At 68.8% G+C, this 55119-nt stretch carries 56 protein-coding genes and 10 pseudogenes (2 of these 66 cut by a window edge); 30 read left to right on the top strand and 36 right to left on the bottom strand.

What is annotated here, in order from left to right; translation table 11 throughout:
• From OHB00_RS01520 to OHB00_RS01510, 3 genes are all read right to left on the bottom strand, one after another.
• A protein-coding gene (locus OHB00_RS01520) for a trypsin-like peptidase domain-containing protein (protein ID WP_406430423.1) crosses the window boundary here: on the bottom strand, positions 1–1090 show its beginning. The gene continues 1694 nt to the left of window position 1, outside the view; the window shows 1090 of its 2784 coding nt (coding positions 1–1090); the start codon lies at positions 1088–1090; the stop codon falls past the left edge of the window.
• Positions 1091–1097: 7 nt separating this feature from the next.
• Positions 1098–1439: a CU044_2847 family protein gene (locus OHB00_RS01515; protein WP_406430421.1), complete on the bottom strand. Its 342-nt coding sequence runs from the start codon at positions 1437–1439 to the stop codon at positions 1098–1100.
• 125 nt (positions 1440–1564) lie between these two features.
• Complete coding sequence (locus OHB00_RS01510) at positions 1565–1750, bottom strand: hypothetical protein (RefSeq protein ID WP_406430419.1); 186 nt, start codon at positions 1748–1750, stop codon at positions 1565–1567.
• A 90-nt stretch (positions 1751–1840) separates the two neighbouring features.
• Here OHB00_RS01510 and OHB00_RS01505 point away from each other — a divergent pair.
• Positions 1841–2670, top strand: a pseudogene (locus OHB00_RS01505) (IS5 family transposase).
• Between the two features lie 36 nt (positions 2671–2706).
• Here OHB00_RS01505 and OHB00_RS01500 read toward each other — a convergent pair.
• Together OHB00_RS01500 and OHB00_RS01495 are read right to left on the bottom strand one after the other, a co-directional pair.
• Positions 2707–2946: a hypothetical protein gene (locus OHB00_RS01500; RefSeq protein WP_406430107.1), complete on the bottom strand. Its 240-nt coding sequence runs from the start codon at positions 2944–2946 to the stop codon at positions 2707–2709.
• Positions 2943–4085 (bottom strand): IS4 family transposase, encoded by a 1143-nt coding sequence (locus OHB00_RS01495; RefSeq protein ID WP_406430417.1) that lies wholly within the window; start codon positions 4083–4085, stop codon positions 2943–2945. The genes OHB00_RS01500 and OHB00_RS01495 overlap by 4 nt, the downstream gene beginning before the upstream one ends.
• 107 nt (positions 4086–4192) lie before the next feature.
• Here OHB00_RS01495 and OHB00_RS01490 point away from each other — a divergent pair.
• A protein-coding gene (locus tag OHB00_RS01490; protein WP_406430415.1) for an IS5 family transposase occupies positions 4193–5010 on the top strand; the annotation gives its coding sequence in 2 pieces (ribosomal slippage) (positions 4193–4541 and positions 4541–5010; 819 coding nt in all).
• Positions 5011–5088: 78 nt separating this feature from the next.
• Here the strand turns inward: OHB00_RS01490 and OHB00_RS01485 are convergent.
• Both OHB00_RS01485 and OHB00_RS01480 read right to left on the bottom strand, forming a co-directional pair.
• Positions 5089–5664, bottom strand: coding sequence for a nitroreductase family protein (locus OHB00_RS01485; protein WP_406430413.1), 576 nt, complete (start codon positions 5662–5664; stop codon positions 5089–5091).
• A gap of 140 nt (positions 5665–5804) precedes the next feature.
• Positions 5805–6455, bottom strand: a complete 651-nt coding sequence (locus OHB00_RS01480; protein ID WP_406430411.1) for a GNAT family N-acetyltransferase — start codon at positions 6453–6455, stop codon at positions 5805–5807.
• Positions 6456–6582: 127 nt separating this feature from the next.
• Between OHB00_RS01480 and OHB00_RS01475 the strand changes: the two genes are divergently transcribed.
• The 5 genes and pseudogenes from OHB00_RS01475 to OHB00_RS01455 all read left to right on the top strand — a co-directional run bounded on the left by OHB00_RS01475 (position 6583) and on the right by OHB00_RS01455 (position 10121).
• A complete protein-coding gene (locus OHB00_RS01475) occupies positions 6583–6846 on the top strand; it encodes a phosphopantetheine-binding protein (RefSeq protein ID WP_406430409.1) in 264 nt (87 codons plus the stop codon).
• A pseudogene (locus tag OHB00_RS01470) lies at positions 6843–7169 on the top strand (acyl-CoA dehydrogenase family protein); the annotation flags it as partial. The gene OHB00_RS01475 and the pseudogene OHB00_RS01470, both read left to right, overlap by 4 nt.
• A gap of 85 nt (positions 7170–7254) precedes the next feature.
• Positions 7255–7989: an acyl-CoA dehydrogenase family protein gene (locus OHB00_RS01465; protein WP_406430407.1), complete on the top strand. Its 735-nt coding sequence runs from the start codon at positions 7255–7257 to the stop codon at positions 7987–7989.
• 45 nt (positions 7990–8034) lie between these two features.
• On the top strand, positions 8035–9513 hold the full coding sequence (locus tag OHB00_RS01460) for an AMP-binding protein (RefSeq protein WP_406430405.1): 1479 nt from the start codon (positions 8035–8037) through the stop codon (positions 9511–9513).
• A gap of 410 nt (positions 9514–9923) precedes the next feature.
• A complete protein-coding gene (locus OHB00_RS01455; RefSeq protein WP_406446356.1) occupies positions 9924–10121 on the top strand; it encodes a hypothetical protein in 198 nt (65 codons plus the stop codon).
• Positions 10122–10468: 347 nt separating this feature from the next.
• On the opposite strand, the gene OHB00_RS01450 is transcribed toward OHB00_RS01455, so the two are convergent.
• On the bottom strand, positions 10469–11020 hold the full coding sequence (locus tag OHB00_RS01450; RefSeq protein WP_406430403.1) for a hypothetical protein: 552 nt from the start codon (positions 11018–11020) through the stop codon (positions 10469–10471).
• Between the two features lie 301 nt (positions 11021–11321).
• Entirely contained in the window at positions 11322–12038 is a 717-nt protein-coding gene (locus OHB00_RS01445) for a class I SAM-dependent methyltransferase (protein ID WP_406430401.1), read from the bottom strand.
• A gap of 180 nt (positions 12039–12218) precedes the next feature.
• On the opposite strand from OHB00_RS01445, the gene OHB00_RS01440 reads away from it, so the two are divergent.
• A complete protein-coding gene (locus OHB00_RS01440) occupies positions 12219–12416 on the top strand; it encodes a toxin-antitoxin system HicB family antitoxin (protein ID WP_406430399.1) in 198 nt (65 codons plus the stop codon).
• Positions 12413–12709, top strand: coding sequence for a hypothetical protein (locus OHB00_RS01435; protein WP_406430397.1), 297 nt, complete (start codon positions 12413–12415; stop codon positions 12707–12709). Before OHB00_RS01440 ends, OHB00_RS01435 begins: the two co-directional genes overlap by 4 nt.
• A gap of 139 nt (positions 12710–12848) precedes the next feature.
• Here the strand turns inward: OHB00_RS01435 and OHB00_RS01430 are convergent, their stop codons facing one another.
• The gene (locus OHB00_RS01430) at positions 12849–13931 is read right to left on the bottom strand and encodes a hypothetical protein (protein WP_406430395.1); all 1083 of its coding nucleotides are present in this window, start codon (positions 13929–13931) and stop codon (positions 12849–12851) included.
• 24 nt (positions 13932–13955) lie between these two features.
• Here OHB00_RS01430 and OHB00_RS01425 point away from each other — a divergent pair, with 24 nt between their 5' ends.
• Positions 13956–14525 carry a hypothetical protein gene (locus OHB00_RS01425; protein ID WP_406430393.1) on the top strand — a complete coding sequence of 190 codons (570 nt, stop codon included), beginning with the start codon at positions 13956–13958 and terminating at the stop codon, positions 14523–14525.
• 100 nt (positions 14526–14625) lie between these two features.
• Here OHB00_RS01425 and OHB00_RS01420 read toward each other — a convergent pair whose 3' ends face one another.
• A complete protein-coding gene (locus OHB00_RS01420; protein WP_406430391.1) occupies positions 14626–15318 on the bottom strand; it encodes a TetR/AcrR family transcriptional regulator in 693 nt (230 codons plus the stop codon).
• A gap of 53 nt (positions 15319–15371) precedes the next feature.
• Between OHB00_RS01420 and OHB00_RS01415 the strand changes: the two genes are divergently transcribed.
• On the top strand, positions 15372–16490 hold the full coding sequence (locus OHB00_RS01415) for an FAD-dependent oxidoreductase (RefSeq protein WP_406430389.1): 1119 nt from the start codon (positions 15372–15374) through the stop codon (positions 16488–16490).
• Positions 16491–16613: 123 nt separating this feature from the next.
• Here the strand turns inward: OHB00_RS01415 and OHB00_RS01410 are convergent, their stop codons facing one another.
• The 4 genes and pseudogenes from OHB00_RS01410 to OHB00_RS01395 all read right to left on the bottom strand — a co-directional run.
• The gene (locus tag OHB00_RS01410) at positions 16614–17213 is read right to left on the bottom strand and encodes a DUF6262 family protein (RefSeq protein ID WP_406430387.1); all 600 of its coding nucleotides are present in this window, start codon (positions 17211–17213) and stop codon (positions 16614–16616) included.
• On the bottom strand, positions 17210–17977 hold the full coding sequence (locus OHB00_RS01405) for a tyrosine-type recombinase/integrase (protein WP_406445564.1): 768 nt from the start codon (positions 17975–17977) through the stop codon (positions 17210–17212). The genes OHB00_RS01410 and OHB00_RS01405 overlap by 4 nt, the downstream gene beginning before the upstream one ends.
• 79 nt (positions 17978–18056) lie before the next feature.
• On the bottom strand, positions 18057–18638 hold the full coding sequence (locus OHB00_RS01400; protein WP_406430385.1) for a shikimate kinase: 582 nt from the start codon (positions 18636–18638) through the stop codon (positions 18057–18059).
• Positions 18635–19738 (bottom strand): annotated as a pseudogene (locus OHB00_RS01395) (IS256 family transposase); the annotation flags it as partial. The pseudogene OHB00_RS01395 and the gene OHB00_RS01400, both read right to left, overlap by 4 nt.
• Before the next feature lie 499 nt (positions 19739–20237).
• On the opposite strand from OHB00_RS01395, the gene OHB00_RS01390 reads away from it, so the two are divergent.
• Positions 20238–20816: a Ku protein gene (locus OHB00_RS01390; RefSeq protein ID WP_406445562.1), complete on the top strand. Its 579-nt coding sequence runs from the start codon at positions 20238–20240 to the stop codon at positions 20814–20816.
• Between the two features lie 627 nt (positions 20817–21443).
• On the opposite strand, the gene OHB00_RS01385 is transcribed toward OHB00_RS01390, so the two are convergent.
• The gene (locus tag OHB00_RS01385) at positions 21444–22400 is read right to left on the bottom strand and encodes an ankyrin repeat domain-containing protein (RefSeq protein ID WP_406430383.1); all 957 of its coding nucleotides are present in this window, start codon (positions 22398–22400) and stop codon (positions 21444–21446) included.
• Between the two features lie 426 nt (positions 22401–22826).
• Entirely contained in the window at positions 22827–24875 is a 2049-nt protein-coding gene (locus OHB00_RS01380) for a HelD family protein (protein WP_406445560.1), read from the bottom strand.
• 467 nt (positions 24876–25342) lie between these two features.
• Between OHB00_RS01380 and OHB00_RS01375 the strand changes: the two genes are divergently transcribed.
• Positions 25343–25552: a helix-turn-helix domain-containing protein gene (locus OHB00_RS01375; protein WP_406430381.1), complete on the top strand. Its 210-nt coding sequence runs from the start codon at positions 25343–25345 to the stop codon at positions 25550–25552.
• Between the two features lie 218 nt (positions 25553–25770).
• Here the strand turns inward: OHB00_RS01375 and OHB00_RS01370 are convergent.
• Positions 25771–26240, bottom strand: a pseudogene (locus tag OHB00_RS01370) (NAD-dependent DNA ligase LigA); the annotation flags it as partial.
• Between the two features lie 425 nt (positions 26241–26665).
• On the opposite strand from OHB00_RS01370, the gene OHB00_RS01365 reads away from it, so the two are divergent.
• From OHB00_RS01365 to OHB00_RS01350, 4 genes and pseudogenes are all read left to right on the top strand, one after another.
• Positions 26666–26992, top strand: coding sequence for a hypothetical protein (locus OHB00_RS01365; protein WP_406430379.1), 327 nt, complete (start codon positions 26666–26668; stop codon positions 26990–26992).
• An 883-nt stretch (positions 26993–27875) separates the two neighbouring features.
• Positions 27876–28778, top strand: a complete 903-nt coding sequence (locus OHB00_RS01360) for a helix-turn-helix transcriptional regulator (protein WP_406430377.1) — start codon at positions 27876–27878, stop codon at positions 28776–28778.
• Between the two features lie 262 nt (positions 28779–29040).
• Complete coding sequence (locus OHB00_RS01355; RefSeq protein WP_406430375.1) at positions 29041–29910, top strand: SDR family oxidoreductase; 870 nt, start codon at positions 29041–29043, stop codon at positions 29908–29910.
• A gap of 70 nt (positions 29911–29980) precedes the next feature.
• A pseudogene (locus OHB00_RS01350) lies at positions 29981–30410 on the top strand (transposase); the annotation flags it as partial.
• A 168-nt stretch (positions 30411–30578) separates the two neighbouring features.
• Here the strand turns inward: OHB00_RS01350 and OHB00_RS01345 are convergent.
• A complete protein-coding gene (locus OHB00_RS01345) occupies positions 30579–31262 on the bottom strand; it encodes a class I SAM-dependent methyltransferase (protein WP_406430373.1) in 684 nt (227 codons plus the stop codon).
• Here OHB00_RS01345 and OHB00_RS01340 point away from each other — a divergent pair.
• Positions 31223–31483: pseudogene (locus OHB00_RS01340) on the top strand (TetR/AcrR family transcriptional regulator); the annotation flags it as partial. The gene OHB00_RS01345 and the pseudogene OHB00_RS01340 overlap by 40 nt on opposite strands.
• 132 nt (positions 31484–31615) lie before the next feature.
• On the opposite strand, the pseudogene OHB00_RS01335 reads toward OHB00_RS01340, so the two are convergent.
• Positions 31616–31813, bottom strand: a pseudogene (locus tag OHB00_RS01335) (ATP-binding protein); the annotation flags it as partial.
• Complete coding sequence (locus OHB00_RS01330; RefSeq protein ID WP_406446354.1) at positions 31786–31995, bottom strand: hypothetical protein; 210 nt, start codon at positions 31993–31995, stop codon at positions 31786–31788. The gene OHB00_RS01330 and the pseudogene OHB00_RS01335, both read right to left, overlap by 28 nt.
• 339 nt (positions 31996–32334) lie before the next feature.
• Between OHB00_RS01330 and OHB00_RS01325 the strand changes: the two genes are divergently transcribed.
• The 4 genes from OHB00_RS01325 to OHB00_RS01310 all read left to right on the top strand — a co-directional run bounded on the left by OHB00_RS01325 (position 32335) and on the right by OHB00_RS01310 (position 35003).
• The gene (locus tag OHB00_RS01325) at positions 32335–32718 is read left to right on the top strand and encodes a YidB family protein (RefSeq protein ID WP_406430371.1); all 384 of its coding nucleotides are present in this window, start codon (positions 32335–32337) and stop codon (positions 32716–32718) included.
• A 591-nt stretch (positions 32719–33309) separates the two neighbouring features.
• The gene (locus OHB00_RS01320; protein WP_406430369.1) at positions 33310–33894 is read left to right on the top strand and encodes a hypothetical protein; all 585 of its coding nucleotides are present in this window, start codon (positions 33310–33312) and stop codon (positions 33892–33894) included.
• Between the two features lie 155 nt (positions 33895–34049).
• Positions 34050–34775 carry a dienelactone hydrolase family protein gene (locus OHB00_RS01315; protein ID WP_406430367.1) on the top strand — a complete coding sequence of 242 codons (726 nt, stop codon included), beginning with the start codon at positions 34050–34052 and terminating at the stop codon, positions 34773–34775.
• Between the two features lie 72 nt (positions 34776–34847).
• Positions 34848–35003 (top strand): hypothetical protein, encoded by a 156-nt coding sequence (locus OHB00_RS01310; RefSeq protein ID WP_406430365.1) that lies wholly within the window; start codon positions 34848–34850, stop codon positions 35001–35003.
• Positions 35004–35379: 376 nt separating this feature from the next.
• Here the strand turns inward: OHB00_RS01310 and OHB00_RS01305 are convergent, their stop codons facing one another.
• Positions 35380–35637: a hypothetical protein gene (locus OHB00_RS01305; protein WP_406430363.1), complete on the bottom strand. Its 258-nt coding sequence runs from the start codon at positions 35635–35637 to the stop codon at positions 35380–35382.
• 379 nt (positions 35638–36016) lie between these two features.
• Between OHB00_RS01305 and OHB00_RS01300 the strand changes: the two genes are divergently transcribed.
• A complete protein-coding gene (locus OHB00_RS01300) occupies positions 36017–36523 on the top strand; it encodes a hypothetical protein (RefSeq protein ID WP_406430361.1) in 507 nt (168 codons plus the stop codon).
• Between the two features lie 35 nt (positions 36524–36558).
• Here OHB00_RS01300 and OHB00_RS01295 read toward each other — a convergent pair whose 3' ends face one another.
• Positions 36559–36747 (bottom strand): hypothetical protein, encoded by a 189-nt coding sequence (locus OHB00_RS01295; RefSeq protein ID WP_406430359.1) that lies wholly within the window; start codon positions 36745–36747, stop codon positions 36559–36561.
• A gap of 138 nt (positions 36748–36885) precedes the next feature.
• Between OHB00_RS01295 and OHB00_RS01290 the strand changes: the two genes are divergently transcribed.
• Positions 36886–37008, top strand: coding sequence for a hypothetical protein (locus tag OHB00_RS01290; RefSeq protein WP_406430357.1), 123 nt, complete (start codon positions 36886–36888; stop codon positions 37006–37008).
• Between the two features lie 122 nt (positions 37009–37130).
• Here the strand turns inward: OHB00_RS01290 and OHB00_RS01285 are convergent, their stop codons facing one another.
• The 7 genes and pseudogenes from OHB00_RS01285 to OHB00_RS01255 form a co-directional block, all read right to left on the bottom strand.
• The gene (locus OHB00_RS01285) at positions 37131–37703 is read right to left on the bottom strand and encodes a YbhB/YbcL family Raf kinase inhibitor-like protein (protein WP_406430355.1); all 573 of its coding nucleotides are present in this window, start codon (positions 37701–37703) and stop codon (positions 37131–37133) included.
• Positions 37700–38266 carry a cysteine hydrolase family protein gene (locus OHB00_RS01280; protein WP_406430353.1) on the bottom strand — a complete coding sequence of 189 codons (567 nt, stop codon included), beginning with the start codon at positions 38264–38266 and terminating at the stop codon, positions 37700–37702. Before OHB00_RS01280 ends, OHB00_RS01285 begins: the two co-directional genes overlap by 4 nt.
• A 37-nt stretch (positions 38267–38303) precedes the next feature.
• Positions 38304–40097, bottom strand: a complete 1794-nt coding sequence (locus OHB00_RS01275) for an MFS transporter (RefSeq protein ID WP_406430351.1) — start codon at positions 40095–40097, stop codon at positions 38304–38306.
• A 27-nt stretch (positions 40098–40124) separates the two neighbouring features.
• A complete protein-coding gene (locus OHB00_RS01270) occupies positions 40125–40565 on the bottom strand; it encodes a MarR family winged helix-turn-helix transcriptional regulator (protein ID WP_406430349.1) in 441 nt (146 codons plus the stop codon).
• 225 nt (positions 40566–40790) lie between these two features.
• Positions 40791–41030, bottom strand: a pseudogene (locus OHB00_RS01265) (PrpF domain-containing protein); the annotation flags it as partial.
• Positions 41027–41731 carry a 4-carboxy-4-hydroxy-2-oxoadipate aldolase/oxaloacetate decarboxylase gene (locus OHB00_RS01260; protein ID WP_406430347.1) on the bottom strand — a complete coding sequence of 235 codons (705 nt, stop codon included), beginning with the start codon at positions 41729–41731 and terminating at the stop codon, positions 41027–41029. The pseudogene OHB00_RS01265 and the gene OHB00_RS01260, both read right to left, overlap by 4 nt.
• Positions 41728–42303, bottom strand: a pseudogene (locus tag OHB00_RS01255) (PIG-L deacetylase family protein); the annotation flags it as partial. The pseudogene OHB00_RS01255 and the gene OHB00_RS01260, both read right to left, overlap by 4 nt.
• A 14-nt stretch (positions 42304–42317) precedes the next feature.
• Here OHB00_RS01255 and OHB00_RS01250 point away from each other — a divergent pair.
• From OHB00_RS01250 to OHB00_RS01230, 5 genes and pseudogenes are all read left to right on the top strand, one after another.
• The gene (locus OHB00_RS01250) at positions 42318–43697 is read left to right on the top strand and encodes an ABC transporter substrate-binding protein (protein ID WP_406445558.1); all 1380 of its coding nucleotides are present in this window, start codon (positions 42318–42320) and stop codon (positions 43695–43697) included.
• Between the two features lie 122 nt (positions 43698–43819).
• Positions 43820–44400 (top strand): annotated as a pseudogene (locus OHB00_RS01245) (4-hydroxy-2-oxovalerate aldolase); the annotation flags it as partial.
• A gap of 455 nt (positions 44401–44855) precedes the next feature.
• Positions 44856–46220: a streptophobe family protein gene (locus OHB00_RS01240; protein ID WP_406430345.1), complete on the top strand. Its 1365-nt coding sequence runs from the start codon at positions 44856–44858 to the stop codon at positions 46218–46220.
• Between the two features lie 202 nt (positions 46221–46422).
• Positions 46423–47136, top strand: coding sequence for a response regulator transcription factor (locus OHB00_RS01235; protein ID WP_406445557.1), 714 nt, complete (start codon positions 46423–46425; stop codon positions 47134–47136).
• Positions 47133–48755 (top strand): sensor histidine kinase, encoded by a 1623-nt coding sequence (locus OHB00_RS01230; protein WP_406430343.1) that lies wholly within the window; start codon positions 47133–47135, stop codon positions 48753–48755. Before OHB00_RS01235 ends, OHB00_RS01230 begins: the two co-directional genes overlap by 4 nt.
• Before the next feature lie 226 nt (positions 48756–48981).
• Here the strand turns inward: OHB00_RS01230 and OHB00_RS01225 are convergent, their stop codons facing one another.
• From OHB00_RS01225 to OHB00_RS01210, 4 genes are read right to left on the bottom strand one after another with little or no spacing between them, the layout of a single operon-like run.
• The gene (locus tag OHB00_RS01225) at positions 48982–49650 is read right to left on the bottom strand and encodes a response regulator (protein ID WP_406430341.1); all 669 of its coding nucleotides are present in this window, start codon (positions 49648–49650) and stop codon (positions 48982–48984) included.
• Positions 49647–51023 carry a sensor histidine kinase gene (locus OHB00_RS01220; RefSeq protein ID WP_406430339.1) on the bottom strand — a complete coding sequence of 459 codons (1377 nt, stop codon included), beginning with the start codon at positions 51021–51023 and terminating at the stop codon, positions 49647–49649. Before OHB00_RS01220 ends, OHB00_RS01225 begins: the two co-directional genes overlap by 4 nt.
• Before the next feature lie 25 nt (positions 51024–51048).
• Complete coding sequence (locus tag OHB00_RS01215; RefSeq protein ID WP_406430337.1) at positions 51049–51930, bottom strand: ABC transporter permease; 882 nt, start codon at positions 51928–51930, stop codon at positions 51049–51051.
• Positions 51930–52859 carry an ABC transporter ATP-binding protein gene (locus OHB00_RS01210; protein ID WP_406430335.1) on the bottom strand — a complete coding sequence of 310 codons (930 nt, stop codon included), beginning with the start codon at positions 52857–52859 and terminating at the stop codon, positions 51930–51932. The genes OHB00_RS01215 and OHB00_RS01210 overlap by 1 nt, the downstream gene beginning before the upstream one ends.
• Before the next feature lie 704 nt (positions 52860–53563).
• Here OHB00_RS01210 and OHB00_RS01205 point away from each other — a divergent pair.
• Positions 53564–53827 (top strand): hypothetical protein, encoded by a 264-nt coding sequence (locus tag OHB00_RS01205; RefSeq protein ID WP_406430333.1) that lies wholly within the window; start codon positions 53564–53566, stop codon positions 53825–53827.
• Between the two features lie 211 nt (positions 53828–54038).
• On the opposite strand, the gene OHB00_RS01200 is transcribed toward OHB00_RS01205, so the two are convergent.
• Together OHB00_RS01200 and OHB00_RS01195 are read right to left on the bottom strand one after the other, a co-directional pair.
• Complete coding sequence (locus tag OHB00_RS01200) at positions 54039–55022, bottom strand: IS481 family transposase (RefSeq protein WP_406430331.1); 984 nt, start codon at positions 55020–55022, stop codon at positions 54039–54041.
• A 77-nt stretch (positions 55023–55099) separates the two neighbouring features.
• Positions 55100–55119, bottom strand: the end of a protein-coding gene (locus OHB00_RS01195; protein ID WP_406430329.1) for an NADP-dependent oxidoreductase. It continues 949 nt past the right edge of the window; only the last 20 of its 969 coding nucleotides appear in the window; its start codon lies off the right edge, out of view; it ends in the stop codon at positions 55100–55102.

Here is a 55119-nt window from a genome sequence, read left to right as displayed (position 1 = left end):
GGGCGAGCAGCACAACGCGCACCCTGCCGGGCTCTTCCTGCTCCAGGGCGGTCAGCAGCGACGTATTGAGGTCGTTGCGCGTTTCGGCGTAGTCGACCACCACCATCACCCGGTACCCGGCGTCCACCGCCTCCGCTATCCGTGGACCGGTCTCGTGCGAGTCGCCCGGCAGAAAACCAGCAATCCAGCCCTGCTCGCGGAGCACCTGGCACAGCCGCATCGCGAGGCGGGTCTTGCCCGAGCCGCCCGGCGCGGTGACCAGACGCATGCCCTTGCCGTCCGGCCGCAGGCACCAGTCGAGGAGGTGGTCCAGTTCGGTCCGGGCGATGAAGGGCACCACCTCGTTGCGGGTCTGCAGCCACCAGGACGGTGGCCGGTCCCGCCGGGAAGCCGCGACGCGCGCCGGGTGCCGGTCCGCGCCGAACAACCGGGCATGCAACTCGGCTCTGCGCGAGGCCAGATCGAACCAGGCGGTGCCCGGCCGGTGCCGGTCCCCTCCCGCAGCGGCTGCCGCATGCTCGGTGATGACGTGGGCCGGGACGATCCAGCCTCCTTGAACCTCCCGGCGTTCGCGCGACGCCTTGACCATGCCGCACACCCTGCCGGTCGTGGTGTCCAGCACCAGAGCGCCGCTGAGGCCCGCCTCGACCCGGTCGTCCTTGACCCGCAGCAGGGAGCCGGCCGGGCCAACGACGGTCATCGACAGCGAGTCCCGCTGGACGTCCGGGTCGGCGGTGAATCGGCTGAACCCGCGGGCCAGAACGACCGTGGCGGCCTGCGGCGGCTCCTCGGCGAGCCACACCCCTCGCCGGTTCAGTCGCTTGTGCAGACGTATCAGGGCGATGTCCGGGCTGTCGTAGTACCCGTCGCCGCCGCGCCGGGGCGGGTGGCGGGCGATCACGGTGCCGGTGCGGTCAGCGGAGCCGGGCGTCCGAACCAGCACCTCGTCCGCGGCATCCTCGACGACGTGGGCGCAGGTGACGACCCGTTTCGGGGAGAGGACGAATCCGCTGCCCTTGAACTCTCCGTTGACGTGTATCGCCACGGCGTGCCTGTCCGCGAGTTCGATCAGACGGCGGTCCAGCTCCATGGCGGGCTCAGTTTCCCGTCCGGGAGCCGCCCTCGGTGGCCCGGTCCCAGCCCATCCGGACAGTGACGCTGGCCTCGCCGCCGGTCTCAGCGATGACCGCGACCAGCTTTCCCGTCTTCACCGCCAACTTGACCCCGAATTCGACGTCGATCCGGTCGGGCGGTTCGGGCAGCGACTCGCGGACGCTCTCCAGTGCCCACCGGCCGACCTCGCTCAGCGCCTGGCGGGCCTGCGACAGCCGCAGGCGTCCGCTGTCGGCGACATCGGAACCCCCTGCCGACAAGACCTCGGCCAGCACGACCTCACCGCTGTCCAGCTCGACCTCGACCAGATGGCTCCGCCCGCTCACCGCAGCCCCCGCTCTTCCTCAGCCCATTGGAATGGCGGCATGAGTATATCCCTGCGGTCGCTACGGCATCCGAGGGCAACACACCTGCTGAAGGCGCGAGTTGGTGAGCACACCCCAAGTGCATCTCACAGCTCCGTCATCCCCTCGGGCACTGACGGCGGTTCGATCAGCGGCAGGCCGCGCTGCAGAAAGGCCAGCCAGAAACACAGGTAGGGGTCGGCGATGCGGTAGCGCTTCTTCTTGCGGTCGGATGTGGCCGACAGCGGGAGGTCGGCGGCCGGCAGCCGTTTGCCCAGCAGCGTGTTCCGCACCGGAGTCAGCACCCCGGAAGGCAGTGCGCCGGCGCCGTCGGCCTAGGCCGTGTCTTCAAAAGATCTTGAGTGGTGGATCATGGTCGGGTGATACGTCGCCATGAACTGTCCGATGCCGAGTGGGAGTTCGTCGGACCGCTGCTGCCGGTGTCACGGCATGGCCGGAAGCGGCTGGACGACCGCAAGGTGCTCAACGGGATCGTGTGGAAGTTTCGCACCGGGACTGCCTGGCGGGACGTACCGGAGCGGTACGGCCCGTGGGCCACGTTGCACACCCGCTTTCGGCGGTGGGCGCTGGACGGCACCTTCGAGCGCATGCTCCGGGCCGCCCAGGCGCACGCCGACGCGGCTGGGGACATCGACTGGCTGGTGTCGGTCGACTCCACCATCGTCCGCGCCCACCAGCACGCCGCCGGGGCCCGAAAAGGGGGGCCCGCAGCCCCGGCCTCGGACGCTCCCGAGGTGGCCTGACCAGCAAAATCCACCTGGCTTGCGACAGTGTCGGCCGCCCGCTCGCCTTCACCCTCACGGGCGGCAACACCAACGACTGCACCCAGTTCACCGCCGTGATGGAGGCGATACGAGTGCCCCGCATCGGCCCAGGACGGCCCCGCACACGGCCCGCCCACGTGCTGGGCGACAAGGGCTACAGCTCCCGGGCCATCCGCACCTGGCTGCGCCGGCACGGCATCGGCCACACCATCCCCGAGCGGGCCGACCAGGTCCGCAACCGGGGCCGCCGCGGCAGCCGAGGCGGGCGCCCACCGGCCTTCGACAAACAGCTCTACAAGCGTCGCAACGTGGTGGAACGCTGCTTCAATCGCCTGAAGCAGTGGCGCGGCATCGCGACCCGCTACGACAAGACCGCCGAGTCCTACCAGGCAGCCGTCACCCTCGCATCGCTCCTGATGTGGGCGTGACATTTGAAGACAACTCCTAGGCCCAATGCCGTTGCTTTACGGGTTGGTGGGTTGGGGTCGTTTGATGCTGTCTGCTCGGGTGCCGGTGCGGGTGGGCTGGGGCCAGGTGTGGTGTTGGGCCCGTTTGAGCCGGTAGTTGGACATCTTGCGTTTGACGACGCGGGGCTGGCTGCGCAGGCGTCTGTGCGGCAGGAGTCGTTCCAGCAGGTCGTGCTGGAGCAGGACGAGCGCTCGCACCAGCAGGTCAGGGGAAAAACTGCCCGGCGTGACGGTCACGCTGCGCCGGGCAGAGCGCAAGGTCTCGGTGAAGGAGACTGGTCGGGATCGAGCCCCCGGGTGGCGGCGGTTCTCACCATAAGCTCGCGCAGAGCGTGGTGGACCAGCAGGTGTGCCCAGATCTGCTGGAGGACACCGTCGGGTGTTTTGCTGCTGATCACCACGCGGGCTCCGCGTTGATGGGTCTTGAGCTCGGCGAAAACGGCTTCCGCCTCCCAGCGCTCCTGGTAGAGCGCGGCCAGCTGACGGGCGGGATGGCGGCGGGCATCGAGCAGGCTGGTCACCAGCCGGTAGTCCTCGCCTGCGCGGCCGGTGCCGTTCAGCCGGTAGGCCAGCACCCGCACCGTGACCGGGTCGCTGTGCGCTGGATCGGTGTGAGCGTGGATGCGGGAGAGCCAGGATCCGTCCCGCAGGATCCGGTCAACGGGCAGGACCCGGTTGACCGGCACCCTACCCAACAGGTCGGCGCCAGCAGCGGTGAAGGCCCGCCACAACGGCACGCCGAGGAACTCACGGTCGGCCAGGACGAGTTGTCCCGGCCCGCAGGAGCGGGGCAGGCGGCCCACCAGGGTGACTTCCCCGGTGCGGCAGCCGGCCAGCTCGGCGTCCAGCACCAGGTGCGTGCCCACTTCAGTCAAGCAGGCCATCCGCACCTGGGGAAAAGAGCTTTTGTCGTGGCCGCGGCTGTTTCCGGGGCGGCCGAAGGCAGCCTCGTTAGCCGGGCTGTCGGCAACGTCCCAGCAGGTCCCGTCCACTGCCAGCAGCCGCAGCCCCCGCCAGAACGCCCCCGGAGTACTCTCGGTGCCCATCGGTTTTGCGGTCGTGGTGAACAGGACCCGCAGCGGCTCCGGACCCAGCCGCTGACGGGCTCTAAACAGCGACGATTTCGCCGGAACGGGCCAGTCGCCCAGCAGGCCCTGGCCCCGCAGGCCCTCGACCAGATGCCGCATCACCTCCAGATACGGCGCCGGCGAGAACAGGGCCAGCCCGAGCACGAAGTACACCATCAGCCGGGCCGGCAGCAGGCGTCTGCGCTGCTCCGCACGACCGCACGCGGCAACTGCACGATCCACCAGACCGGACGGATACACCCAGGTCAGCAGCCCCAGACCTGATAACTCGCCGACATCCGCAGACACCCGAACCACCCCCGGGAACACTGCACAGCAGCGTACGCCCACGAGCTAACGCAACGGCATTGGTCTTAGACCGTGTCCTATGTGGTGAGGCGGTCGTTGGTCTGTTCATGGGGCGGGGTGCGTGGAGTTGGATTGTTCCGGACGGGCTGTGGGAGATCGCGGAGCCGCTGATCCCTCCGTCGAGGGTTCGGCCGCAGGGCGGTGGGACGCAGGACACGCCTGATGAGACGTTGTTCGCGGCGATCATCTACGTGCTGGTCAGTGGCTGCGCCTGGCGGGCTCTGCCGCCCTGCTTCGGTATTTCGAAGTCGACCGCCCACCGCCGTTTCCTGATCTGGTCCAGAGCAGGTGTCTGGGGCCGCCTGCACGAGGCCGTCCTGCACCGGTTGGACGACGCCGGTCTCATCGACGTCACCCGCGTCGTCCTCGACACCGCCCACATCAGGGCGAAAAAAGGGGCGAACACACAGGGCCAAGCCCCGTGGACCGGGGCAAGCCGGGTTCCAAGATGCACGTTCTGTCGGACGCGAACGGCCTGCCCCTCCTCGTCGGTGTCTCAGCCGGCAACACCCACGACAGCGAAGGGCTGAAGCCCAGGATCGAGGGTCACCAAACGAGACACGACCCTCACCGCGGCCGGTACTTCAAGCCCCAGCGCCTACATGCCGACAAAGCCTATGACCGCCCAGACCTGCGAAAATGGTTACGCGGCAAGCGCATTGGAGTCCGGATCGCACGCAAAGGCATCGAGTCCAGCGAACGATTGGGCCGTCGCAGATGGGTGATCGAGCGCACGATGTCGTGGCTGTCCGGCTACCGCCGACTCAGCCCCCGCTACGAGCGCAATCCCCGCAACTACCTGGCCTTCCTCGGCCTGGCCGCCGCCCTCTGCTGCTACAAACGACTCCTCCGCCTCACCACATAGGACACGGTCTTAGGGTCGCGTTTGCCTGTCCCGTGAAGGTACCCCCTTCCGCCCTATGACAGAACCACTGGCATCGCGTCATGAGCCCAAGGCGGCCGCCCCGGACACCGGTTTCCGGCAGGCCTCGAACCGGGCGACGCGGTCGGTTACGTCCTCAAGCGCCCGGCGGGCCGGCCGGGCGGAACCTAACGAGGTGCCGATGTCGAGTGAGCCAAGCAGCCGCTCGTGTGGTGCCAGACCCAGCAGTCGTGCCGCAGCCGTACTCTGCGCGAGCCTTCCGGTGCGCCAGATGCTGCCGTAACCGCGGCTGTGCAGCAGCAGCATCAGTGCGTGCGCCATGCAGCTGGCCGCGGCTAGCTGCTCCCATTCGGGGATCCGGTGGCCCTGCCGGGGGGAGAAGACGAGCGCTGCGACCAGGGGGGCACGCAACAGCTTGGCCTTGACCCGCTCTGCGGGCAGGTCGTCGGTCTCGGCGGCCAGGCAAGAACCGAGCACCTCACGGTCGCCGTCCCTCAGCAGTACCCATCGCCACGGCCGTAGCTTGCCGTGATCGGGGGAGGTGACCGCGCCTTGGAGCAGGTAGGTGAACTCCGCATCGCCCGGGGCGGGTTCCGCAAGGTGTTGCTCGCTGCGGCGTGTGAGCAGGGTCGTCATCACATCCATGTGTGCGTCTTCTCCAGCTTCTGCAGTCGCTTGACGTCTAGCTTCGAGCAGGCGGCACCGCGCGGGGTCCCGCCCTGCGGGGGTTAGGAGCCGCCGCGCCCTGGTGACAGCCCCGGTCACCCACTGCGGGTTCAGGAGGTTGCGGACCTCGACCCGCTCCGCTCTTTGATTTTTTCCAGCCGGGACTTGAGACGCGCCCGGCACTCAGGCCATTCCTGCGCCACGATGGAGAACATCGCCGAGTCGCGCAGCCGACCGTCCTCACCCGGTGCCCAGGAGCGCGACCAACTGCGCAGGACGCCCTCGAAGCGGGCCCCGACGGCCTCGATCGCGGCACGTGACCTGCTGTTGCGCGCGTCCGTCTTCAGATCGACGCGGGACACGTTCCAGTTCTCGAAGGCGTGCCGGAAAAGCAGCATTTTGGCCTCGGTGTTGATGCCCGTGCCCTGAGCTGAGCCCGCGAGCCAAGTGAAGCCGACCTCCACCGCGGACAGCTGGTCCTCTGCGAACCACATCCGCGGATCCCAGAAGGCGGTGGCTCCGACGACCTGCCCCGTCCGCACCGACACTTGCGCATAGGGAGCAAGGCGTCCCGCCGCCGCCCGCTCAAGTTGTGCGTCGATGTAGGGCTCGGCCTCCGAGGCGGTGGGCACCCACGTGAAGGTGTATGAGTCTCTGTTCTCCTCCGCAGCCGCGGCGAGGCCCGCCGTGTGATGCCGGCCGAGCGGCTCCAGTCGTACCACAGAGCCTTCCAGCAATGGCCCTTCGAGTCGAAATCCCATCAACTGCTCCTCAGAAACGCTGAGTTATTCGTGTGCTGGTCATGATTTGATCACAGAGAGGAGCTCGACCGGAGCTCCGCCCGGAGTTTCGATCAAGGCCATTCGCACCGACCGGCCTCCTACCGAGGTGGCGATCGGTTCCGCGCCGACGGAAATCCTGTTGAGAAAGCAGTTGCCCCATATCACGGAGAGCACGGCCATCGGGCCCGATGATCCGCTCGCGGGATTCGGCCTCGATTCGCTTGGCATGGTGCAACTGGTCGTACAACTGGAAGAGATCTGCTCCATCGAATTCTCCGACCACGTACTGGTCCCCGAGACGTTCGCCACCATCGGGTCGATTGTGGGGGTGCTCGACACCCTCCTAGCGACCACGGACGTAGCGTCATGAGCGCGCGGCACATCGATGTAACGGAAGCCGTGACCCGGACAGCGGACGAAGTAGCGGCAGCCCACGCCGACGCCGTCGACAGAGAGGCCCGGTTCCCCAGCGAGACCTTCGACGCGTTGCGGCGTGAACGACTACTGTCGGCGCTCGTTCCCACAGGCTTCGGCGGACTCGGTGTCGGTCTGGCGGAGATCGCCCGAGCGACGACGGCGCTGGGACGGCGATGCGGCTCCAGCGCGCTGATCTTCGCGATGCACCACAGCCAGGTCATGTCGCTGGTAGACGTGGCCGAGGACGAGTTCGTCGGGCGGACACTCGCCGACATAGCCGCCGGCGACTTACTGGTCGGCTCCGCCACCACCGAGGCCGCCGTCGGTGGCGACATCCGCAAGAGCTCCTGCCACGTGGAACGTGACGGCGCCCAAGGAAGCACCGGTCATCTCCTACGGCGAGCATGCCGACATCATCCTTGCCACCGCCCGTCGCGCGTCGGACAGCCCGCCGAGCGACCAGGTGGTCGTGACGTGTCATCGTGACGGCCTCAAGCTCGAACGGACCGGTCCCTGGGACACCCTGGGTTTCCGGGGGACATGCAGCAAGGGCTACCGTCTGCACGCGGAAGGCGACGGGGAGGCTGTCCTCAGCGCTCCGTACGCACAGATCAGTGGACAGACGATGCTGCCGGTCTCGCACATCCTGTGGGCGTCGGCCTGGCTCGGGCTGGCGGAGGCAGCGATGGATCGGTCACGGCGGTTCGTCCAGGCGGCCGCAAGGAGCAAGCCAGCCGGTGCCGTCCCCTCCAGCGCGACGCGGCTGGCTGCGGTGCTACCCCGGCTGCACCAGCTCAGGGCACTGGTCCAGGGGGCCCTGGTCCGCTGGGACGCTCTGCGGCAGCAAGGGAAATCCGTTCTGTTCCAGCCTGCCTCGGTGGTCGAGTTCAACAACCTCAAAGTTTCGGCCTCGACCCTGCTCGTCGAGATCGTCAGCGAGGCGATGACCATCTGCGGGATAGCTGGATACCGCTCGGAAGGCCCCTACAGCATCGCGCGCCTGCTCCGCGATGCCTACGGCGCCAGCCTCATGGTCAACAACGACCGAATCAGCCAGAACTCCGCCGGGCTCCTGCTCGTGGAGAAGTCGGTTTAGGTGGTCGCCCGAGCGAAGCCGAGCCCGTGGGAGGACTCGATACAGATGCGACTCGAAGACTGGTTCGACAGTGCGGCGCACACACACCGCAACGCGCCGGCCCTGATCGAGGGCGACCGGTCGTGGACCTTCGGAGAGGTCGACGCGCTCGCCACGAACTGGGCCGTCCGAGTGGACCGGGCGACGGACTCAGGCATGGGCCCGGTTGCGGTGCTGGCCGGGCGGAGCGCGGTCGGGTACATCGGCGCCTTGGCGGCACTGCGGACCGGGGCGGCCTTGGTCCCCCTCAATCCGTCTTTCCCCGCCATCCGCAACGCGGCCGTGCTGGCCGCCACCGGCACGGCGGCAGCCATCGTGGACGCCGAAACCGCACCGGACCTGGTCGAGGAGATACGGAGACTCCACGACGTGACAGTGGTCCGGGCCGACGCCGAAGAGCAGCGCTGCGCCCCTCCCGCTGGCCCGTCACGCGGCGGCGCTCGGCCGAGCGACACGGCGTACGTCCTTTTCACCTCCGGTTCGACCGGGAAGCCCAAGGGCGTCCCGGTCTCCCACGCCAACGTCTCAGCGTTCCTCTCGGCCGCAACCCGCCGCTACCCTCTTACCTCGCGCGACCGCCTGGTGCAGGCCTACGACATGACTTTCGACTTGGGTCTGGCGTCGCTCTTCCTGGCCTGGTCGCAGGGGTGCCCAATCGTCCCTGCGTCCCTGTTCGCGCTGGCCAACCCGGCAAAGTTTGTGACCAGGCACGACATCACGGTGTGGGCCTCGGTCCCGTCGGTGATCGAACTCGCTGGCGCGGCTGGCCATCTGACCCCTGGCTGTCTACCAACTCTGCGCCTGAGCATGTTCTGCGGCGAGGCGCTGACCACCGATGCGGCCTTGAAATGGGCCATGGCAGCGCCGTGTTCGAGGATCGAGAACACCTACGGCCCGACGGAACTCACGATGTTCTGCACGGCCCACACCTGGCGCCCCGAGGACGCTGACGCATACGGCCCGACTGTTCCGATAGGTGTGCCGTTCGACGGAATTGAGACCCGCGTCGTCGACACCACCGGCCACTCGACGGAGACCGGCGAACTGCTGCTGCGGGGTGCCCAGATGTTCGATGGCTATCTCGATTCGAGCAACGACGCACGAGTGTTCACATCGGACGAGGAGGCCGGGCGCTGGTACCGGACGGGAGACCTCGTCACGAACGGCCCCTTCGGCCTCACTCACCTCGGCCGAATCGACGACCAACTGCAGGTCGGCGGCTACCGCGTGGAGCCGGCTGAGGTCGAACGGATCATCCGCACGACGCTCGGAGTTGACCTAGCGGTGGTCGTGAAGCACGGCAAGGCTCTCGTGGCGTTCGTCACACCCAAGCCAGCCGACGAGCGGCCCTTGATCAGCCTGACTGCGGCACTGCCGCCGTACATGTGCCCCAAACGGATCGTTGTCGTCGATGACGTACGGCGCAACGGCAACGGCAAGATCGACCGCGGGCATTATCGGCTGCGGGCCGCGGCCCTGGCATGAGCAGAAGCGACGGAGTCTCCGCGGGCGCACGGAGCCACCCCTGCGCCGAGCTACGTCCGTGGCTCTGTCGGAGCTGGAGTCGGATCCGCCGCAGGCGACCAGGGCGAACGCCAGCACGGCGACGGGAGCGGTGAGCAAGGCACGAGGGGGCAGAGTACGCATCAGGGTGTCTCCAAACACTGTGAATCATGTGCGAGTTCGGAGAACTGTGGGACCGGATCTCCGGGGGACGACAACGACCCTAGAAGCCCGCTGTTGAGAGGCAGACCAGCAAACTGAGAAGGCAGACCAGCAGAACGCCAATCTTTGGCCACAGGGTGCTGTCTCACCGAGGCGGACAACCGCTCCACCGCCCACCGCGGCGGCAGTTCAGGGTTTCCGCTGGAATAGCGCAGGGTTGGAGCACCGACATGTCCCCAGTCGAGTTCCAGGCATACGAGGTCGCGGTCATCCGGGAGAAGCTGACCGAGATCCGCCGCTTCATCACCGGCGTCGTCGCCCCGCACGCGGTCCTGCAACCCGAGGGCCGCTGGATCAAGCACCTGAACACCCAGCTTGGCTCAGTGGAGTCCACGCTCGACGTGATCGCCGACTACATAGACGCCTGACCGGCGGGGTCGGCCGCTCGCGGCCGGCCCTGCCCCGTCTTGAGGGGAGGGAAACCCGTTGCCGCGGTGGCGTTGCTACCCCTGCGACACCTGGGAACGACGAATGGGCCCTAATCGAGCTTTTGTTGCCGACAGCGGTCTGCGAAACGAAGGCGGGCGGCCGTCCGGGGAAGCACCCTCGCCGGGAGGTCGTCTTTTCCGAAGGCGCGAGTGCCCGTATTGACGCTGACCACGAGAGATGCATCGCGTAGGCGTCCGCAACGGCTCCTGGGTCCCCAGGGGGAAAGGTAGCTCTGTCCGTGGCGGCGGGTACGCGTAGAGAGAGTGAGACGCTCTGGGGGGTGTGCTCAGGCCCATGGCCCGCGTCGCCGCAGCAAGAGTCTTCGCCATCCGCGGTGCCGCCTGCGTTCTTCCCTCCACAGGGTGAAGGCGATGGCTTCCCAGTCGGGCGGGAGGTTGGCCGGGCGGTGCGCGTCGTCTTGTCCGTCGGGGGCTTCCCTCTGGTACCAGTCCAGCCAGGCGATTCTTTCGGAGCGGGCGGGCAGCCGGTCGCCGCGGGCGGCGGCAGCCAGGCAGTCGGCCGCGTCGGCGAGGTAGGCGGACCATGCCGTTGCGCGGGGGACGGAGCGGGCGCGGGTGAGGTCGTGGCGAATGCGGGTGCGTAGTTTCCTGCGGTAGAGGAGCAGGGCTTCGTGTTCAAGAGGGACCAGGGCGCCGTTGCGGGAGTCGGCCGCCTGGCTGGCGCCGGTGTTGATAACGGCGTGCAACTGTTCACGCAGCGCGAGGATGCGGGTGTGGTCGTCGTCCTGACGCTGGTGGCGACGTATGAGGGCTTGCTGGGACCAGTGTCCGAGGTAGCCGAGGGCGGCGGTGAACAGGGGGAGCAGCCAGGTGGTCATGGCCGGTAATTGTGGCGGGTTGGGGCCGGGACCGGGTGTGGGGAGAAGTAGCCGTGGTGGTCCTGATTTCCAACCACCGAGCCGAGCGGATGGGCTCTGGCCTGGGACAATGCGTCACATAGATGTTCGCGAGGTGGTGGGATCCAGGCCCAGGGCGGTCTCGATCGTGTCCGGGTGGAAGCTCAGGGCCGCACTGAACGCCTAGCTGGCGGGGTTTAGGCCGAAGTGGGCGGCCAGGGCCTCTTCGACGTCCTCGTCGCACTCGTCGAGGAACTGCTCGATCTCGCGCGCCCCACCCGGATCAGCAGAACGGTCGGAACTCCTTGAAGTCCGGCACCGGGCGCGGATCGGGCAGCCGGTAGGCGCCGGTCCGCGGCCGACTGCTGGCCGGGTCGGCGGTTCCGTCGGCCAGAGCGCCCGGTATCGGTCGCCACCCCAGATTGGTCTCGAAGTACGTCACGGCAGCGCTGACCGATGGCCACCAGACATCGTCGAGCAGCACAACGCCGCCAGGTCGGACGATCTCGCCCAGGAAGTGGAGGTCGACGAAGACGTTGTGGAAGTGGTGGCTGCCGTCGACGAACGCCGCGTCCGCGGCGAAACCCACGTCGGCCAACCGGGCAAGGAACCGCTGCGATGGTTCGGTCACCAGCTCGGCGATGTCGTCCAGGCCGGCGCTGCACAACAGCTCCCACCCGACACCGTCGTACGCCGTGAACTGGAATGGGTCGATCACCACATGCCGCGGGTTCCGTGAACCGGTGCGCAGCAGCGCCTCGCAGATCGCCAGCGCCGAGCTGGCATAGGCGAGTCCGATCTCAACGACCGTGCCGACGCGCTCGTGCACCAGGAGGTCACGTACGTGATCACCGTCGCGCTCCGGCAGCGTGACGGTGGCGAAGTCTGGACCGTCCTCGGGACTCCGCGGCGGCCCGTGAACGGCGAGCGCTCGGCGTACGGCGGCCACTCGATCCGGCCACTCGTCTACGGCTCCGTCCACTTGCACGATCGAGTTCACCAGGACGCTCCTTCTGGCTGAGGACGGGATGTGGCCAACTGTGACACTCAGAGCGGTCAACCGAAGCGGGCGGTCACCCCCTTTCCCTCGCGATGCCACGCTGACGCAGTCCGCGCCCTCGTCTGCACCACAACACGCCACCGGCTATCGCCACCATAAATCGGTGGCTATTCTGCAACCATGTCTGTCACCACCATGACCCTGCGCATCCCCGAGGAACTTGCGCCCTCGATCAAGGCGGCTGCCTTGGAGGCCGGCATGAGCGTGAACGCGTACGTGGTGCGCGCCGCCCGCCGCGCAGCCACCCTCGATGCCGCGCGCCAGCTGACCGCGCTCGGTCTCGGCGACGACCTGGCGGGCGAGGGCGACACTCTGTGAACCGTGGTGAGATCTGGGCACTCCCCGACGGCCGCAACGTCCTGATCATCAGCCTGACCGGCCTGGAAGAGACGTACGGCGCCGTCCTCGTGATCGTGCTGCACGAAAGCGGGCGGTTCCCGGACACGGCCATGTCGGTGGTGATCAGGGATCCGCTCCCGTGCACAGCGGTCGCCGTGAACATCGTGCAGCTCAGGGTCAACCGATTCGAGGGCGCAAAACTCTTCGGGACCATCGACGCTGCGGCCATGGCCCGGGTGGACCAGGCCCTGCGAGCCGTCCAGGACCTCTAGCCCGGCCACGACCTACCGGGGGGACCAGGTGCAGCAGACCCGGGAAGGCGCGATCCGCAGTCGTTCGTCAAGGCCTAGTCGCCTCCGAGCCTCATCCCGCCGTCACCGGGATGAGGCTCGGGGCGTTTTCACAAGCCGGTTACTGGGAGATGCCGAGGCGGTGGCGCCGGGCGATGACCAGGGCACGCCATCGCTCACGGGTGACGGTTGCGCTGTCGAGCCAGTGTGGCGCGGTGTGGTCGGCAGGGAGCGGGAGGCCGGCCATGAAGTGGGCGATGTCGACGAAGTAGGCGTGATCTTCGGCGGACGTCTGTTCTCGTAGCCGGGTGAGGGTCGCGTTGAGTGCGATGCGGTCGTCGAGGACGGCCTGATGGAAGGCCCCGGCCAGCTCGATCGCAGGTGCCAGCGAGACGAGGCCCGCGATATCGAGTTCGGTGCGCAGCGTGGCGATCTGGTCGTCGACACTGTCGCTGCCGGCATCGCGGATGAGTTCGGCCCGGCGGACGTTGATGGTGGTGGCGCGCAGATTGAGGCCAACCAAGAGCTGGTGGGCGAGGTCGATTTCCGCAGTGGCCTGGTCGGGGGCGTAGAGCGCGATGGCGAATGCGCGCAGGGCCTGGCTGTGGGCGGCCTCGCCGGCCTTGCCATGCTGTTCGGCTTCGGTGCGTCCGGCGAGGTAGGCCGCGGCGGCCCGCTCGGGTTGGCCTTGGAGCCAGTACAGGTCGCCCATCACGCGTTGGTGGCGGCCTTCCCAGCCAAGGTTCTGGGCGGCTGCGAGGGCGGTGGGGAAGTCGCCGGCCAGGCGTGCGGCGTGGACCAGGCCGCGGCGGGCGGCCGGGACGAGGCGGCCGCCCTGGTCGGCGACCTGTTGGTCGTCGCGGCGGGATGGGGCGGCCTGGCCGGTGTCGCGCAGGGACTTGGCCCGGTAGTAGAGGGCCATCTCCTGTAGGTCGGCGGGCAGCAGTTCGGCGGCGAGGACTGCGGTGAGCCGGCTGACGGTGCGAGCCCGGTGTTCGTGCTGGCGGCGTGCGAGCGCGCTGAGGAGTTCGACCAGGGCGTCGGCAGCGGTGTCGAGGCCTACTGCGGTGTCGGTGTCGGGTGGGGCGAGGGGCTCCCACACGGAGTCGCTGACATAGGTCCAGGCGGCTTCGGTGAGCCAGTCGAGGTCCAGGCGGTGGTCGCGGGCCAGGCGCAGGCCCTGGCGCAGGCAGGCAATCAGCAACAGCCGGCCGGGGCCGGAGGGATTGTGGTGCTGTTCGCCCAGGGCGGTGAAGGCGCGCTGGGCGGCCTGCTGCCAATCTGTTTCGGTCCAGCGGTCGTCGGTGGTGTCGTCGGCGTTGCGTACGGCGGAGCGGATCAGGCCGTGCAGGTGGAAGGGCCACAGGCCGAAGGGGTCTTCGCGGATGAAGGGGCGCTCGGTCAGCCGCAGGGCGGATCCTTCGTGGGTGAGGTCGGCGGCGCGGGTGGCGAGGGGGACATCGAAGGCGTCCAGCAGGCTGATCGAGCGCAGGACGTGGCGTTCGTCGGGGGTGAGGTCGGTCAGGGTGCGGGCGACCAGGGCGGGGAAGTCGTGGTCGAAGTCGCTGGGCTGCGGGCTGCTGCCGGTGCGGCGCAGTTCCAGGAAGCGGGCGACGGACAGATCGAGATAGAGGGGCAGGCCGTGCGAGCGGGCGGTGATGACCTGCCGAATGGGCTCGCTGATCAGCGGTTGTCCGTTGCGGGTGAGGCGGCGGGCGAGGTAGCCGTCGCAGTCCTCGGGGGAGAAGTCCCCTTTACCGAGTCTCGATGTGTGCGGGCGGACTCTGAACTGAGGTGATGCGTCGCGTAGATGTCCGTGACGGTTTTGAGCCGCCCGTCAACTGAAAGCAGCGGCTTTGCGCGTTGCCGGGTCGCTCACCACCGGTCAGGGCTGAGCGTCACGCCGACGGCAGGGTGAGTTTGGCGGCCACGGCGTCGAGGACCCAGTCCAGGCCGGTTGTGAAGGATGTCTCGGCGTCCACGTCCGTGCCGTCGTGCACGGCCTTGGCCAGCGCCGGGAAGCGGCCCGTGGCCAACATGCTCGTCACACGCGGGCCGTGGGCGCGCTGCCAGTCGTGCTTGGACAGGCCCGTGGCGCGCTCGGCCCGCAGGTTCGCGATCTCGCGCCTGATCGCGCCAATGAAGTAGGCGCTGACAGTCTCCACGGCGCGCATCACGGTGTCGACATGGGCGAGGCCGTCGAGGGCGGCCAGCGTGGCCTCGGTCACGGCGAGGCCGTTCGGGCCCAGGGCCGGGCGGCCGCCGAGCAGGTCGGCCAGCCATTCGTGACGGAGAGCGGCCTGCCTGGTGCGGTGGGCGAGGGCGCGCAGCGCCTCCCGCCAGTCACCGGGCTGCGCCTCGGGGAGAATCTCGGCCTGGACCTTGTCCACCATGAGGTCGAACAGCTCCTCCTTGGTGGAGATGTATCCGTACAGCCGCATCGGCCCGGCGTTCAGCCGGGCGGCCACCTTGCGCACCGATACCGCCTCCAGCCCGCCCTCGTCGGCCAGCGCGATGGCGGCGGTGACGATCCGCTCCCGGTCGAGCGGCACGGGGCGAGGCGGCGGCTCCGGTCGGTCCCACACAGTCATGGTGACATCGTAGTGTTGCGATACATCGTCATGGAACAATACAGTGTATCGGTATGAGACATCGCATCGCAGTGGTCGGGGGCGGTCCCGGCGGCCTTACCTTCGCCCGTGTTCTGCACCGCCACGGCTACCCCGTCGCTGTCCTCGAACGCGATCCCACCCCTGACGCCCGCCCTCCGGGCGGCATGCTGGACCTGCACGAGGGGCTGGGCCAGCTAGCGCTGGACAAGGCGGGGCTGCTGGCGGAGTTCCAGGCGCTGTCCCGTCCCGAGGGACAGGCCATGCGCATCCTGGACACGGACGGGACCGTCCTGCGCGACTGGCAACCCCACCCGGATGACCGGGCCAATCCCGAGATCGACCGCGGGCAACTCCGGGACCTGCTGCTCGGCCCTCTCGACGTCCAGTGGGGGCGGAGCGTGACGCAGGTGGTGCCGGGGGCCCGGGATGGCGTACTGGTCCATTTCGCGGACGGGCGGCAGGAGACGTTCGACCTCGTGATCGGCGCGGACGGCGCCTGGTCCCGGATCCGCCCGGCAGTCTCGTCGGTGACGCCGCAGTACACCGGCGTCACCTATGTCGAGACCTCCCTCGACGATGTCGACACCCGCCACCTTGACCTCGCCCGGTTGATCGGCGACGGTTCCGTGGCTGTGTACGGCGTGAACCGCTCCCTCGTCGCCCAGCGCAACAGCGGCGGCCACGTCAAGGTGTACGCCAAGTTCCGCGCGCCGCTGGACTGGCACACGAACCTGGACCTGGCCGACGTCGAGGCCGTGCGATCGAGCCTGCTGGCTCTGTTCGACGGCTGGGCCGCTCCCGTCCTCGACCTCCTCGGCCACGGCACCGCCTTCGTCCATCGCCCCCTCTACGTCCTGCCCGTGTCCCACACCTGGACCCACGTCCCTGGGGTGACGCTACTGGGCGACGCCGCCCATCTGATGCCCCCGCTGGGGGCGGGCGCGAACCTCGCGATGCTGGAAGGCGCCGAACTCGCCGAGTCGCTCGCCACTGGCTCTGGAGACCTGGACGAGACCGTCCGCGCCTTCGAGGAACAGATGTGGGCACGGGCCGGCAAGTGGGCGAAGATCACGACGGCCGGTCTGGAACGCCTCGTGAGCCCGGACCCCGCCGAAGCCCTCGCCGTCTTCGACCAAGTCCAGCCATCCTGAGCACCAGCACTATCACCTCGCCACAGCTTCACGGGACAGTACGGCACCGCTGCGGTCCCTTCCGGCAAAACCACCGCCAGCCGAAGCCCACGGACGTCTGCACTGAACGCAGCCCTCAGCCCGCTACCGCGAAAATCCAGTCCGATCCTCCTCGCCGGCCTGTTCGAGAAGTTGGGCTTCGAGGTCGGCGATGCGCTTCTCGACGAAGCGCAGGTTGGAGCGGGCGCCTTCGAGTCGCTCCTGGAGTGAGCGGTGCTCTCGCGTCATCTGGTCCAGACGGCGCTTGAGGGAGGTGTTCTCGGTGCGGAGGGCCGGGGCGGAGTCCGCGGGGGCACTCTGTTCAACGTCTCGGAGCTGGCCCATCAGTTCGCCGATCCGCTTGCGCTGGGTGAAGACGGTCTCCTGGGTGCGGGTGAGTGCCTCCTCGGCGTTGAGTGCGCGCTCGCGCCAGGATGCTTCGATGCGCTCGTGTTCCTGCTGGGCTCCTTGATCACGCCGTTGCCGGGCGTCGGCGACGGCTGCTTGGACCAGGGCTCGTGCGTACGTGTTCTCGTAGCAGAAGGTGGCGGACACTCCCGCTCGCTCGGCGATGGCTCGGACGTTGAGCCGTCTGCGTTCGCGGCGAAGCTGAGTGATGGCCTTCTCGAGCTGGGTCAGTTTGTTGCGGGTCTGGCGGCGGCGAGCGGCGATCGCGGCCGCTGGGGGGTTGGCAGCGGATGTCATGCAGCGTCACCGTCTTCGATCTCCGCTGGCTCGGTGAGGTCTGCGGCTCGGAAGGCGGTGGACCAGACGCGGCCGAAGTAGTCCTGGGGGCGGCGGAGGTCGAGCGCGAGGGCCTCGTCCAAAAGGCCGACGGCTTCCAGTGCCCGTTCCAGGCCGGTGATCGCGCGGGCGGTGGGCTCGAAGACCTGGTGGAGGTAGTCGGCGGTCGCACTGTCGGGCGCGCGTTCGGCGAGCATGCGCCATTGCTCATGCTTGCGGTGCCAATAGACGAGGTCGGCGCCCGACATCACGAAGTTCTCGCAGCTGTGGCAGTTGAGATCGAAGGGGCAGGCCGCGCCGTCGACGACGTGCTGGAAGGTGCAGAAGCCTCCGTCGGCCGGGGTGGACCGGCGCGTCAGGTCGATGGCGAGGGCTTCGGCCTCTTCCTTGGACATGGACTCGCTGCCGGACAGGATCAGTCCGGGCTCGTCCGATCCGGGGCCGGTGACCCAGATGGTCTGCAGGGCTTGTTCGAGGCGGGGATCGGTGTTGGCGAGGTGGACGTAGTGCTCGGCCATCCGCTCGGAGACCTGCCCGAGGTAGCGCTTTACGTGGATGAGGTCGGCGCCGTTGCGCAAGAGGTTCGTTGCCAGCGTGTGTCGGCTTTGGTGGGGGACGCAGTGGGCGATGTCGAGCGTGTCGACCCAGTCGCGGAACAGCTTGTGGAACCACCCGTAGCTGGCGCCCTTGAGTAGGTTGCGGTTGCTGTACTGCCGGGGGAACAGAGCGATCCGCAGGCGTTCACGCCGTGTTGGGGGGAGCCATTGTCAATACCTGTGGATCCGAGGTGTTCGTCCTCGTCGATCAGCTTCTTCCGAGCAGCCGTGCTGTGATCTGAGCGGGTGTCTCGTCACGGGTGTAGATCGTCCGCGTCGCGACCTGTTCGGTGCCGGGATCATCGAGCCAGTGGGCAAGGTAGTCGTGCCCGTCGATGATCCAGGATCGGCCCTTGCTCGCCGTGCAGCGTCGCCGTAGGACGGTCAGTGAGACGTCGCGGTTGGGGGAGGGCAGGAGTCGGACCACGTCTCGGCAACGGCTCAGTGCGGTACGGACCGTGACCAGGTTCTGGTGGTCGGTGTAGCTGGTGTGGCCTGCGCCCAGTGCCATGACGGCGTCGGGATGATCGGCGACGGCGCGGGCCACGGCGTGTGCCCGGGCTGGTTCCCACTCCGCTTCGGCTGCAAGGCGTCCGACCGCGGTGATGCGCTCGCGGAGTTTGTCGATGCTCCATCCCGCCTCCGCGTAGTACCCGTCCGCGGCAGCGTCCAGATCGACGAACGGTCTCTGCGTCCTTGCCGCGATCTCTCGGCCGAGGGTGGTCTTTCCGGTGCCGGCCGGACCGACGAGGACCATCCAGGGTGCTTCGATGGGCGTCGGTCGGCTCACGCGGCAGTCACCTCTTCGCGTTCGACGAGGTGACCGTTCTTGAAGCGGGCGCCGTTGCGGACGAGGGCGACGAGGTGGGCGCCGGTGATCGTGCGCCAGCGGGCCTGGGCGGACTCGACTAGCTTGAACACCATCGCCAGGGCCGCGGTCGGGCTCCCGGCCCCGCGGGTGACCTTGGTCCTCAGCTTCACGGTGCTGGAGGTGCTCTCGATGGGATTTGCCGTGCGCAGGTGCACCCAGTGCTCGGCGGGGAAGTCGTAGAACGCGAGGAGCTCGTCGGCCTCGGCGGTGACCTTCTTGGCCGCTTTCGGCCACTTCGCTCCGTAGGCGTGCTCGAAGTCCTTGATCGCCTTCTCGGCGTGGTCGCGGTCCTCGGCGTTGTAGATGTCCTGCAGGGCCTTCTTCGCGCCGGGCTGAGCCGACTTCGGTAGCGCGTTCATGACATTGCGGACCTTGTGAACCCAGCACCTTTGGTGTCTGGCCTGTGGAAACACCTCTGCGAGGGCCCTCCACAGGCCCATCGCGCCGTTACCGACCACGAGTTCGGGGGCACGCATGCCGCGTCGTCGGCAGTCACGCAGCAGATCCGCCCACGACTCGGTCGATTCACGCAGCCCCTCGGCCAGCGCGATGAGTTCCTTGCGGCCGTCGGGGCGCACGCCCATGAGAACCAGGACGCAGGAGTGAGCCTGGCCGAGGCGGACCTTGGAATGGACGCCGTCGGCCCACACGTAGACGTAGTCGGAATCCGACAGGCCGCGGGCCTGGAAGGCGGTGTGGTCGTCGGTCCACTGCTTCGTCAGCCGGGTCACCGTCGCCGGCGAGAGGCCGGCCCAGGAACCCAGGAACTGCTCCATCGCGGGCATGAAATCCCCGGAGGACAGTCCGTGGAGATAGAGCAGGGGCAGGACCTCGCTGATCTTCGGAGACTTGCGGCACCACGGCGCGAGGATCTTCGACGAGAACCGCTTGCGCTCACCGGTGGCCACGTCGACGCGCTTGTCGTTCACACGGGGCGCCTTCACCGCGACAGGCCCGGCGGCGGTGGTCACCATCCGTTCGCCGTGATGGCCGTTGCGGACCACCAGACGGCGGCCGGCAACGGACCGATTCGCCGCTATCTGCGACGACGCGGGATCCGACACGCATCCCGGAGAAGAGCGACACCAAGTCCGCCCGCCGACGCAGAGGTTCAGACGGCGGTCGACCGCCCGGCTTCGACAAGATCCGGTACACGGCCAGGAACACCGTCGAGCGGGCGATCAACAAGATTAAGCAGTTCCGAGGCGTTGCTACCCGCTACGACAAGCGCGGATACGTCTACCTCGGCACCGTCACCGCCGCTGCACTCCTCATCTGGCTCCGCTCGTGATCGAGGAGACAGGCCCTAGTCGGCCTGCCTCATCCGACCGTCGGCGTGGACCTGCAGGGCCTGCCCTTTTGATGCGCTGCGCAGGATCCACTGTGTGATCAGGCTACGTCCACGGATTTCGCGCGCCGATCGGTGGTCTCCTGGATCTGCGCTGTCAAGCACGAGCTCAACCAGAGGCGGGACCGGCGACCACTTACCACAGCTTTGAATAACCGGGATCGCCAGTACTGCGCCAGGTACTCCAGCGGTCCTCGCGGGTCGCGGTGACGAAGTTCGCGTGGAGCGGCCGGGAGCGGCTGGGGCTGCTGCGGGTCCGGGATGACGTGATCGTGCTGCATGCGATGCGGTGGCCCGACGAGGTCCACGACCCCTCGGAGTTGTACCCGCCGGCGACGGACGTGTCGGACACGGAGGTCGACGAGGCGGTGGAGCTGATCGAGCGGATGACCACCGACCGGCTGGAGGGCCCCGACTTCGCCGACCACTACACCGAGGCGCTGGAGAAGGTCATCGAGGCGAAGCGGGAGGACCGCGAGTTGCCGGAGGCGCCGGAGCCTGAGAAGCCGGCGGGCAACGTGCTCGACCTGATGGCGGCCTTGCAGGAGTCCGTGGACAAGGCGAAGGCCTCGCGCGGCGAGGACACGGACACCGACGCGCAGGTCCACGAGATGCCGGCGAAGAAGACCGCGGCCAAGGCCCCGGCGAAGAAGGCGGCCGCGAAGAAGAGCACGACGGCGAAGAAGGCGGCTGGGAAGAAGACGACGGGCAAGAAGGCGTCCGGCCGCAAGCCACGCCGCAGCGCGTAGGTGCGGCGTGGCGGTCAGGCGCGAGTGCTGACGTACCTTACGGCCCGACCCCACCGTTCCTGCACCAGTGCCATGCACCACTGGCACAGCGGGGAGCCGCCACTTCCGTATCTGTGCGTCCTGCGCTGGCATCCGGCGCACAGGCCGACCCGGTCGCCGGGGCAGACCAGCGCGGACGGGTCCGGCTCCGAGATCGGGGGCGGGGGAGTGGTCATGGTGGCGTTCCTGTTCTGGGTGACACTTTTCGGCCACCCAATCCACAGGATATCGGCCACTATGGCACGGATGTTCGGTCCGCGCCGGAGCGACTCTGCTCGGCGCGGCGAGATTGTCAGGGCGGAGTTCCGGCCGGGGCATCCGGGCGGGCGGGGTCGGCGGCGGGTGTACGGGCAACGGGTGCCGGCTGCAGTAGTCCGGCTCCTTCGGTACGCCGCGCACCCACGCTGGTGTGGCGGAGCGTTGTCACCCAATGGCAGGGGTAGTTCACCGGTGAAACGAATCCTCCGTATCACCGGAAGCCGGGCTGCACCATTCCACACCCGGCTCGCGAGACGCGGTGCTCGCTCAGGTGTGCCGTGCCGTCGCGTGGTTGAGGCGTGTCAGCACGGCGGCGATGGTCTGTGTGAGTCAGTGACTCCAGTAGTCGCGGCGGGGCAGTTCAACCCACATATCGGGAGGTCCGACCACGGCGCGCCGGTCGGCCAGGCGCAGTCCTGTAACGGCGCAGGAGTAGGCCACGGCGTTGTAGTGGTAGAGGTACGAAGTCAGTGCTTCCTCGGGGGTGTCGCTCTCGTAGGGTCCTCCGCCCGGGTGCAGGTCCCAGCCTTCGATGCTTCCATGACGGGCGATGCCGCCTTGGTTGCCGCTCTTGGGATTGGCGTACAGGCCGTAGCAGACCGTGCCGGCGGACAGCTGGGTCAGCACGCCGGGCATCTGCGGCGCATATCCCCAGGGCTGTGTCACCACGCAGCCGCCTGGCACGGACGTCACGCCGATGATCTGCGAGCTCTCGTCCATGTCGTACGCGTCCGGGTCCTCCAGCAGTTCATCGATGTCTTCGTCCGCCACCGGCGCCGCCTCCAGCCGGCGCACCGCCTCGGCCGCGTCGATGCCCGTCACACAGGCCAGCCCCGTACCGTCGTAGTGAAAGGTGCCCAGTGCCGTGCTGAGCCGTTTGGCCTCTTGTGCTGCCGCACGCTCCGTGCCGGTCAGGCGTACCCCCTCCGGTACCGGGAACAGATCCGGCGTCGGTCCAGCCAGGCTCAGCCGCCCCGGTGACCAGCCGCCGACCGACAGCCGCCAGGGATCAGCCCCGGCGGCGGCGAGCGCCCGTGCGTTGTCCGGCTTCCTGGACACAACGGCATCCCAGAGCGCCGTCACCCCGTTCTCCAGCGCGTCCACATCCGCAACTCGGCCGGCCAGCTCGGCGACAACCTCCGGGGACCCGAACACGGCCGCGCGATGCAGCGGCCGACCGCCGCTCCACTTTTCTGGATCGGCGCCTTCGTCGAGACGGCGGCGAATGTCGTCGACATCTGTCCAGTCCCAGCCCATCCCAGACCAGCCGCCACTCACTGCTGCCACCGTTCCCCCTTCAACATGTCGCATGCTCTCGCGCTACACGCTCGCACACGGGTCCGACACTGGAGGCCGGCCAGCACGCATCCGCCCGGAGAACCAAGCCGGGCAACTCCGAGGCCACCGGTGATCGGCATCTCGACACCATGGACGTTGGCCAGGGCGAGGATTCACCGCTGTGCTTTTGCCGCCTTCGATGGTCCGCCGGGTGGCCGCGCCTGCATCTTCGGCGGTCGATCGTCCACCAGATGGGTGCCGAAGGCGCGGTTGCGGAGCCGGTTCAGGCCGCCTCACGAGGATGCGGTGCACAGTGGCCGGCACGACCGAGACGCCGTGCAGGCGTTTCAGGTCGGAGGCGAGCCGGGCGGCCCCGTGCGGTGCCCTGCCATATCAACCCCCATCCAGGCGGCTCTGAGCGCCCGTCAGATGGAGCTATGAGGCGCGCTGTGACACGGGGTGGACGGCGATCGTGCACAGCCTCTTGGTGGCACGGGTGAGGGCGACATAGAGGTCTCGCTCACCGCTGGGACGGGCGGCTGCGATCTCCTCCGGGCCGACGACGACGATCGCGTCGAACTCCAGGCCCCGAGCCTCGGATGCCGGTACGAGGCGCGCCCACTGAGCGACGCCAGCAGATGCCATGTCCTTGATTCGGACATCCGCGCAGATCACGGTGAGCAGTTCGTCAGGGTGAGCTGCGGTCTGCGCCCGGAGTTCCTCGGTCACGGTGATGGTGAGAGTGTGCGGGTATGCGGTGAGGTGGCGTGGAGGGGCTCCGTGGCGGATCGAACGGCTTGGTGTCTGATCTGGGGCGATCCGCGCGAGCAGGTTGTGGGTGCTCGCCAGGATTTCGTGGGTCGTGCGGTAACTGACAGTGAGAGTGTGCAGGATGAACCGGGAGCCGAGATGCGGGCCCAGCGCCTGGAACCAGTCGCTTCCTGCCGTTGCCGGTCCCGCCTGGGCGAAGTCGCCGACCAGCGTCATCGATCTGGCCGGACAACGGCGCAGCACCATCCGCCACTGCAGGGCGGTCAGCTCCTGGGCCTCGTCGATGACGACGTGTCCGAAGGTACGCTCCGGCGGCCCGTCCACCAGGTCTGCCGCCTCGTCCAGCAGTGGAACATCGGCGTCGGTCCATGGATCGTCAGGAGAACGCAGCAGCCGGGAACGTTCGTCGTCGGTGAGCGACGACAGATGCGTGGTCATCGTGCGGACATCAGTCAGCAGGTCCCGGACGACCTCTTCGGGCATCAGTCGTGGCCACAGGGCCTCTACCGCGCGGTCAACGTGGGCGTCGCCCTGGAGACTTGCACGGAGGGCGTCCGCGTCGAACATCTCGGCCGGGTCCGCAGCCGACGCGTCGTCGACGTCGAAGCCGAGAGCACGCAGGTCGGCCACGGCCGCGGCATCGAGATCCAGGCCAGTGTTCTCGGCGGACTCGGCGTCGATGTGTTCGAGGACCTCGACAGTGCGACGCTCCAGCAAGCTTGTGACTGTACTGACCAGGCGGTCCTTGAACACCTCCCGCGCACGGTTGTGCGCCAGGCCGCTCGTTGCCGCGGCCTCCCGCGCCTCCGCGATGTCCTCCCTCTTCAGGTGGACCCATTCCCGCCCCACGCGCACCGCGAACCCCTGGTCCCATGGTGCCTGCCGGGAACGCACCAGGTTCGCCAGTGCCTCAGCCATCGTCAGGTCTCCCTTGAGCTGGGCCACGTCCGACGGCTCCCTGGTCTCGGGCGCCATCCCGGTCAGGTCCGCGCATGTGGCCAGGACCACGTCGTTCTCCCCGAGCGAGGGGAGCACATTGGAGATGTAGTCGAGAAACAGCACGTTCGGCCCCAGCACCAGGACGCCACGCTCGGCGGCCCGCGCGAAGGCGTACAGCACGTAAGCCGCTCGGTGCAGGGCGACGACGGTCTTTCCTGTTCCAGGTCCGCCCTGCACCACCGTGACCCCCTGGTGAGGGGAGCGGACGATCGCGTCCTGCTCTGCTTGCAGCGTCGCCACTGCCGCACGCATCCGCCCCGTGCGCTGTGCTTCCAGCGCCTCCGTCAGTGCACTGTCGCCGACGACGTCGCCAGCTGCGGGTGCGGAGCTGTCCAGTAGCTCGTCGTTCACCGCCTGGACCGCGCGGTGAACGAGGCGCAGGTGCCGGCGGCGGCGCAGTCCCATCGGGTGGACGGCCGTCGCCGAGTAGAAGGAGCGAGCCGCTTGCGCTCGCCAGTCGACGAGCAGGGGCAGGTCCCGGTCCTCCGCGTGCAAGCCGAGCCGTCCAATGTGCAGGACGGTTCCGTCCGCGCCGTCGATCCGGCCGAACACCAGCCCTTCCTCGGCGCCCTCCAGCCGGCGAAGCTGCCGCGACAGACGCTCTGCGGCCACATCACGCGCGTACACCTCGCCCGCGTTGTCGGCTGACGACCGGAGCACGTCCGCCAGCTCGGCCCGTACATCCGCCATCTGCTCATCGAGCAACCCGTACATGGCGGACACGTGCGCCTGTTCCACCTCGACCTGCCCTGCGGCACCCTCATTGAACTGCGACAACTGCGGCCTGCCTCTCGACTCGACCCTCCACTATGCAGTCAATTTGCCATGAAAGTAAGGCTTGACTTACTTGTCCCGAGTCAGCCGCCGGGCGGGTTTCGCCGCCATGCCCTGTGCCGGTGGTCACACCGGACCTCGTGCCCACTGAATGAGGGCTCCGGACACCTCGCGGTGTCACCGCGTGGGCGCGTGTCAGGTACGAGCGCCCTTGGCGCGTTCCCGTTCATCCGGGAGCCAGACCGTGGAAGAACCGACACCATCGGTCGCGCGCCGCCCTCCGCGAGGTGCCGGAGGGCGAGATACGCCGCGCGGCTGCCAGGACGGCGGCCACATGCGACGCCGCCGCCCGCCGATGAGCCGGCCGGCGCCGACCGTAGCCGTTCACGAGCCTGGAGGAGGCCGAAGTGCTGGGAATCCGCGTCCACATCAATGGGCCGACCCGACAGAAGACCGGCGTCGAGCTGAAGAAGGCGTACGACAAGGGGGCCTCGATCCGGACCCTCGCCCAGGGCTGCGGCCGGTCCTACGGCTTCGTCCACCGCCTGCTCACCGAGGCCGACACCACCTTGCGCTCGCGCGGCGGTCCGAACAGACCCAGCCGGACAGCTCGTTGACGCACAACACCACTGGCATACGCCCCCCGCGATGACGCAGGACGCGGGAGCGCTGCGCCGGTACGGCTCCGGTCCCCGGCTACGTGATGTCACCGTGGGCCGGATTGTGGTGGCGGGGGCGGGATTTGAACATCTGCGCCGTGCTGTGCCGGCATCTCAGTTGAGGTAGTCGGCGACCAGATCGGCGAACTCGTCGGGTCCTGCGAGTCGGATGCCGAGGGATTCGGCCTTGGCGCAGGCAGGCCTTCGATGGTGCCGATCGCGTGTGAGACGTCCTCGCCGGCCGCCCGGTCTCCGCGGGTGATCAACCGGGTGAGCCGGCCGCGCGTGTAGCGGGCGGCGATCGCGAGCCCGTCCGGTTTCGGCCCGGCGTGGACGTGTTGACCTCGTGCCCGATACGGCGGGCCAGGGACTCGGTCCGGGCGGTGAACTCCTCGGGCGAGAACACGTTGTCCAGGCTCAGCATCGCCACCGTGTGCGGGACATCGCCCTCGATCGCGCCGCCGGCCACCTTCCCGGTGGGGGAGTCGGGCAGCAGCTGATCGGGGTGTCCGTCCTCGCACGCGGCAATCTCACGCACCAGCCGGTCGTAGACGTCGTCGTCCAGCGGCGACGTTCCGCCCGCGTAGTACGCGGCCGCCGCACCGAGGGCGTCCTGGACGGCCTGTGCGTAGGCGGCGGCGTCCACGATCTGTGCTGCAGTGTTGTCGTGACCGGCATACTGCCGCCCACCGCCGACAACGGCGCGTTCCCGGACTTCCCGAACCGATCGGGGGAGCGCAGGTCTGGCGCCGTCCGCGGTGTTCAGTCCCGCTAGGGACCACTGGCTGGTTGCGTCCCCCAGGCAGCGGAAACTTGCCGCTCGGCATCGCTGCCGGTGAAGGCCGGGGGCTTGAGTGAGTGTCAGGTCCATCATGCCTGCTCGGACGTGGTTTGCGGTAGGACGGAGCGCACGTTCGTTGAGGCTTGTCCGGGGTGGTGGCCTGCCCGCAGACTCGTCGTCATCCACTCTCCGACGTCCGTGTCGGCATCCGTTCTCGGGTGTCGACGCGTTCGTCGTGCTGTCTCGTCGTGGGACGGGTGCAGGTGGGGTGGGGGAACGGAGGGGGAACGATGGATCAGGACATGGTCATGCGGGCGAGGGTCCAGTTGCTCAGTGCCAACCAGCGGGTGGTACGCGGTGCCGAGGGGTTGCGGATCTACCGCCTGCTGACGCAGGTCGAGCCGGAGGTGTACGGGTCAAAGCTGGCGTACGTCCTGGTGGAGGCCAGCTCGTCGTCACTGGTGCGGGAACTGCCCGAGCAGCGGCTGGCGCTGTTGGACGAGGCGGTTGCGGTGGCGTCGGCCCTGGACGCCGCGAATCCCTACCGAACCACGGTGCTGGCGAAGGCGTTTGCTGCCAGGCGGGAACTGGAGGGGCGGCAGACACCCGGGATGTGAGACAGGTGCCCGGTGGCGTGGCCCGTCTTGGCGGGCGCGAGTCGATGGGCCTCGGCATGGCGCGGCGCGCTGGTGACCGAGCGGGTCTGGGGACTCCCAGCCGCCGGCGCCCCACTGTGCGATCGCTGGGAGGCCGTCGCCTTCGAGCTCGCCCGGGCACGTTGTCGCGGTCGGTCATGACGCCGATTCCGGCCGGCTCACGGTGTGCCCAGAGTCGGCATCGCGGCCCGCCAACCGGTCGGCGGGCCGCACGGTCGTCCCGCACCTGCGCATCCTCGCGCCCGGCACCGTGCAGAACGGCGACCGTCTGACCTACGTCGGCTGTTACGCACGTACAGGTGACGGCCCGGGTGCCGGAGGCGGTGCCGGCCGCCGTGGCGTTCGGGGCGGCCCGCCGCCCGCACGGCAGCCGCTCCTGGCAGCCCGTCGACATTGTGCATCCATCGTATACATGGAGGTTGCAGGCGAATATGGTATGAAACGTCGTGGCGCTCGCGTATACATCACATTTCCGCCGCATCGTGGGCAGGGTGTGGGTGTGCGGCCGACCGGCCGCCGACCCGCACAACGCACCCCCGGTGGCCTGCGACTTCCATGTCGTCCCGTCCGGGGTGTCCGGCCCCGAGAAGGGGCTCAGTAGCTGTTGTCGTACCGATCTTGAGGTTTCTTGATCGAACGGCAGTCCCGATTGGGTAGTCACAGGGTATTCGGTGCATACGAGCAGGGGCATGTAGACGCGTGAGGATTCGGGACCACTGCAGCGTCGTCGTTCCCGCTGTTCCGGGCGATCACGGCGGGACGGCCCCTGGAGTATTGGAAGGGGTACTGACAGGGTCCCTTTTGCCGGGGCGCGGACCGGGTCGGGGCCCGTAGCGTGGAGGGCATGGAGCCGAGCACCGGGATCCGCGAGTTCCTGACCACCCGCAGGGCCCGGATCACCCCCCAGCAGGCCGGAGTGGTCCCCGCCGGCGGCGCCCGCCGGGTGCCGGGTCTGCGCCGCGAGGAGGTCGCCCGGCTCGCCGGCGTCAGCGTCGAGTACTACACGCGCCTGGAGCGCGGCCGGGCCGGGCAGGTCTCCGAGACCGTCCTGGACGCGATCTCCCGCGCCCTGCAGCTGGACGACATCGAGCGGGCCCACCTCCTCACACTGGCCAGACCGGCATCCCCCGCACACCGCCGCCGCCCCATGAACCCACAGCGTGTACGCCCCGGCCTCTACCGGCTCCTGGACACCCTCGACCACGTGCCCGCGATGATCCAGGGCCGCCGCATGGACATCCTGGCCTCCAACAAGATGGCCCGCGCCCTCTTCGCCGACTTCGACGCCCGCCCGCACCGCGACCGCAACATGGCCCGCTACGTCTTCCTCGACGCGCACGCCCCGGAGCTGTTGGTCGACTGGGAGAGGTCCGCCGGCGACTGCATCGCCCACCTGCACCTGTACGCAGGACGCCACCCCGACGATCCGCAGCTGACGGAGCTGATAGGCGAACTGTCGCTGCGCAGCCCCCGGTTCCGTCACATGTGGGGCAACCCCGATGTCGTCTGCCACGGCATGGGCACCAAGCACTTCCACCACCCGCTGGTCGGCGACCTCACGCTCGACCACGAGGTCCTCGGCGTCTCCGGGGACCCTGACCAGGCGCTCGTCGTCTACACCCCCGAACCCGCTTCACCGTCCGCCGAAGCCCTCAACCTGCTGGGCAGCTGGACCGGCACCCCCACAGACCCGTCCGCTACCCCACACCAGCAGGCCCCGTCCGGCGAGCGGCAACAGCGCAACTGACGCACGTGGTCACGCGGCGGCGGCAACCCCTTATTCCCGTGCGCTTCAGAGCGGTCCTTACACACCTCTCACGGAATGATTTGTCGGCATTCACGCCAAGTCGGGCTGGATGAAACCCAGGAGTCGCCAACATGCGCAGCTACGCAGATTTCTTCCCTACTTCGGCACCCGACCCCTAATTGCAGGATGTCGTGGGCAATCAATTGGGGCATGAATCGGCATGCGCCAAGTAACTTCATTCTCAGTATTGGGGATTCTCGCCATGAGCATTGTTGTCACCGCGGCCACCGGGCAGCTGGGCCGTCTCGTCATCGATGAGCTGCTGGCCAGAGTGCCGGCTGACCAGATCGCGGCAGTTGTCCGCGACGCGGACAAGGCAGCTGACATCGCCGCCAAGAACGTCGAACTGCGGATAGCCGACTACGAAGACCCGGAGACGCTGAAGAGCGCCTTCAGCGCAGATGATGTCGTCCTGCTGATTTCCGGCAGCGAGTTCGGCCGGCGTACGGTCCAGCACCAGAACGTCATCGACGCCGTCACAGCGGCGGGCGTCGCCCGGCTCGCCTACACCAGCGTCCTCGGTGCCCCGGTGGCGGAATACAGGCTGGCCGACGAGCAGCACAAACCCACGGAACAGGCCATCCTCGACTCCGGCCTGACCTACACGATCCTGCGCAACGGCTGGTACACCGACAACTACACCGCACAGATCCCCCTCCAGCTGGCGCACGGCGTGACCGCCGCCGCGGGCGAGGGCAGGATCGGTTCCGCCACCCGTCGGGACTACGCCGCGGCGGCGGCCGTCGTCCTGACCACCGAAGGCCACGAGAACAAGGCATACGAGCTCAGCGGCGACACCGCCTGGACCTTCACCGAGTACGCGGCGGAGCTGTCCAGGCAGTCAGGAACAGAGGTGGCCTACAACGATGTCCCGGTCGAGGCGCTGGCCGGCATGTTCACCGGCGCCGGCATGCCCGCGGAACAGGCCGAGGTCTTCGCCGAGACCGACCTCGCCGTCAAACGCGGCCACTTCCAGGGCGGCAGCGGCGACCTCAGCCGCCTGATCGGCCGCCCGACCACCCCGCTCGCCGAATCCATCGCGGCGGCGCTCAGGGCGTCAAACCCGGCCTGACCACGCCATCACCGACTGCCAGGCCCGGCAGATTCTGTCCCTGTACGACCGGGTCAAGCGCGTCGAAAGGCAGATCCGCGACACCTTCCGAGCTCATCCGCAGGGCAGCGATCATCGAATCCTTGCCGGGTATGGGGCCGATACTGGGAGCCGAGTCCGTCGTGGCTGCCGGCGGCCTCACGTCCTATGCCGACGCGGGCCACCTCGCTTCCGCGGCCGGGCTCGTCCCCTTCCCGCGTGACTCCGGTCGGCGGACAGGTAATCTGCACCGGCCCAAGCGATACAACCGCCGCCTGCGACGGGTGTTCTACATGTCCGCGCAGACCAGCATGATCCGCGAAGGTCCCAACGGGGACTTCTACCTGAAGAGGCGTTCGGAGGGCTGCAGGCACGTCCAGGCCGTTATTGCCCTGGCCCGCCGACGGGCCGGTGTTCTGTGGGCCCTTCTGCGCGACGACCGCGTGTTCACCCCTGCACCGCCATGTAAACAAGGGGCCTGAGCCAGGGCAGACAGACCAGCGGCACCTGGATGGCGATTGTGAAAACCGGTCAGGGCCGCTCGTCGCCTCAGTCGGTCCGCGCTTGCAGGTCCCCTTCCTCGGCTCCCGATGGACGTCACCGTGCTCATCAGTCTGCTCGCGCTCGGCGACGTCCGGCGTTTGTGGTGGTCAGGCCGTATGGGAGCGGGGCGCGGTGATCACGACGGATGTGTAGGGCATGGTGGCGTGGCCGCCGAGCTTGTCGATCGCAGTCCCGGCGCTGTCCAGGACCTCCGCCATTTTGTCTTCGGGGAGTTGGGTGAGGCCGCCGAAGGTGGGGAGCTGGTCGAGCCACTGGTCTCGGGAGTAGGTGCGCTCCCAGGTGAAGCGCCACTGTTCCGGCTCGCTGAAGCTGCCGGTCTGTCGGATCCCGTCGGCGATTTTCGCGAACAGTGGCTGGTATGCGTCCACGGCCGACCCTCTCAGCAGGCCGGGGTTGAACGGGGAATCGGGGGCGACCCGTTGGAGTGCTTCGGCGAGGGCGTCGATCACCTGGGCCGGGAGTTGGGGGACGTGGTGGAAGGGGGCGAGTCGGCCGCCGGGCCTAAGCACGTGGGCCGCCTTGGTCACGCCGGCGACGGGGTCCACCCAGTGCCAGGCGGTGCCGGCGATGACCGCGTCGAACTGCCGCCCGGCCGGCTGCCAGTCCTCGAACCTGGCGACCTCGACCTCGACACCGCTGCGCCGCGCGAAGGCGGCCATCCGCTCGTCGGGCTCGACACCGAGGACCGTGCAGCCGGCTGCCTGGAACTGCCGGGCCTCGATGCCGGTCCCGGCTCCGACTGCGCGAGGCCGGTCTGACCGGCATCCCACTGGCCATACAGGGCACCGCCATGATCGCCGCGTACCTCACCGCCGAGCGGGAGCTGGGCCGTCTGGCCGGTGATGCCGACATCGACACGCTGGCCCCCACTCTCGTCGGGGCCGGGTACCTGCTGTTCGCCGACCGGTCAAGCGCCCCACCGCAGACCACCGCCATCCGCAAGATGGTGGCCACCGTCGTCGCCGGCGCCTTGCGACCACCCCGGTCGTGACCCAGCGCCCAGGCCGCACGTCTCTGGCCCCCGTGCCCCCGGATCTGGTGTGCCTCCGCAACGAGTTCTGTCCGCAGGTGTCCGCGTACTCTCCGATGCCGCTGGGCCGGTACGTTTGAACGTGGCCAGTGGTCAGGCCACCTCGGTGTCCCTTTCGATGGCCTTGAGGCGGTTCTTGAGCCGGTAGCTCGGTCCGTTGATCGCGACGATGTCGCAGTGGTGCAGGATGCGGTCGAGGATCGCGGCGGCGAGGACCTCGTCACCGAACACCTGTCCCCATTCGCTGAAGGTCTTGTTCGACGTCAGGATGATCGAGCCCTCCTCGTAGCGTGGACGGTGACCGGGACGACGATCCGAGTCGCGACGTCGACAAGCAGCTCGGGCATCCGCGGTTCGGCGCCGGCGAACTCGCGGGCGGCGTCGACGTCGTCGGCCTGGACGGCCCGGAGGTAGTTGAAGGCACTGATGGCCGCGTGCGGGGTCGTCGGGGCGAGCGGCGTGGTGTCCGGCATGACGGCTCCTCATGTAGGGGCCGCGCTGGTTGCGACGGCCTCAAGATCGAGTCTCGGAGCGGAGCCCTGTGGACAGAGACCGAGCACCGACGGTGAGCAGCCATCGCCCGGCCGCTGTGACGACGCACTTCAGTTGGCAAATCAGCACGCTGATTGGCGAACGTCACTGACGTTGTCAAGTGATGACTGTCAGCGAGTGAGACCAATGGCACCTGGGCGCGATGGCTGTCCCCTGATCGCTCCTTCTTCCGGGGGACCCTTGGGGGAAGTGGGCCCTCCGACTGGGCCCTGCTTGTAGCGTCGCCTCGGCCAAGCAAGATCGTGTTTGGGAGGAGCAGGATGAGCGAGACCGCAAATTTCACGCTGGGTGCGTTGCTGATTGCGCTGGCGGATGCCCCGGAGACCGCAGGTAAGTTCGCGTCGTGGACCGGTGAGGGCGCTAACGAGCCCATCAGCGGCGAGGAGATCTCCGCTCAGATCGCACCGGAGGAGCTGAGCGCCCTGGCCGAACAGGCCGGCTTGAGCGAAGCGGAGGTCGCGGACAAGCTCGCCGAGGAGATCCCGCCGCTGGTTGATGCCCTACCCGTCAAGGCGACCGAGGTGGCCATCGCCCCAGCACAACCTGTGCTCGCGCGGCAGCAAACGCTCCAGCAGGCAAGCATTTCGGTCCTCGCGCAGGCAAGCCAGCTGCCTCGGAGCGCCGTTCTGACGCTTCTCCAGTAGGGCAGGGCCTGGGGCGCGTGAGCCACAGCCGGTGGCGACCGCGTCGGCGGGTGGTGCCAATAAGCGCCTGTCTGTCAGCCATAGCATGGTCGCGATTGCCCAGGGAGGCCGCGACCACCCGGGCTTCATGATTGCGTTGTGCCCCAACTGCCATGCCAGCAAGACACGCGGCGCGGGCCGTGCGGCGTTAAAGGAGCGTCTGAGGACTGCGGCACAGGCGCTGGACGCTGCTGCTGAGCGCCAGGGGCGGAGCGGGCCACACGCGTGATGCATGAGCCACTGCGTCATCCTGACGACAGGATGTCCCTCCTGGGCCACTGTCACGCCCTTCGGCTCCCTACTGCCCTGCCGGTCCAGCAGGGCTTGGGCTGTGACCTTCAGAGCTTCATGCCCTCGAATCTTCAGCGGTTTCTGGCGCGGAGGGGATGTCGGCGGTCACGTAATTCCCCGCCAAGAGCACCAACTTCCCCACCCGCATGTTCGAACGAGGCCGATATCCTGTGCGGCTGGTGATCCGCATGTGATTCGGTCCGGTCGGCTCAGCTGATAAGAGCTAGCTTGCGCCCCGCCTCTGACCTCAGAATTCTCGGCGTGACAGACACGAGACCCACCGAAGAAGAGGCGCCGGACGGGCTGCTGGGCTGGTGCCTGGTGGCCAACGTGGCGCGGGAGACCTCGCACGGCGAGAGCGGCCTCGACATCCAGCACGGCACGAAGCACTTCCGCGCGGGCACCCTGCTGTGGCTCCCGCCTGCCCGCTGGGACCCCGGCAGCTGGCGTTGGCACGCGGTGGGCCGGCACCGGGGCAACAGCCGCCGGTACGTCAACATGGTCGTACGCGTGGAGCACCTGGAGAACTTCCGGGTCAAGGGTGTCTACAGCGAAGCCCTGGTGCGCAGCCTCAACGGTTACGACCACGACGCGGGCGCCCCACGGGCCCTGCAGAACCCGTGGACCCGCGAGCGCGCCCAGAGCTTGGCGGACAGCTGGAACCGGCACCGGGAGCCCCTCTTCATCGAAGGCCACCCCTACGCCCACCCACGGATCTCCGTCCCCAACCCTCCGCCGGCAGAGATCCAGCTCGACGGCGAAACCCTCCACCTCGCCCGCTACGGCCCCAGAGGAGCCCACTACAGCCGCACACCCCCACCCACGGAATGGATCCCCGAGCCGTGACCCGCATGCTCGAACGATAGGGCGGGGCAGTTGGCGCCGCGGGTGGGGAATTACGTGACGTTCCACAGGGGTGATTCCGGAGGGACACCCGCGCTGTTCCGCCAGCGGCAGAACAGCGGCCCGACCGGGCTCGACGATCACTACAGTCCAGTCTCATGGCGACGATTACAACGCGCACGGTCGAATACCCGGCCGACGGTCTGACGATGGTCGGGCACCTCGCGCTCCCCGTTGGCGCCGGCCGCCGGCCAGCAGTCCTGATCGGGCCCGAGGGGATGGGGCTCAGCGACGTTGAGCGCCGCCGGGCCGATGCGCTCGCCGAGCTGGGATACGTAGCGCTGGCCTTCGACCTCCACGGCGGGCGCTATTTGGGCGACCCCGAGGAGATGCTGTCCCGTTGCATGCCGCTGCTCTCCGACCCCGACCGGATGCGGGGCATCGGCCGCGCGGCGCTCGACGTGTTGCGCGCCGAACCGCCGACCGATCCTGACCGGATCGCCGCCGTCGGCTACGGCACCGGGGGCGCCATCGGGCTGGAACTCGGGCGCGACGGCGTCAACCTACGCGCGATCGCGACAGTCAACGCGCTGACCACGGGTCGACCGGGCGAGGCGGCGCGTATTCGCTGCCCGGTGTGGGCCGGGGTCGGGTCGGAAGACCCGATCATGCCGCCCGCGCAACGGGACGCGTTCGCCGCCGAGATGCAGGCCGCGGGCGTCGACTGGCGCCTCGTGGTCTATGGCGGCGCCTTGCACGCCTTCCACCACCCGCCGGTCGATCACGCCGTGGTCCCCGGCGTCGGCTACCACCCACGGCACGCGCAGCGAGCCTGGCACGACGTCGTCGACCTGCTCACCGAGTGCCTGCCCGTGACGGAGTGATCTGGTCAGTCCAAGTTCGGGCACCCGCTGACCAGCGCCTACCTGTCACACTCCTTTCAGCGGCGCGCGACGTTGACGACGCACTCTCTGCCCAAGAGCGGAAACTTCCGGCTCACCAGCCGCCTCGTCGCCCAGATCGAGCGCGTGATGGACATCAACCAGCTGCAGACCGTCACCGCCGAAGTCGTGGAGACCGCCCGCGAATCCCTTGTCGTCGGAGTCCTGTAATGGCCGCCCGCCTCATCAGATGGCTTGCGGCAGGTTTGTGAGTAGTTGAGGTACAGAAAGTGCCGCTGAGATTGATCTTGCCCGGGTCCGCCTATCGCGCGGGCGCTTCGAGCTGGCGGGGGACGGCTCCGGCGCGCAGTTCGCGCAGGTCCGGGATGTGGTTGTGGAGCGTGCCCGGGGAGACGCCGGCAGCTTGGCGATCGAGGTAATTGAGCGGCCGGGGTCGGGGTGCCGCTAACGAGCGGGGAACCAAGTGACAAGTATCCCGTCAGTAACTTGTCGGTGATCCTTTGGCTGGTGGTCTGGAGGCAATGCGGGGTCGGGTTCCTCGTCGCCCGCGCCGTCTGGCCAGCGGCCGAACGGTCCGATGGGCTGCTCAGGGGTGGCGCCGAGCACGCCCGGTCCCTTTGTACGGTGCGGCATCGGGATCACGCGTCCTCCCCTCACCTCGGGCCTGCGCCAGCAGCGCCGCCACGACGTCGTGCGCCTGGTCCTCGGTCTGTTCAACGAGCATGTCCACCACTTCGTCGGTAGTGCCGGGGCCGGTGAGGTCTGCCTGGGCCGGACGGCGCGGGGCGATGATCTCGGGCCCGGCCGGCGCCTGGCTCGCCTCGGCGTCGGCTTCGGCCGGCACGGCGTCGCCCAGATCGCCGCGGGCGCTGGCATCCCCCTATCTCCCGCATCTGCGTCGACCTCGACGCCCCGCAACTCCTTGTCCGGTGGCGAGCGTGCGGTTGCTCCCGGCTCGGTAAGTGCCCGATCCCGGACTGATGCGCTGCGTCGGCGCGACGCAGCGCATCCCCTGGTCGGTGTCCCGTTCCACCGTCAGACCGGGCGGGGCCATCGCAGGTCAGACGGGTGCACGTCCCAGGCATCCGTCAGTTGCGGGGCTGGCGTTGTCGCCGCTGCCGCAGGGCGGCCATGGTCGTCACCGGCACTTTCGCAACGTCATATCCTCCGTGCGCGCGACGCTGTCGCAGTGACCGTGCATGACAAGAAAGGGTTTACCGAGCATGCGTACCTCTTCGCGGCGAACGGCCCCCCTCATCAAGGTGTCCTTCCTAGGGCTGGTCACGACGTCACTGCTGACCCTCGGCACGGCCGCGCCGGCTTCGGCGGCCTCCGGGATCACCTGGCGGAACGGCCTGTACAACCACGACTACTTCCTTCAGTCGGACGGCTATGAGGCGCAGCCCTCCCTGGCCTACGCGGGTGCCTCCGCCCAGTCGTTCTGGACCGACATCGAGAACAGCGACGGCACCTGGAACGAAGTCGACTGGGCGGGCTACTGCCTGACCGGCTACGGCCGCACCGTCGAGACGATGCCCTGCAACTCCGCGAAGGACGCCACCGACGGGCACATGCGGTGGCGCGAGATCAACATGGGTTCCGGGAACGGCTGGAAGCTGCAGAACGTCCTCAGTGGCTACTACCTGGACTGGACTGGAACCAGCCCCAACGCCGGCACGGTCTACCTTCACGACGGCGACGCGGGGAACCCGAACGAGCGCTGGTACTGAGCTTGGCGTTTCCTTGAGGGTGTCCTCAGGGTGGATCACCCCGGCGCCGCGGAGCAGGTCCCAGGCGCTGTTTGGGTGCCCTCGTAGGAGTAGCCGATGGCCGGCCTTCCCCAGGCCCGCGCCTCGAAGACGTCTTCGGCGGTGAGCTGGTCGAGGTCGCGGCCGGTGTGCAGGATCACCTTGGAGATCACGTGCAGGGCCTCGTCGACGGGACGGCCGGTCATGCCCAGCCCGCTGCCGTGGCGGCGGAGCTACCGGCTCAAGAACCGCCTCAAGGCCATCGAAAGGGACACCGACGTGGCCTGACCACTGGCCACGTTCAAACGTACCGGCCCGGCCGCATCGGAGAGTACGCGGACAGCATGACGTCCTGGACGAGGACGTGGCCCCGGGTCTCCCCGCTGAAGCACGCCAACCTCAACTGCCTGGGCCGCTACAGCTTCGCCGCCCGCCCCGCCGCGCGAGGGCCCGCGTCCACTGCGTGACCCGGCGACCGTCCACCTGGACGAGGACGATGAGGGCAGCCGCGAGGCATGATCCGAGATCACCTGGACGCCTGGATCTCCAGCCCCGGGCACGCTGCATGTGTGCGGGCCCGGGGCAGGGGTCAGCGTTCGAAGGTGCCGGTCAGTCGGCCGCGGGCGAGGACGGGTGCGGTGATGGCGGGCAGGAGGTCGCGGGGCCGTGCCCGGTTCGGTTGCGCTGTGTCGGGGGTGCTTTCCACGCGGGTGGCGAGGGCGAACAGCTGGAAGAGGTAGTGGTGCGGCCCGTGGCCTTTGATGGGTCCGGGGCCGTGGTATCCGCGACCGATGCTGGAGCGCAACAACTGCACTCCGGCGGCCGGCTGCCGTGCGTCGAGGGCACCGGGTTCCAGGTCTCGGGCTGCCGGGTCGATCAGGGCGACGCAGTGCACCGCGGGCTTGGCCATGGGGACGTCGATGTCCTCCATGACCAGGAGGAGTTGGGCGGTGCCGGCCGGCGGCGGAGTCCAGGCCAGGTGGGGGGACAGGTTGTCGCCACCGATGTTCTTCAGGCAGTGCTCCAGCGCAAGGGAGTCTCCGTCGCCGAAGTGCCGACTGGTGAGGGTCAGCGACTCGGCACTTTGCAGATTGGGCAGATTCCACGCCACGTGGGTCTCGCCTGCTCTGCGGTTGCTCAGGATGCGGCCCAGCAGAGTCATCGCGTGGCCTCGATCATGTCGATGATTTCAGTGACGGTGGCGGTCTCGCCGAGCTTCGGGAAGACGCGTTCGGTGCTGTGGCGGTGGGCCTCGGCATCAGGGTCGCTCACGGCGTCGGTGGCCAGGACGACGTGGTAGCCGTAGTCGGAGGCCGAGCGCGCGGTCGACTCCACGCCTGAGCTGGTCGCGATGCCGGCGAGCACGACCTGGGTGACGCCCAAGTCCCGCAGGAGTGTGTCGAGCCCGGTGTCGTGGAATGCGCTGCGCCGCCGTTTGGTGATCAGGTGGTCGGTCGGCTGGACGTCGAGTTCGTCGATGAGGTCGGCCCAGCCGGATGGCAGCGCGGCGCTGCTCCCGGACCGCCGGGCTTCGGTGCGTCCCGGCGCGCGTCCGGTGACGTTGACCAGGATCACGGCCAGGCCGTGCCGACGGAACTCGGTCGTCAGGTGCGTCGCCTGCTTGACTGCGGCAGCCGCCTGGCTGTCGGTGTGGGCCGCGACTATGCCCTTCTGCAGGTCGATCACGACGAGCGCGGGCGTGGGATCGATTGTTGTCAGTGCCATGGGTGTTTCTCCTGTGGATATCGGCTAGTTGCCGGGATCAGGGCGCACATAGCCTTTCTCTCCCTGCGTCGCTTCTGTCCCGTCGTCGGTCGCAGCGGCAAGGGTGTCGCCGGTGGCGGCCGTTCGTGGTGCCAGGGGCTTGGCGGTTGGGACTGGTGCCGCGCAGCAGGGAGGCGAGCGCGGCGAGGAAGGCGAGGGCGGCGCCGAAGGCGAACACGATCACCAGGCCGGAGTGGAAAGGCCCGGAGAGCAGGTGCGGGAAGAATTCGCGCCCGGTCAGGACCTGTTGCTGGGCCGCCGTCACGTGGGTCAGGGCGCCGCTGGGCTGGAGCAGGTGCTGGATCGGGTTGACGCCCAGTTGGGCGGCGAACAGGGACGAGACCGGAGGCAGGCCGCCGACCTGGGTGGCGACGTGGGCCGGTATGCCCTGCTCCCGCAGGCCGGCGGTGAGGGTGGGCGGGAGGTTACTGCTCAGCCCCGCGATCATGAGGGAGAAGAAGACGCCGATGGAGACGGCGGTACCGGAGTTCTGGAAGGTGGAGCGCATGCCGGAGGCGACACCGCGCAGCTCTGCGGGAACGCTGCCCATGATCGAGGAGGAGTTGGGGGAGGCGAACATGCCGCTCGCTATCCCGTTGAGCGCGATCAGCACGGCGAAGATCCAGTAGCTGAAGTCGATCGGCAACAGCATCAGCCCCAGGAAGCTCACGCCGAACAGCAGCGCGCCGCCGGTGGCCAGGCCCCGGGAGCCGAGCCGGTCGGACAGGTAGCCGGACACCGGACCTGCGGCGAGGAAACCGGCGGTCAGCGGCAGGATGAAAATGCCGGCCCACAGGGGCGTATCGCCGTAGTCGTAGCCGTGGAGCGGAAGCCATATGCCCTGCAACCAGATGACCAGAACGAACTGCATCCCGCCTCGGCCGATCGAGATGCCCAGGCCCGCCAGGTTGCCGAAAGTGAAAGCCCGCCGGCGGAAGAGACCCAATTGGATCATCGGTGCGGAGGCGTGCTTCTCGATGACGACGAACGCTGCCAGCAGGAACAGTCCGCCGAAGATCAGGATGTCGACCAGCGGGTTGGTCCAGCCCATGGTGTGCTCGCCGTAGGGCTGCAGGCCGAAGGTGACCGCGATGAGGACCGCGCTGAGTCCCACCGCGAAGGTGATGTTGCCCCACCAGTCGATCCGGCCGCCACCGCTCTTCCCCGTCTCTCGCAGGGTGCGGTAGGCCCACAGCGTGAAGAACAGGCCGACAGGCACATTCACCCAGAACACCGCCCGCCAGTCCCAGGCCGACAGCAGACCCCCCGCGACCAGACCGAGGAACATCCCGGCCAGCCCGGCGACCTGGTTGATGCCCAGGGCGAAGCCGCGCTGCTCCTTGGGAAAGGCATCGGTCAGGATCGCGGCCGAGTTCGCAGCCAGCATCGACCCGCCGACGGCCTGCACCACCCGCCAGCCAATCAGCCACATCGCCGCGTGGCCGCCGTCGAAGGGGTCGAGGGACAGCAGGATCGAGGCGAAGGTGAAGACCGCGAACCCGGAGTTGTAGATCCGGACCCGACCGTACATGTCTCCCAGGCGCCCCACCGTGACCACCAGGACGGCCTGGACCAAGCGGTAGCCCATGATCATCCACAGCAGGTAGGCGATGTTGCCCGGAGCCAGCGGGTCCAGGTGCACGCCGCGGAAGATCGCCGGCAGGGCTATCAGCGCGATCGAGCCGTCCAGCGCGGACATGAAGACCGCGGCGGTCGTATTCGCCAGCGCCGTCCACTTGTACCGGTCATCGGCCGGGCGGCGCGGGGCGTGGGTCTTGGGAGGAGCCGTCATCGGTGTGCTTCCCTGGTTCCGTCGGGGTCAGATGTGCTGGGCCAGCCGCTCCAGCAGTGGCGCGGCCGATGCGAGTTGTTCCAGCTCAGCAGGGGTGAACGCGCCGCTGGTCAGGGACCGGGCGATGAGTTCGGCCCGCGCGTTGCGCTTGTCCTGCAGCGCCTGCCGACCGGCGTCGGTCACGGACAGCACCATGCGCCTGCCGTCGTTCGGATCCGGGCGGCGTTCGACCAGGCCACGGGCCCGCAGTGCGCTGAGTGTCGCCCCCATGGCCTGCGCTGTGATCTGCACCTGGCGGGCCAGCGCCGAGGAGGTAGTGGGGCCTGAGCGATCCAGGTGCGACAGCGCGGTCCGCTCGGGCATGGTGAGTCCGCCGTCGACGGGTACTTGGCGCACCCGTCGTATCAGCGCGCTGAGACCGGCCAGCAGGACCGAGGCGACTTCGTCGGGGTCCAGGTCATCGTTCATATACTAAGGCTACCTTATCAAGCAGCCTTAGTATCTAGCTCCCCGCTTCACCGTCCCGGGAGAAGCGGGGCGGCCACCGCGGGCTTGCCCGTCGCCACATGTGAGCCGAGCCTGACCCGGACGTCGAGCGGCTCGCACAAACGGTCCTTTCCCCGAGCAAGACCGAAACCGGCGACCCGGCGGCCGTGAACCGCTGGTTCGGTTCGCAGAACTCGTCCTCACTCAGAGGTAGTCGACGTCGACACCGGGCAGATCGGAGGGGGACACCACGGCCACCTTGCTGGTGAGCGAGGTGGCCCCGCCGAGACCGTCGATCTGCAGCGGGTCCGGAGTGCCCATGATGCGCAGCAGCAGATCGTCCCGCACGGCGCCGTCGGACGGCAGGTCACGGGCCAGGAAGTAGGCACCCTTCGACGTGCCGCCCCGCATCCACACACAAGGCACACCGCCCCGCGCGGAGCTCATACGTCCTCACCCGCGGCCCACTCACGGTGGTTGATGTAGCGCAGGCCGAGGCGCTGCAGTTCGCCCCGCATCCCGTAGACGTCCAGGCCGAGCTCACCGGCCTGGAAACGCTTGCGGTTGCGCTCTTCCCGCTCCAGGCGTGCCTGGGAAACTGTCACGGCGCGCGGAACATCGGCCCGGGCTACGCAGACCACCCCGTCGTCGGCCACGATCACATCGCCCGGATGGACGAGCTGGCCCTCGACCACGACGGGGCCGTTGACCGAGCCGAGCGTCGCCTTGACCGAGCCCTGGGCGCTGACCGCGGTCGACCAGGCCGGGAAACCCATGGCCTGCAGCTCGGCGACATCGCGTGCCCCGCAGGCGAGAACCACGCCTCGCACCCCCCGGGCGCCAAGAGAGGTGGCGAGCAGCTCACCGAAGAGGCCGTCGCTGCACGGTGAGTTGGTCGCCACGACCAGAGTGCCGCCCGGACCGCACTGCTCGACGGCGACGTGGATCATCCAGTTGTCGCCGGGCCAGCACAGCGCGGTGACGGCTGTGCCGGCGATGCGGGCGCCCGGCCAGACCGGGCGCATGCGAGGCCCCAGATAGCCGCGGCGGCCGCAGGCTTCGTGCACGGTGGAGAGTCCGCACGCGGAGAGCCGGTCGGCGTCGTCGAGTGAGGCCTTGGGCGGGTCGGTGACGACGACGGCCTTCACGACAGCCGGTCCGTGACGTGGGGGAAGTGGCGCGTGAAGGCCTCGGCCTTCGTCTCGTGCGGCAGTCCGAGATTCGGCCCGGCGTTGCGCCGCAACTGCACACCGCGGCGCTGGGCGAGGTCCTCGTAGTAGGACCACAGGTGCTGCTGTGCGGGCGAGCTGCGCATGGCTGCGCGCTTGGTCTCGTAGACCTCCGTGATGTCCAGCAGCACATCCGGCCGGAACTGCGACATCTCCGGTTGGTGCGGCTCGAAGCTGAACACGGGCGGCGCGCCGAGGGGTTCACCCGGTGCCTCGTAGCCGAGCGCCTGGGCCAGAATGCGGGCCTGCAGGGCCGTACGTGCTGCCGCGGGGTGGTCCGCGTTGTAGGGGTCCGCCACGGTGTGGGTCAAGACCACGGTCGGAGCCGTCTCGCGGTAGATCCGCACCAGCGAATCGACCAGCTCACGGGACTCGACGAGGGGGTAGTCGCCGGCGTCGAGGAAGCGGATGTCCGCTCCGAGAGTCTCGGCCGCGCGTTCCGCCTCGGTGCGGCGCAGCTTCTTCACTTCGTCCAGCTGCCTGCCCTCACGCCGCCTATGCGCTCATCGGTGTGGGCCTGGTGCTGCTGTATCAGATGGGCGGGGTGCTCAGCCTGACCCGGGGAGCAATCGGCGTCTTCGGTGCGGTGCTGTTCCAGGGGTGGGTCGAGTCGGGGCGGTCGATGTGGCTGGCTCTGCCTGCCGGGCTGCTGCTCAGCGCCGCCATCGCCGGCGCCGTCGGCTGGCTGATGGCCAAGTGGTTCGCCGACAAGTCCCTGCTCATCCGCTCCGCCGTCACGATCGCCTGTGCCGTCAGCTTCTCCGCGCTGGCGCTTCGGGTGTACGGGACGGACAGTCTCGTCTTCCCCGCCTCGGTGGTGGTCAGTGCCAACACCCTGCTGGCGCCGGCCTTGGCTGCCGTCACAGGAACTGGCGTGTGGGGGCTGCTTCGCTTCAGCCGACCGGGAGTGTGGCTTCGGGCGATGGCGGAGCGCGCGCCCACCGCGGAGCTGCTTGGGGGCGCCGGTGCGGAGTCTGAGTGTCGGGCTGTGGGCCTTCGGCGGAGCTCTGGCCGCGCTCGCCGTGATCCTGGTCGCGCCAACGCAGCAGAGCGATGTCTCCAGCCTGGGCTCCGTCACCATTCCGGCTCTGGCAGCGGCGCTCATCGGCGAATTCCGCAGTTTCGGCATCACGATCGTCGCCGGAATTGCACCCAGGTCGGCCGCCTGGTGGCCGGCAACAAGGTCTACGCGCTCGAAGGCCAGTCGGCTGACTCGGCCTGCTGGAACACCCCCTATGCCACCCCGCTCAACAGCGGCCCGAAGCTGAGCCTGGCTGTCTCCTCGTACTTCCTGATGAAGAACCTCGGCGGAGAGGACGTGTGCACCATGTGGAACAGCCGGGAGGACAGCAACAAAGCGCTGAACAACTTCCAGCGCATCCTGAAGAAACTCACCGGCCGCGAACTCCGCAAGGTGCTGTCGTGGAACGGCGGCGACCTGACGCCCATCCTCACCCAGGTCAGACAGAACGGCTGCAAGGCCGTGCTCCTGGGCGGCACCTCGGCGACCTACGTCAGCCTCATGCAGGCCGCGGCCAACCAGGGCCTGACCAACGGCTCCATCGTGTGGCTGGGCCTGGGCACCGGCTACACGGAGAAGGTGGCCAACTCGGTGCGCACCAGCGGCTACTGGTCCAACAGCGAATTCCTGCCCTGGAGCCTGGACACCAGCGCCCTGGAGGAATTCCGCGACTTGCAGAAGGAACACGGCTTCTCACTGGACAGTACGGCCGAGTCCGGCTACACGGCGGCAAAGCTGTTCGTCACCGCACTCAAGGGTATCAAGGGAAAGATCGACCGGAAGTCGGTCGGTACCGCCCTGCGATCCATGAAGAACGTCTCCACCGACGGTCTGACCGCGAAGCCCTTTACCTGGGGGGAGTGAGCAGCGGGAGGAGGACCCCGTCACCACTGCCGAACTGCTGGTGCTGGCGGGTCTGTCGGCCTCGGCAGGAGGTTGCGGCCGGTTTCGGTCGCGATGGTGACGGCCATGCGGTGGGAGGCGTCCACATGGCCGAGCCCGCCGAAGTGGAGCGGCGGGCGAAGCTGATGGAGTCCTGCGGCGCTCCCTGCGTCTACGTCACTGACTTCGGCGGTCGACTGACCATGGATGGCGTCCGCTACCGCGTCCGCGACCGCGCTCGCCGCGACGTCCTCGACCCCGCGACCGGGCTCGGTATCCACGCCCATCACAACCTCGGTCTGGGCGTGGCCGACTCGGTCGTCACCGTCGAGAACGGTGTCCCCCCGTCGACGCCTCCCCCGCCGGTCAGGGCGCCGGGGCGGGCAACTGCCCGCTGGAGGCGTTCGTCGCGGTCGCCGACCTGATGGGCGGGGAGCACGACTCCGAGTTGTCCCTCGTACGCACTCTCCAGGACCGCGAAGCCCGGGGGACCGCGAGACGCCGACCCTCGGGTACACCGGCGTGTACTCCAGCTTCCTGCGCCACGCCGACCGCCGCCTGTCGCTACGGGCTCGACACTCGTGCGATCCTCGAGGAGGCCGGACGGCGCAAGATGGTCGGAAGCCAGGAGGACATGATCACCGACATCGCCCTGGACCTGGTAGTGGCCCGTACCGCTGTCTGAGCCCAGGTAAGGCGTGGGGCTCGATTGTCCCGACGGCGACGGCCGAGTCCCACGTGTGTGCCGCCCGCCAGGAACCCGTGAGGTTCTGGGAAATTTCTGAGACTAGCGCCGTCGCTTCGGCCGTGAGCCTTCGTGACCTGCGCCTTTTCCCTCCGTTTCTCAGAAACCTCCCAGAACCTCTCGGGAACGTCGTACCCGGAACCGCCAGCGTGTGCGGGGTCCCCAGGGCACGCGGCGCCGTAACTCCCCCGAACGGCGCCGCGTGCTCCCCGCGAGCTGAAGCGGAGTGTTCCTGTATGGCTGCCACCACGTCCCGTGTCCGGACCAGGCGCGGTGTCGATCCACGCCCTCACACGAGCCCGCCGTCCCAACGCCGCACCGCGCCGGTGCAGTTCATCGGCCCGTGGCAGAACTCGATGGAAGGGGCGATGGCCGCGTTGTGCGCAGTGGCCGCCATGGCGGCCGTGTCCTTGCTGGCACTCTCGCTGCTCGACGCGGGTTCCTTCGGATCACTGTGGTCGTTGACGATGGCCTTGACGGCCATGGCTGTCGGCGGCTCGGCCGCCGCGGGTTCGGCCGGCGCCGGTTCGGATGGCGCTGGGGACTTCGGGTCGATGGGCGGGATGGGTTCCCTGTTCGGCGGTGGTGGCGGCATGGGACCGTCGATGAGCGGTGCGGCTGATGTGGTGCCGCTCGGAGTCACGCTGGTCGGCACTGTCGTGCTGTGGTTCGCGTTCTCCCGGCGGCTGCGTCAGGAGCGGCAACGGCGGTTCACCGGCGGTGAACTGGCTGTGCGGGCGGCCGGAGCGGGCTCCGCGGCGCTGGTCACCCTCATGATCGTGGCCGGCCTCGCACAGGGATCGGTCAACGTGCCCGCGTCGGCGATGACTGGGATGGGAGGAACCGGCGGCGGCCAGTCCGCCGGAGGCCTCGGCGGCGCGAGTGGCGGCCTGGGCGGAGGCGGTACAGGTAGCCAGTCGGCGATGGCGTACCACGTGGGGGCGGGGTCGGCAGGCTTTGGCGCGCTCCTGTGGGTGGCTGTCGTGATCGGCGCGGGATGCCTCATCAGCCGCCGGGTGCGGCTGCCACTGGGCGGTGCACTGGACGGACTACGCACCGCCTGGGGTCCGAGCGTCTCGGCTGTCGTCCGCACGATCCTCGTTCTCGTGGCCGTACCGCTTGTGGCTCTGGCGCTCCTCGGCGCGGTGGTCGGTGGCCGGGTCGGCTCAGCGGCGGGCGCGGCACTGTTGCTCGTCCCGAACGCCCTGGCGGTGTTCCTGACACTGGGTGTCGGCTCTTCGTGGACAGCCGGGATGCATCCGGTGCGCAGCGACGGCAGCGGCAACGCGCTGGCCTCCCTCATGGGCGGCGCGGGTGGGACGAGTGGAATGGGCAACACCCAGCAGCCCGACCGTACGGAACACTTGAGGTCCTTGACGGCGGGTGGATGGCCGCTGTGGCTCGCGGCCCTCGCGGTGACCGGCCTCATCCTGCTTGTCTGCGCCTACCGCGCGGCCCGGGCCACACAGCCCGGGCACAAGCTCTCGCTGCTCCACTACCGGGGACCGCTGGCTCGGCACCTCGGCATGGCAGAGCGGTTCGCTGTGGTCACGGCCGTCGTCCTGGGCATGGCGGCTTTTCTCGTGGCGGCGTCCGGGCATTTCGGTGTCAGCATGCTAGGTAGCCAAATGGGAGGAATGCGGGCCGAGCTGAGCGGCAGTGTGCTGCGGACGGTCGTCTTCGGGTTGCTCGCCGGCGCGCTGGCCGGGTTCGCCGGAAGCCTGCTGTCCGCGGTTCGCAGTGGCCGTGGATCGCGCTGACGGAAGGCTTTGTAGGCTGAGGTCAGCGCGCCTGCGTAGCCTGCCCGGCAGGATCCCGGCTGTTGTCGGTCGCGCCTTCTGCCGTGTCCCGCGATTCCGTCGGGGCCGGAGCGTGTCCCCAGTCGTCGAATGGAGGTTCGTTTTGACATCTGTTGAGCGTTCTGCCCCGCCTGGCGCGGGCGTCGAAAACGACCTCGACGCGATGGTCTCCACCGGCGTGAACCTTCTGGTCGTGGACGACGAGCCCACCGTACGGGAACTGCTGTGCGCGGCCCTCCGGCACGCCGGTTTCACCGTGGTCGCGGCGGCGACGGGCCAGGAGGCCCTGGACCGGGCGCGGGAGGTCTCGCCGCATCTGGTGCTGCTGGATGTGATGCTTCCCGACCTGGACGGCTTCGAGGTGATCCGTCGGCTGCGCGAGCAGCACCTCCCGGCGACAGCGCCTCGGACCGGACACATCCCGGTTGTGTTCCTCACCGCCCGGGACGCGACCCAGGACAAGATCGAGGGGCTGGGTCTGGGCGGCGACGACTACGTGACCAAGCCGTTCGATCTCCAGGAGCTGATCGCCCGCATCCGCGCCGTGCTGCGCCGCACCAGCGGCGACCCCACCGCGCTGCTGCGCGTGGCCGACCTGGAACTCGACGCCGACGGCGTCCAGGCGACTCGCGCGGGCGAGCCCTTGCGCCTGTCACCCACCGAATTCCGGCTGCTGCACTACCTGATGAAGAACTCCGGGCGCACGGTCTCCAAGCCGCAGATCCTCGGACGCGTATGGAACTACGACTTCAACGGCGACACCGGGATCGTCGACACCTACATCAGCTATCTGCGCCGCAAGATGGACAACGGCGGTCCCAGGCTCATCCACACCGTGCACGGTGTGGGCTACGTGCTGCGTGGACCGAAGCCGTGACCGGGCCCCGCCGTGTCCGTGCGCTGTGGGCGCGCGCGTCCCTGCGCAGCCGGGTGCTGCTGCTGGCCGTCGCCCTGCTGGCGGCCGGGTTCACGGCGTTCGCCCTGCTCACCGGAAACGCCCTGCGTGGTTACATGGCGGATCGCGTCGACTCACAACTCCGCGCAACGGTCCAGGTGTTCGCGGCACTGCCGCCGAGGGCGGCGGAGCGGGGCGCTGAGCGGAAGCCGTCGGCGGGGCTGCCGGACTCCAGCACGGACGTCCTCGGTAACACCGTCATCACGTACGTCGCGGAGGACGGCACCGTCGAGAGCAGCATCGACTCGCTCGCGGCAGCGAACCGGACGAGGAACATGCGGGGCCCGGCCCTTCCCCGGCTGGACACGGCTGCGGTCGCCGCCCACAGCGGCCGACCGTTCACCGTCGACAGCACGAAGGGCCACGCACGCTGGCGGGTGCTCGCCGTGTCCAGAGTGACGCTTGCCGAACTGTCCGGGACCACGGTGACGACGTCGAGTGGCTCCGGCAGCGTGGTCGTGGCGACATCGATGGACCAGGTGGACGGCACGGTGGGTCGCATGTGGCAGAACTACCGGACCACCGGACTGGGCCTGCTGGCGGTCCTGGCGGTGGCGGGCTGGTTCGCGGTCCGCTCCGGGCTGCGTCCGCTGTCCCGCGTCGAGCAGACCGCCGCCGAGATCGCGGGCGGCGACCTTTCCCGCCAGGTACCCGAACTCGCGGATCCGAGGACGGAGTTGGGCCGTCTGGCGGCCGCGTTGAACGGCATGCTGGCACAGCTTGAGACCGCCTTCGCCGCCCGCGCCGAGTCCGAGGCGCGGATGAGCCGGTTCGTCGCCGATGCAAGCCACGAGCTGCGCACCCCGCTCGCCGGCATCAAGGGCTTGACCGACCTGTACCGCATGGGTGCCCTCGCCGAACGCGAGGATATCGACGCCACGATGTCCCGCATCGCCCGTGAGTCCGAACGCCTCACCCGGCTCGTCGAGGACATGCTGATGCTGGCCCGCCTCGACGAACACACGCTGAAGAACACAGGGAACACCGGCGGTACCGTGCCCGATGTTCCACGGGGCCTCGACCTCGCTCCCGCCGATCTGCGCACCCTCGCCGCTGACGCCCTGCACGACGTACGCGCCCTGGACGCGGCCCGCGCCGTCACTCTCACCGGCCCCGCCGGTGACGGACCGCCCGCGCCCGCACCGGCTCTCGCCGACGAGGCCCGGCTGCGCCAGGTTGTCACCAACCTGGTCGGCAACGCGGTAACCCATACACCGCCCGGTACGCCCCTGCGGATCGGCGTTGGCACGGTCGGTGGCCATGCCGTTCTGGAGGTCACCGACGAGGGGCCGGGGCTCACCCCTGATCAGAGCAGCCGTATCTTCGAGCGTTTCTACCGCGCGGACGCCTCCCGCAACCGTGCCACCGGCGGTGCCGGCCTCGGCCTGTCCATCGTCCAGTCCCTGGTGACCGCACATGCCGGACACGTGGAGGTCGACTCGGCCCCTGGCCGGGGCGCCACTTTCCGGGTCCTCCTCCCGCTGCTCACCGACCAGCCGAGGCCGACAGACCCGCCAGCACCAGCAGTTCGGCAGTGGTGACCGGCGGGTACCGCGAGGACTACGCCGATCGGGGGCCCACTCGACACGTCGGCTCATATCGCGGATGCCGAGGCTGAGGTCACGCTCGCGGCACACCTCGTGCGCTGGTGGCGGGCGGCGTCGACGAGCGTGCGGGTCGGGCCGACGGCGATGACGGCGTCTCCGACACATGACACAGCTCGCGCATGTGTATCGCGCCAGGCATTTCGGCCTGGCCCTCCCGGGACTATGGCTTGGCCCTGACCAGCCCCGTGTCGTACGCCATGATCACGGCCTGGATGCGGTCGCGGGCGCCGATCTTGGCGAGGACGCGGCCGACGTGCTTCTTGACGGTGGACTCGGTGAGGACGAGCCGTTCGGCGATCTCCGTGTTCGTCCAGCCCTGGCCGATGGCGACGAGGACCTCGCGTTCGCGGTCGCTGAGCGGCCGCAGCCGGGGGTCCTCGGGGGCGGTGGCGCCGACCGGTGCGAGGACCTGGTGGGCGTAGGCGTCCAGCAGGCGCCGGGTCAGGCGGGGTGCCACCACGGCGTCGCCGGTGGCGACCGCTTGGATGCCGGCCACTAGTTCCTCGGGGCGGGCATCCTTGAGCAGGAAGCCGCTGGCGCCGGCCCGAAGGCCCTCATAGGCGTACTCGTCGAGGTCGAAGGTGGTGACGATGAGGACGCGGGTGCGGCCGCCGGCGGCGACGATCCGGCGGGTGGCCTCGATACCGTCCATGCCGGGCATACGAATGTCCATGAGGACGACGTCGGGGTGGAGTTCGGCGGCCAGGCGGACGGCCTCGGCGCCGTGTCCGGCCTCGCCGATCGCGTCCAGTCCCGGTGTGCCCTCGATGAGCATGCGAACGCCCATCCGCTGCAACGGCTGGTCGTCGGTGATCAGCACCGTGGTCATGACAGATGTTCTCCCGGTGTTTCCGGTACCGATGGGGCGGGTGGGGAGGCTGCGTCGAGTACGACGTCCACGAGCCAGCCGTGGCCGGTGTCGCGTGGTCCGATGATGACGGTGCCGCCGTACATCGCGGCCCGCTGGCGAATGCCGACCAGACCGTGGCCGGGGCCGTGGTCCTGTGCCGTCGGCTTCGGCGGCGGGGGCGTCCCGGGGGGTACGCCGGTGTCAGCAATCCGGACTCGCACTTCTCCCGCCTCGACTGCAATGGTGACCTCGGCGGCCGTGCCGGTCCCCGCGTGCTTGAGCGTGTTGGTCAGGGACTCCTGGACGACGCGGTACACGGTGAGTTGCAGGCCGCTGCCCAGCGAGTCGAGATCGCCCGCCGTCCGGTAGGCCACGCGCAGGCCCGCTGCGCGCACCCGCGCCAGCAGGGGGTCCAGATCCCGAATGCCGGGCTGCGGGCTGAGCATCCGTTCGTCGTCCTGTTCCTCGCGCAGGACTCCCAGGACCCGGCGCAGTTCGCTCATGGCCTGGCGGCCGGTGTCGCCGAGGATGCGCAGGGCTTCGGCGGACTTCTCGCCGCGGGTGGCGGCGAGGGTCGCGGCGCCGTCGGCGAGGCTGACCATCACGGAGAGGTTGTGGCCGACGATGTCGTGCATCTCGCGGGCGACCCGGGAGCGCTCCGCGGCCTTGGTGAGTTGGACCCGCTGTTCCTGCTCGATCTCCAGCCGTCTGGCGCGGTCCTCCAGAGCCGCCAGATACATCTGTCGGATACGGAGTGTCAGGCCGATGGCGATGGCCGCCGTCACCGTGCCCAGCAGGAAGAAGGTGCCGGTCAGCGGATGCTCGATCGGTATCAGGACGAAGACGGCAAGCACCGCCTCGCCCGCGGTCAGAGCGGCAGCCCAGCCCAGCACCCGCAACGAACCGTTGCGGGCCAGGGTGCACAGGGCGATGAGCGCGCCGACGCAGGCCGGCAGCCAGACACCCCACGACCACTGGACGAGGGACACCGACGCGATCACGAAGTACGTGACGCCCGGGGCCTTGCGGCGCCACCAGAGGGGAACGACGAGGGCGGCGACGAAGGCCAGGAGGACGCCGAAGGGCAGCTGCTCACGGACGCTCGTGTCCCCGAAAGGTGGGGTGCGGTCGCCCGCGAGCAGGGCGGGGAGACTGATCAGGGCGATGGCCAGCACCACCGCGGTGTCGAGGACCCACGGATATCGGCGGTCCAGCCGTCGCTGCCGGTTCTGGCCGCGCAGCAGCCGTCCCAGGAGCGGGTGCGCCCACGCTGCGTCGAATCCGAGGGACGGCGGGCCTGCCGCCGTCCCCCCGGCCGCATCCGCGGCGGCTGCTGTGCGGTGCGGACTCATGGCCACCATTGTCCTCGTGCTCAGGTCAGACGTCGGACTTGACGAGCCGGTAAGCCGCACCGGCGAGTGCGAGCGCCACCCAGCCGGCGAAGACCGCTAGGCCCGCCCCTGGTGAGAGGGAGCCCGAGGACTGGTGCAGGGCGTAGACGGCCGAGCCCGCGTTGCTGGGGAAGTAGGGGTTGAGCGTGTCGTACCAGGAGTCCGGTAGCAGGGACGCCAGGCCGGGGAGGATGAGCAGGATGCCGACCAAGGCCGCGATGGCTCCCGCGGAGTTGCGCAGCAGCACGCCCAGGGCCACGCCGAAGACGGCGACCAGACCGAGATAGACGCCGGCGCCGGCCAGGCTGCGCAGTACGCCGTCGTCGCCCAGGGACAGGGCGATCTTCTCGCCATCGAGCCCGGGGGCGCCGAGGCCGAACGCGGCCAGCGCGCCGAGCGTGGTGAGGACCAGGGCGATCGGACCGATCACGGCGGCCTTCGACCACAGCACCGGCAGCCGCCGCGGGACCGCGGCGAGCGAGGACCGGATCATGCCGGTGCTGTACTCGCCCGCCGACAACAGCACCCCGAGCACGCCCACGGCCAGCGACGCGAAGGACACGCCGGTCAGGGCCAGGCTCACTGCGTCACTGTCGCCGCTGCCGCTCCCCCCACCGGGCCCGCCGGCCGCGGTGGCACCGGGACTGTACGTGTAGGAGGCGATCGCCCCGAAGAGGACCAGCAGGAACACGGCGACGCCCAGGGTGATCCAACTGGAGCGCAGCGACCAGAACTTGGCCCACTCCGAGCGCAGCACCCGCGGGCCGGTCACCTTGTATCGCGTGGTGGACGTGTGGGGATCGGGCGCCGCGGAGAGGTTCGTGCGCCTGCCGGGACGCTGGCTGCGGCGTAGTGTGGTGCTAGGCATCAGGCTGCCTTTCGTTCGGTGCCGGCCGGAGCACTCTGGTACTCGACGACATCGCGGGTGAGGTCCATGAACGCCGCCTCCAACGAGACGGCCTGCGGGGTGAGTTCGTGCAGCGCCACCCCGTGCTGGGCGGCGATCGCCCCGATCTCGCGGGCGTCTCGCCCGGAGACCAGCAGTTCCTCGGCGGAGGAGGAGGTGATCGTGACATCGGGGCCGGCCAGCAGGGAGCGCAGCTTGGCGGCCTCGTCGGTGGCAACCTTCACGCCGCCGCCACCGGCCTGCTGGGTGAAGTCGTCGACGGTGGTGTCGGCGAGCAGCCGGCCGCGTCCGATGATCACCAGATGGTCGGCGACCAGCGCCATCTCGCTCATCAGGTGCGAGGAGAGCATCACGGCCCGGCCCTCGTCGGCGAGTTGGCGCAGCAGGTTGCGGACCCAGAGCACGCCCTCGGGGTCGAGGCCGTTGACCGGTTCGTCGAGCATGATGGTCGCCGGGTCGCCGAGGAGCGCGGAGGCGATGCCGAGCCGCTGGCCCATGCCGAGCGAGAAGGCACCGACGCGCTTGCCGGCCACGCTGGTCAGCCCGGCCAGCTCGATAACCTCGTCAACCCGGCGGCGCGGAATGCCGTGGGTGTACGCGAGCGCCATGAGGTGGTTGAACGCGCTGCGCCCGGGATGGACGGCCTTGGCTTCCAGCAGGACGCCGATTTCGTGCAGCGGCGCCTTCTGTTTGGCGTAGGCGCGGCCGTTGACGGTGACCGAGCCCCTGGTGGGGGCATCCAGACCGACGATCATGCGCATGGTGGTGGACTTGCCGGCGCCGTTCGGGCCGAGGAAGCCGGTCACCTCGCCCGGCTTGACGGTGAAGCTCAGGTTGTCGACGACGGTCTTGTCGCCGTATCGCTTTGTCAGCTCACGTGCTTCGATCATAGGAATGGGCCTTTCAAGGCTTCGTACTCGGCGGCGGACGTGCCGCGGTGTCTGCAGTTCGAAGCTACGAGCGCGGGAGTCCCCAACCCTGGGACCACGGGGGAATCTTCGGCGCCCCGGTGGTACCCCGGTACCACCGGGGCCGTTCGCGCCGACAGCACTCAGCGAGGACTCACCGGACTCCGGGCCAATTCCCAGCAGGCTGTCGAGGAGCTTCCCATCGGCGATGCCGGGCACCGGGACGTCCGCGAGGGCGGACGACTGGCCGGATGCATCGTTTCCGAACAGGTCGGGGTGCGGAGCCCTACCGCATCGGGCGGCGACTTGAACAGGCCGCGCCGAGTGGCCCTTGAGGGCAATCGACAGCGCCCCCCTTCACTCGTCGCCGGCAGTAGGCAGCGGGGCACCGGCCCCGGACCTCGTCACATGGCACGCCCGGCATGCCCAGGATCATCGTGTCCCTTTTCGAAACGGCCTTTCCTGCAGCAAGGTCGGGGCGGGCACTTCTCACCGCCACGAGGAACATGAGAACTCCGCCCATGGCCGACAGCTCGCTGAGAGGGTGGCGTCGGCGAATCGGCCGGTGGCCATGACTCGCTCCAGACAGGGCAGGACCTGCGCCAGCTCCGGATGAGAGCCGGCCATGCGGGCGATGAGTCGGAAGGATGCCGCCGCCGGCTCTGCGGGGTCGTCTCCAGCGTCACGTGAGCACTCGGGCGACCCAGAGCCGGCCCCACGGCACCGGCCGGGTCCTGGTCGGCACGCGGGAACGCACCACCCTCTACCAGGGCGGCTTCACCGCCGTCCCCGGCACGGACGGCGGCCGGACCGTCCGCGCCCTCCTCGTTCCGTCCTTCCGCCACGGACCACCGCCCCGCGTGACCAGCGATACTGCCGTCGGCCAAGGCCTGCAAAGGCTCGCCTTCACCATGGGCGTACACGTCGGTGTTCTCGCGACGGTGGTGTGATCGAGGCTGCGTGGACAGGCCGGCGCGGCAGGGTCTGCACCGGCCGCATCCCGGAAAGTCCCTGGACACAGGGGCGCGTGGGGACTGCTTTCTCACAGAAGACTCCCGGCACAACCTCATCACACACCCACATGCCGCTTCTAACCGCGGCTCGTCCCCCCGCAGGCCCAAGTAGAGGCGCTGAGCCATGCCCATCAAACGCATCGCCGTACTAGCTGTATTGACCCCGAGGGTTGTTGACTCGACTTATGGGTGGCTGCCCGCCGAGTGCGGTGTGGCACCGGTGGTGGTTGTAGGTATGGAGGAAGTCCGCCAGGGCCTCGGTGCGCTCGGCGCTGCTGGAGGACGGGCGCACGTACGCCCACTCCTCGAGCAGGGTGCGATTCAGCCGCTCAACCTTGCCGTTCGTCTGCGGGCGATACGGCCGGGTGCGCTTGTGGGCGATGCCTGCGGTGCTCAAAGTCTGGGCGAACAGCCTGGACCTGTAGCAGGAACCGTTGTCGGTCAGGACTCGCTCGACGTTGATGCCGTGTGCCAGGAAGAAGGCGTTCGCGCGCAGCCAGAACGCAGCGGCGGTTTCCTTGCGTTCGTTCGTCAGGACCTCGCTGTAGGCGAGCCGGGAGTGGTCGTCGAAAGCGGTGTGGACGAAGCTGTAGCCGATCACGGGATGCCCGTTCCTGCGGACACCGGTGGCGGCCTGCCGGTTGGCGATGCCCTGCTGGCGCGGCATGATGCGGTGGCCGCCGCCTTCGGGGATGTTGCCGAGCTTCTTGATGTCGACATGGATGAGCTCGCCGGGCCGTTCGCGTTCGTAGCGGCGGATGACGTGGCCGGTGGGCCGGTCCATCCAGCGGAGCCGGTTCATGCCGTAGCGGGTCAGGACACGGTGGACTGTCGAGGCGGGTACGCCCAGAATCGGGCCGATCCGGGCGGGCCCCAGTTTCCGCTCGCGCCGCAGTGCACAAATCTGGGCTTCGAGGTCGGCCGAGGTGCGGTGCGGGGTGGTCAAGGGGCGGCTTGTGCGGTCGTACAGGCCCGCGTCGCCCTCGGCTCGCCAGCGGCGCACCCACTTGTGGGCCGTGGCGCGGGAGATGCCCATTTCGTCGGCCACATGCGCGACAGGGCGGCCAGAGCGGACCCGGTCGACCAGGAGCCGTCTGCCGTGAACGGTCAGCCGGGCATTGGGGTGGGGCACGAGGAGCTCTGCAGGGGACGGGGTTCAAGGGGGTGTCTGCGTACCGCGTCGGCCGATCCTGGGCTGGGCACGCGCTGTTAGGGCTGAGGCAGGAGGT

It is taken from the genome of Streptomyces sp. NBC_00631 (assembly GCF_045206895.1).
GTDB lineage: Bacteria > Actinomycetota > Actinomycetes > Streptomycetales > Streptomycetaceae > Streptomyces.
This window is presented reverse-complemented; position numbering and strand designations above follow the sequence as displayed.

What these genes read in the sequence shown, in the direction of transcription:
- OHB00_RS01485 (WP_406430413.1), bottom strand. Translation starts at nt 5,664, where the DNA reads ATGACGACCCTGCTCACACGCCGCAGCGAGCAACACCTTGCGGAACCC.
- OHB00_RS01480 (WP_406430411.1), bottom strand. Translation starts at nt 6,455, where the DNA reads ATGGGATTTCGACTCGAAGGGCCATTGCTGGAAGGCTCTGTGGTACGA.
- OHB00_RS01460 (WP_406430405.1), top strand. Translation starts at nt 8,035, where the DNA reads ATGCGACTCGAAGACTGGTTCGACAGTGCGGCGCACACACACCGCAAC.
- OHB00_RS01455 (WP_406446356.1), top strand. Translation starts at nt 9,924, where the DNA reads ATGTCCCCAGTCGAGTTCCAGGCATACGAGGTCGCGGTCATCCGGGAG.
- OHB00_RS01450 (WP_406430403.1), bottom strand. Translation starts at nt 11,020, where the DNA reads ATGACCACCTGGCTGCTCCCCCTGTTCACCGCCGCCCTCGGCTACCTC.
- OHB00_RS01440 (WP_406430399.1), top strand. Translation starts at nt 12,219, where the DNA reads ATGTCTGTCACCACCATGACCCTGCGCATCCCCGAGGAACTTGCGCCC.
- OHB00_RS01420 (WP_406430391.1), bottom strand. Translation starts at nt 15,318, where the DNA reads ATGACTGTGTGGGACCGACCGGAGCCGCCGCCTCGCCCCGTGCCGCTC.
- OHB00_RS01415 (WP_406430389.1), top strand. Translation starts at nt 15,372, where the DNA reads ATGAGACATCGCATCGCAGTGGTCGGGGGCGGTCCCGGCGGCCTTACC.
- OHB00_RS01410 (WP_406430387.1), bottom strand. Translation starts at nt 17,213, where the DNA reads ATGACATCCGCTGCCAACCCCCCAGCGGCCGCGATCGCCGCTCGCCGC.
- OHB00_RS01380 (WP_406445560.1), bottom strand. Translation starts at nt 24,875, where the DNA reads ATGTACGGGTTGCTCGATGAGCAGATGGCGGATGTACGGGCCGAGCTG.
- OHB00_RS01365 (WP_406430379.1), top strand. Translation starts at nt 26,666, where the DNA reads ATGGATCAGGACATGGTCATGCGGGCGAGGGTCCAGTTGCTCAGTGCC.
- OHB00_RS01360 (WP_406430377.1), top strand. Translation starts at nt 27,876, where the DNA reads ATGGAGCCGAGCACCGGGATCCGCGAGTTCCTGACCACCCGCAGGGCC.
- OHB00_RS01355 (WP_406430375.1), top strand. Translation starts at nt 29,041, where the DNA reads ATGAGCATTGTTGTCACCGCGGCCACCGGGCAGCTGGGCCGTCTCGTC.
- OHB00_RS01330 (WP_406446354.1), bottom strand. Translation starts at nt 31,995, where the DNA reads ATGCCGGACACCACGCCGCTCGCCCCGACGACCCCGCACGCGGCCATC.
- OHB00_RS01325 (WP_406430371.1), top strand. Translation starts at nt 32,335, where the DNA reads ATGAGCGAGACCGCAAATTTCACGCTGGGTGCGTTGCTGATTGCGCTG.
- OHB00_RS01315 (WP_406430367.1), top strand. Translation starts at nt 34,050, where the DNA reads ATGGCGACGATTACAACGCGCACGGTCGAATACCCGGCCGACGGTCTG.
- OHB00_RS01300 (WP_406430361.1), top strand. Translation starts at nt 36,017, where the DNA reads ATGCGTACCTCTTCGCGGCGAACGGCCCCCCTCATCAAGGTGTCCTTC.
- OHB00_RS01295 (WP_406430359.1), bottom strand. Translation starts at nt 36,747, where the DNA reads ATGACCGGCCGTCCCGTCGACGAGGCCCTGCACGTGATCTCCAAGGTG.
- OHB00_RS01290 (WP_406430357.1), top strand. Translation starts at nt 36,886, where the DNA reads ATGACGTCCTGGACGAGGACGTGGCCCCGGGTCTCCCCGCTGAAGCAC.
- OHB00_RS01285 (WP_406430355.1), bottom strand. Translation starts at nt 37,703, where the DNA reads ATGACTCTGCTGGGCCGCATCCTGAGCAACCGCAGAGCAGGCGAGACC.
- OHB00_RS01280 (WP_406430353.1), bottom strand. Translation starts at nt 38,266, where the DNA reads ATGGCACTGACAACAATCGATCCCACGCCCGCGCTCGTCGTGATCGAC.
- OHB00_RS01275 (WP_406430351.1), bottom strand. Translation starts at nt 40,097, where the DNA reads ATGACGGCTCCTCCCAAGACCCACGCCCCGCGCCGCCCGGCCGATGAC.
- OHB00_RS01270 (WP_406430349.1), bottom strand. Translation starts at nt 40,565, where the DNA reads ATGAACGATGACCTGGACCCCGACGAAGTCGCCTCGGTCCTGCTGGCC.
- OHB00_RS01240 (WP_406430345.1), top strand. Translation starts at nt 44,856, where the DNA reads ATGGCGGCCGTGTCCTTGCTGGCACTCTCGCTGCTCGACGCGGGTTCC.
- OHB00_RS01235 (WP_406445557.1), top strand. Translation starts at nt 46,423, where the DNA reads ATGGTCTCCACCGGCGTGAACCTTCTGGTCGTGGACGACGAGCCCACC.
- OHB00_RS01225 (WP_406430341.1), bottom strand. Translation starts at nt 49,650, where the DNA reads ATGACCACGGTGCTGATCACCGACGACCAGCCGTTGCAGCGGATGGGC.
- OHB00_RS01220 (WP_406430339.1), bottom strand. Translation starts at nt 51,023, where the DNA reads ATGAGTCCGCACCGCACAGCAGCCGCCGCGGATGCGGCCGGGGGGACG.
- OHB00_RS01215 (WP_406430337.1), bottom strand. Translation starts at nt 51,930, where the DNA reads ATGCCTAGCACCACACTACGCCGCAGCCAGCGTCCCGGCAGGCGCACG.
- OHB00_RS01210 (WP_406430335.1), bottom strand. Translation starts at nt 52,859, where the DNA reads ATGATCGAAGCACGTGAGCTGACAAAGCGATACGGCGACAAGACCGTC.